Origin of the sequence: Niallia nealsonii (assembly GCF_002835805.1) — a bacterium.
GTDB lineage: Bacteria > Bacillota > Bacilli > Bacillales > Cytobacillaceae > Niallia > Niallia nealsonii.
This window is the reverse complement of the sequence record NZ_PISE01000015.1, coordinates 115,343-164,861: the sequence shown is the minus strand read 5'-3', so window position 1 is coordinate 164,861 and position 49,519 is coordinate 115,343. Positions and strand designations below refer to the sequence as shown.

The 49,519-nt window shown below is 33.8% G+C and carries 41 protein-coding genes and 4 tRNA genes (1 of these 45 only partly in view); 36 read left to right on the top strand and 9 right to left on the bottom strand.

Annotation, left to right across the window (positions count from 1 at the left end; genetic code table 11):
* Positions 1 to 231: 231 nt before the first annotated feature.
* The 8 genes from CWS01_RS08025 to dnaA all read right to left on the bottom strand — a co-directional run bounded on the left by CWS01_RS08025 (position 232) and on the right by dnaA (position 10,683).
* Positions 232 to 1,329: an HD-GYP domain-containing protein gene (locus CWS01_RS08025; RefSeq protein WP_101176670.1), complete on the bottom strand. Its 1,098-nt coding sequence runs from the start codon at positions 1,327 to 1,329 to the stop codon at positions 232 to 234.
* 263 nt (positions 1,330 to 1,592) lie between these two features.
* Complete coding sequence (gene gyrA, locus CWS01_RS08020) at positions 1,593 to 4,118, bottom strand: DNA gyrase subunit A (protein ID WP_101176669.1); 2,526 nt, start codon at positions 4,116 to 4,118, stop codon at positions 1,593 to 1,595.
* 103 nt (positions 4,119 to 4,221) lie between these two features.
* Positions 4,222 to 6,144, bottom strand: a complete 1,923-nt coding sequence (gene gyrB, locus CWS01_RS08015) for a DNA topoisomerase (ATP-hydrolyzing) subunit B (RefSeq protein WP_157827599.1) — start codon at positions 6,142 to 6,144, stop codon at positions 4,222 to 4,224.
* Positions 6,145 to 6,235: 91 nt separating this feature from the next.
* The gene (remB, locus tag CWS01_RS08010) at positions 6,236 to 6,475 is read right to left on the bottom strand and encodes an extracellular matrix regulator RemB (protein WP_101176667.1); all 240 of its coding nucleotides are present in this window, start codon (positions 6,473 to 6,475) and stop codon (positions 6,236 to 6,238) included.
* Between the two features lie 20 nt (positions 6,476 to 6,495).
* Positions 6,496 to 7,614, bottom strand: a complete 1,119-nt coding sequence (recF, locus tag CWS01_RS08005; RefSeq protein ID WP_101176666.1) for a DNA replication/repair protein RecF — start codon at positions 7,612 to 7,614, stop codon at positions 6,496 to 6,498.
* Between the two features lie 15 nt (positions 7,615 to 7,629).
* Positions 7,630 to 7,842: a S4 domain-containing protein YaaA gene (gene yaaA / locus CWS01_RS08000; protein WP_101176665.1), complete on the bottom strand. Its 213-nt coding sequence runs from the start codon at positions 7,840 to 7,842 to the stop codon at positions 7,630 to 7,632.
* A gap of 173 nt (positions 7,843 to 8,015) precedes the next feature.
* Positions 8,016 to 9,149: a DNA polymerase III subunit beta gene (dnaN, locus tag CWS01_RS07995; protein ID WP_101176664.1), complete on the bottom strand. Its 1,134-nt coding sequence runs from the start codon at positions 9,147 to 9,149 to the stop codon at positions 8,016 to 8,018.
* A gap of 187 nt (positions 9,150 to 9,336) precedes the next feature.
* A complete protein-coding gene (gene dnaA, locus CWS01_RS07990; protein WP_213083738.1) occupies positions 9,337 to 10,683 on the bottom strand; it encodes a chromosomal replication initiator protein DnaA in 1,347 nt (448 codons plus the stop codon).
* A 718-nt stretch (positions 10,684 to 11,401) separates the two neighbouring features.
* Between dnaA and rpmH the strand changes: the two genes are divergently transcribed.
* The 10 genes from rpmH (at position 11,402) to CWS01_RS07940 (ending at position 21,664) form a co-directional block, all read left to right on the top strand.
* Entirely contained in the window at positions 11,402 to 11,536 is a 135-nt protein-coding gene (rpmH, locus tag CWS01_RS07985) for a 50S ribosomal protein L34 (RefSeq protein WP_101176662.1), read from the top strand.
* Positions 11,537 to 11,849: 313 nt separating this feature from the next.
* Positions 11,850 to 12,200, top strand: a complete 351-nt coding sequence (rnpA, locus tag CWS01_RS07980) for a ribonuclease P protein component (RefSeq protein ID WP_101176676.1) — start codon at positions 11,850 to 11,852, stop codon at positions 12,198 to 12,200.
* Positions 12,201 to 12,298: 98 nt separating this feature from the next.
* Positions 12,299 to 13,081, top strand: a complete 783-nt coding sequence (spoIIIJ, locus tag CWS01_RS07975; protein ID WP_101176661.1) for a YidC family membrane integrase SpoIIIJ — start codon at positions 12,299 to 12,301, stop codon at positions 13,079 to 13,081.
* Positions 13,078 to 13,701, top strand: coding sequence for an RNA-binding cell elongation regulator Jag/EloR (gene jag, locus CWS01_RS07970; RefSeq protein WP_101176660.1), 624 nt, complete (start codon positions 13,078 to 13,080; stop codon positions 13,699 to 13,701). Before spoIIIJ ends, jag begins: the two co-directional genes overlap by 4 nt.
* A 312-nt stretch (positions 13,702 to 14,013) precedes the next feature.
* Positions 14,014 to 15,399, top strand: a complete 1,386-nt coding sequence (mnmE, locus tag CWS01_RS07965) for a tRNA uridine-5-carboxymethylaminomethyl(34) synthesis GTPase MnmE (RefSeq protein WP_101176659.1) — start codon at positions 14,014 to 14,016, stop codon at positions 15,397 to 15,399.
* A gap of 59 nt (positions 15,400 to 15,458) precedes the next feature.
* Positions 15,459 to 17,339, top strand: a complete 1,881-nt coding sequence (gene mnmG, locus CWS01_RS07960) for a tRNA uridine-5-carboxymethylaminomethyl(34) synthesis enzyme MnmG (RefSeq protein ID WP_101176658.1) — start codon at positions 15,459 to 15,461, stop codon at positions 17,337 to 17,339.
* Positions 17,340 to 17,361: 22 nt separating this feature from the next.
* Positions 17,362 to 18,081 carry a 16S rRNA (guanine(527)-N(7))-methyltransferase RsmG gene (gene rsmG / locus CWS01_RS07955; RefSeq protein ID WP_101176657.1) on the top strand — a complete coding sequence of 240 codons (720 nt, stop codon included), beginning with the start codon at positions 17,362 to 17,364 and terminating at the stop codon, positions 18,079 to 18,081.
* A gap of 310 nt (positions 18,082 to 18,391) precedes the next feature.
* Positions 18,392 to 19,279 carry a nucleoid occlusion protein gene (gene noc, locus CWS01_RS07950; RefSeq protein WP_101176656.1) on the top strand — a complete coding sequence of 296 codons (888 nt, stop codon included), beginning with the start codon at positions 18,392 to 18,394 and terminating at the stop codon, positions 19,277 to 19,279.
* A gap of 770 nt (positions 19,280 to 20,049) precedes the next feature.
* Positions 20,050 to 20,811: a ParA family protein gene (locus CWS01_RS07945; RefSeq protein WP_101176655.1), complete on the top strand. Its 762-nt coding sequence runs from the start codon at positions 20,050 to 20,052 to the stop codon at positions 20,809 to 20,811.
* A complete protein-coding gene (locus tag CWS01_RS07940; protein ID WP_101176654.1) occupies positions 20,804 to 21,664 on the top strand; it encodes a ParB/RepB/Spo0J family partition protein in 861 nt (286 codons plus the stop codon). The genes CWS01_RS07945 and CWS01_RS07940 overlap by 8 nt, the downstream gene beginning before the upstream one ends.
* Positions 21,665 to 21,769: 105 nt before the next feature.
* On the opposite strand, the gene yyaC is transcribed toward CWS01_RS07940, so the two are convergent.
* Positions 21,770 to 22,387 (bottom strand): spore protease YyaC, encoded by a 618-nt coding sequence (yyaC, locus tag CWS01_RS07935; RefSeq protein WP_101176653.1) that lies wholly within the window; start codon positions 22,385 to 22,387, stop codon positions 21,770 to 21,772.
* A 382-nt stretch (positions 22,388 to 22,769) separates the two neighbouring features.
* Between yyaC and CWS01_RS07930 the strand changes: the two genes are divergently transcribed.
* The 26 genes from CWS01_RS07930 to CWS01_RS07805 all read left to right on the top strand — a co-directional run.
* On the top strand, positions 22,770 to 23,630 hold the full coding sequence (locus CWS01_RS07930) for a mechanosensitive ion channel family protein (RefSeq protein WP_101176652.1): 861 nt from the start codon (positions 22,770 to 22,772) through the stop codon (positions 23,628 to 23,630).
* A gap of 18 nt (positions 23,631 to 23,648) precedes the next feature.
* Positions 23,649 to 23,846, top strand: coding sequence for a DUF951 domain-containing protein (locus tag CWS01_RS07925; protein ID WP_101176651.1), 198 nt, complete (start codon positions 23,649 to 23,651; stop codon positions 23,844 to 23,846).
* Positions 23,847 to 24,062: 216 nt separating this feature from the next.
* Complete coding sequence (ychF, locus tag CWS01_RS07920) at positions 24,063 to 25,163, top strand: redox-regulated ATPase YchF (protein ID WP_101176650.1); 1,101 nt, start codon at positions 24,063 to 24,065, stop codon at positions 25,161 to 25,163.
* Positions 25,164 to 25,595: 432 nt separating this feature from the next.
* Positions 25,596 to 25,886: a 30S ribosomal protein S6 gene (gene rpsF / locus CWS01_RS07915; RefSeq protein WP_101176649.1), complete on the top strand. Its 291-nt coding sequence runs from the start codon at positions 25,596 to 25,598 to the stop codon at positions 25,884 to 25,886.
* A gap of 60 nt (positions 25,887 to 25,946) precedes the next feature.
* Positions 25,947 to 26,462 carry a single-stranded DNA-binding protein gene (ssb, locus tag CWS01_RS07910; RefSeq protein ID WP_101176648.1) on the top strand — a complete coding sequence of 172 codons (516 nt, stop codon included), beginning with the start codon at positions 25,947 to 25,949 and terminating at the stop codon, positions 26,460 to 26,462.
* Positions 26,463 to 26,506: 44 nt separating this feature from the next.
* Entirely contained in the window at positions 26,507 to 26,743 is a 237-nt protein-coding gene (rpsR, locus tag CWS01_RS07905) for a 30S ribosomal protein S18 (RefSeq protein ID WP_193603764.1), read from the top strand.
* 423 nt (positions 26,744 to 27,166) lie between these two features.
* Positions 27,167 to 28,108, top strand: coding sequence for a YybS family protein (locus CWS01_RS07900; protein WP_101176646.1), 942 nt, complete (start codon positions 27,167 to 27,169; stop codon positions 28,106 to 28,108).
* Positions 28,109 to 28,150: 42 nt separating this feature from the next.
* Positions 28,151 to 30,124 (top strand): DHH family phosphoesterase, encoded by a 1,974-nt coding sequence (locus tag CWS01_RS07895; RefSeq protein WP_101176645.1) that lies wholly within the window; start codon positions 28,151 to 28,153, stop codon positions 30,122 to 30,124.
* Complete coding sequence (gene rplI / locus CWS01_RS07890; protein ID WP_101176644.1) at positions 30,121 to 30,570, top strand: 50S ribosomal protein L9; 450 nt, start codon at positions 30,121 to 30,123, stop codon at positions 30,568 to 30,570. The genes CWS01_RS07895 and rplI overlap by 4 nt, the downstream gene beginning before the upstream one ends.
* 188 nt (positions 30,571 to 30,758) lie before the next feature.
* Positions 30,759 to 32,123, top strand: coding sequence for a replicative DNA helicase (dnaB, locus tag CWS01_RS07885; RefSeq protein ID WP_101176643.1), 1,365 nt, complete (start codon positions 30,759 to 30,761; stop codon positions 32,121 to 32,123).
* A 401-nt stretch (positions 32,124 to 32,524) separates the two neighbouring features.
* On the top strand, positions 32,525 to 33,817 hold the full coding sequence (locus CWS01_RS07880) for an adenylosuccinate synthase (protein WP_101176642.1): 1,293 nt from the start codon (positions 32,525 to 32,527) through the stop codon (positions 33,815 to 33,817).
* Between the two features lie 149 nt (positions 33,818 to 33,966).
* Positions 33,967 to 34,042, top strand: a tRNA-Lys gene (locus CWS01_RS07875).
* A 12-nt stretch (positions 34,043 to 34,054) separates the two neighbouring features.
* A tRNA-Glu gene (locus tag CWS01_RS07870) sits at positions 34,055 to 34,126 on the top strand.
* Positions 34,127 to 34,142: 16 nt separating this feature from the next.
* Positions 34,143 to 34,219, top strand: a tRNA-Asp gene (locus tag CWS01_RS07865).
* 184 nt (positions 34,220 to 34,403) lie between these two features.
* Positions 34,404 to 34,476: transfer RNA gene (locus tag CWS01_RS07860), tRNA-Phe, on the top strand.
* A gap of 769 nt (positions 34,477 to 35,245) precedes the next feature.
* Positions 35,246 to 35,956, top strand: coding sequence for a response regulator YycF (yycF, locus tag CWS01_RS07855; protein WP_101176641.1), 711 nt, complete (start codon positions 35,246 to 35,248; stop codon positions 35,954 to 35,956).
* Positions 35,957 to 35,965: 9 nt separating this feature from the next.
* Positions 35,966 to 37,807 (top strand): cell wall metabolism sensor histidine kinase WalK, encoded by a 1,842-nt coding sequence (gene walK, locus CWS01_RS07850; protein ID WP_101176640.1) that lies wholly within the window; start codon positions 35,966 to 35,968, stop codon positions 37,805 to 37,807.
* On the top strand, positions 37,804 to 39,126 hold the full coding sequence (locus CWS01_RS07845; RefSeq protein ID WP_101176639.1) for a YycH family regulatory protein: 1,323 nt from the start codon (positions 37,804 to 37,806) through the stop codon (positions 39,124 to 39,126). Before walK ends, CWS01_RS07845 begins: the two co-directional genes overlap by 4 nt.
* Complete coding sequence (locus CWS01_RS07840; protein WP_101176638.1) at positions 39,113 to 39,913, top strand: two-component system regulatory protein YycI; 801 nt, start codon at positions 39,113 to 39,115, stop codon at positions 39,911 to 39,913. The genes CWS01_RS07845 and CWS01_RS07840 overlap by 14 nt, the downstream gene beginning before the upstream one ends.
* Positions 39,914 to 39,920: 7 nt before the next feature.
* On the top strand, positions 39,921 to 40,709 hold the full coding sequence (locus CWS01_RS07835; RefSeq protein WP_101176637.1) for an MBL fold metallo-hydrolase: 789 nt from the start codon (positions 39,921 to 39,923) through the stop codon (positions 40,707 to 40,709).
* Between the two features lie 182 nt (positions 40,710 to 40,891).
* Complete coding sequence (locus CWS01_RS07830) at positions 40,892 to 42,103, top strand: S1C family serine protease (RefSeq protein WP_101176636.1); 1,212 nt, start codon at positions 40,892 to 40,894, stop codon at positions 42,101 to 42,103.
* Positions 42,104 to 42,367: 264 nt separating this feature from the next.
* Positions 42,368 to 42,529 carry a CxxH/CxxC protein gene (locus CWS01_RS07825; protein WP_101176635.1) on the top strand — a complete coding sequence of 54 codons (162 nt, stop codon included), beginning with the start codon at positions 42,368 to 42,370 and terminating at the stop codon, positions 42,527 to 42,529.
* A gap of 80 nt (positions 42,530 to 42,609) precedes the next feature.
* Positions 42,610 to 43,089 carry a 23S rRNA (pseudouridine(1915)-N(3))-methyltransferase RlmH gene (gene rlmH / locus CWS01_RS07820; RefSeq protein WP_101176634.1) on the top strand — a complete coding sequence of 160 codons (480 nt, stop codon included), beginning with the start codon at positions 42,610 to 42,612 and terminating at the stop codon, positions 43,087 to 43,089.
* Positions 43,090 to 43,266: 177 nt separating this feature from the next.
* Complete coding sequence (locus CWS01_RS07815) at positions 43,267 to 45,381, top strand: N-6 DNA methylase (RefSeq protein WP_101176633.1); 2,115 nt, start codon at positions 43,267 to 43,269, stop codon at positions 45,379 to 45,381.
* Positions 45,378 to 46,616, top strand: coding sequence for a restriction endonuclease subunit S (locus CWS01_RS07810; RefSeq protein WP_101176632.1), 1,239 nt, complete (start codon positions 45,378 to 45,380; stop codon positions 46,614 to 46,616). Before CWS01_RS07815 ends, CWS01_RS07810 begins: the two co-directional genes overlap by 4 nt.
* Positions 46,613 to 49,519 carry the 5' portion of a type I restriction endonuclease subunit R gene (locus CWS01_RS07805; RefSeq protein ID WP_101176631.1) on the top strand. It continues 303 nt past the right edge of the window, so the window shows 2,907 of its 3,210 coding nt (coding positions 1–2,907); it begins with the start codon at positions 46,613 to 46,615; its stop codon lies off the right edge, out of view. Before CWS01_RS07810 ends, CWS01_RS07805 begins: the two co-directional genes overlap by 4 nt.

Below are 49,519 nucleotides of genomic sequence, written 5' to 3'. Positions count from 1 at the left end.
TGTTGTTTCGTTTTTATAACGAAGTTATAAAAACGAGTATTATTGACGTTTTGTTTGTTCAGTTTTCAAAGAGCAATCTCGCCACTAACAAAAGCGACTTTTATACATTACCATTCTTCTTTCAGAAAGTCAACAACTTGATTTTTTTTTTATCTACTAACTTGCTGACTTGTATTATTATATCTGCTAATCTCGATGTTTGCAATAGTTTTATAATATTTTTCAAAAAAATTATAAAACAGATTTATACTCTAATATTTCTTCTATAAAAAGATGTCTATTTTTCTCCAAGTCAATAATGTCCTCTTTACCTAATAATTTTACTAAAGGACGTGTTGGCGATTTATCTTGAATAAATAAAACTTCTCCTTTATCTCCATTTGATAAGCGAACTTGGCTGCCAATTGTATATCGAATGATTCCTGAACTAAGAGCATTAAGGACTTTTAATTCATACTTGCCAAAATAATCTTGATATAACTGCTCTAACACTTTAAATGGCGATTGTTTTTGTCTATAAAGCCTTTCAGATGTCATAGCATGAAATGTGTCTGCAACAGCTATTATTTTAGCATAAGGATGTATCTTGATATCTCTATTTCCTAAAGGATATCCACTGCCATCTAATCTTTCATGATGCTGAAGAATTGATAATCTAGCATCATTTTTTATCAATGTTTGTTCTGGAATCATTTTTAAACTAAATCTTGTATGCTCCTTTACTTCTTGAAACTCTTCTTCTGTTAATGGTTCTGCTTTCGTCAATAGCCTTGGACTTATTCTAGCCATACCTACATCACTTAAACATCCTGCTAATGCAATTTGTGTAATTTCCCCATTATCATAATTTAATTTATGTGCAATATAGGCACTAATGACCGCAACAGCTATTGAATGTTGGTATATATATTCCTCTTTATTCGACAAATGGTATAAAGAGAATATCTCCTTATCGGCAAATTGTATATCTTTTAGCAAAGGAAGCAATAAAGAACGAACATTTGCAATGTTCACCGATACACCAGATTGCCATGATTTAAATTCTTTTTTAAATTTTTGAACACTCTTTAAAAATTTTCGAAAAAATAATTCTTCTTCTTTTTTCTTTTCTTTTTCTGTCTGAACATTTTCAGCTAATGAATCTATATATTCGCTGCCATCAATTTGTGTATTTTCTATGACAACTGATTGAACTAAAAATGCTCTTAAAATATTAATATGTTCAGCTGTCAGCACAGTTTTGGCACTAATTATTGGTTTTGATGTAAGTTTAAATACATCCTCAGCCAAAATACAGCCTGCTCTTAAATTACTTGTATTAACCTTCATTGAACCCTCACCTTTAATTAAGACCTTTATACTATTTTACTGTATTTTTTTAGGAAAGTTAACAAAATTCAAATGAAGAGATTTCCTTTCACCTAAATTATTTTTAAATTTTTTCTATTATGCAGTATGTCTTTTCCTAAAATAAGTAAGTATTCAGCAAACACCCTATATTTCTTTAATAGACAAAAACCCCCAAAATCAGATAGATTTCATATGAAAATCTATCTGATTTAGAGGATTCCTTTGTTGACAATCATTTCGTTTTATTCTTCTATATCGGCTTCTTCTTGAGCAGTTTGCTCAAGAATTCCCTCAGTAGTATTATCATCAGAGACAGTATCGGCATCTTCTTCTTCTTCTTTTTCTACTTTTGCAACAGTAGCGACAAACTCATCTTCACTTTCGTTAAGTTTTATTAACTTAACCCCTTGAGTGTTTCTTCCCATAGTTGATATATCGCTAACCGCCATTCGAATTAACACGCCGCCTGTCGTAATAATCATTACATCTTCTTCACCTGTTACAACTTTCATAGAAACAAGCGTTCCATTTTTCTCTGTAATATTGCAAGTTTTGATCCCTTTTCCTCCTCTGCCTTGAATTCTATACTCTTCGGCAGGGGTTCTTTTTCCAAAACCATATTTAGTTACAATTAAGATTTCGGTATTTTCTTCTAACACTTCCATACCAACTACCTCATCCGTAGCAGCTAGTGTTATTCCTTTTACTCCAGTAGCAGTTCTTCCCATAGAACGTACATCTGTTTCTGGAAAACGAATTAATAGCCCGTTTTTTGTTCCAATGATAATATCTTTAGAACCATCTGTTAAACGAACAGATATTAATTCATCTCCTTCTCTTAAGTTAACTGCTATTAATCCGTTGTTCCGAATATTAGCAAAAGATGAAAGTGGAGAACGTTTAGATATTCCTTCTTTCGTTGTAAAGAACAAGAACCAATCATCTACAAATTCAGATACTGGAATAATTGCATTTACCCATTCATCTTTTTCTACTCCTAGTAGGTTGATAATTGGTATTCCCTTCGCTGTCCTACTGAATTCAGGAATTTCATATCCTTTTAAACGATATACTTTTCCTTTGTTCGTAAAGAAAAGAATAGTATCATGGGTAGAAGTTGTACTTAACAATTCAACAAAATCGTCTTCATTTGTTCCCATCCCTTGAATACCTCTTCCTCCACGTTTTTGTGCGCGATAGGTAGATGCTGGGAGACGCTTAATATATCCATTATGAGTTAAAGTAATAATGATATTTTCTTGTGGAATTAAATCTTCATCCTCAATATTTTCTATTCCACCTGCCACAATTTCTGTACGGCGTTTATCATTAAATCTTTCTTTTAATTCAAGTAACTCTTCACGAATAATTTCAAGCACTTTTTCTTCGTCTGCAAGAATCGCCTTTAACTCTCCAATTAATTTCATTAATGATTGATACTCTTCTTCAATTTTTTCTCTTTCTAAACCTGTTAGCCTTTGAAGACGCATATCAAGAATAGCTTGTGCTTGTTTTTCAGAAAGATTGAAGTTTGTCATTAATCCTTCACGTGCAATTTCAGTTGTTTGAGAACTGCGAATTAGACTAATTACTTCGTCTAAATGATCTAAGGCAATTCTTAATCCTTCTAGGATATGAGCACGTGCTTCTGCTTTTCTTAATTCAAATTCTGTTCTTCTTCTAATTACCACTTTTTGATGATCAAGATAATAAGATAAACATTGTTTTAAATTAAGAACTTTTGGCTGACCATCAACTAGCGCCAGCAAATTGATGCCGAAACTTGTCTGCATCGCTGTTTGTTTATATAAGTTATTTAAAAGTACATTTGCGTTGGCATCTTTGCGAACTTCAATAACAATACGCATACCATTGCGATCTGATTCATCTCTTAAATCTGTAATGCCATCTATTTTTTTATCGCGAACGAGTTCCGCTATACGTTCAATTAACTTCGCCTTGTTAACTTGGTATGGGATTTCTTTCACAATAATTACTTCTTTTCCACTTGGCTTTACTTCAATTTCTACTTGTGCACGAACAATGATAGATCCACGACCTGTTTCATAAGCTTTCCTTATTCCACTTCTGCCAATAATCATTCCATATGTCGGAAAATCAGGGCCTGGAATAATCTCCATTAACTCTGGAATCGTAATATCTTCATTTTTACTTACTGCTAACACTCCATCGATTACTTCACCTAGTTGATGTGGAGGAATATTAGTCGCCATTCCAACTGCTATTCCACTCGTTCCATTTACCAAAAGATTAGGAAAACGTGATGGCAATACGCGAGGTTCTTTTTCCTCTCCATCAAAGTTTGGATCATAGTCAATCGTATCTTTGTTTATATCACGTAAAAGCTCCATTGCAATTTTTGACATTCTTGCCTCGGTATAACGCATTGCCGCAGCAGAATCTCCATCAACAGAACCAAAGTTGCCGTGCCCATCTACCAACATATAACGATAGTTAAAGTCTTGAGCCATCCGTACCATGGTTTCATAAACAGCGCTATCTCCATGCGGATGATACTTGCCGATTACTTCTCCCACAATACGAGCAGATTTTTTATATGGTTTATCAGAATGCATCCCTAAGTCATGCATAGCATATAATATCCGGCGGTGAACTGGCTTTAAGCCATCTCGTACATCTGGAAGTGCACGAGAAACAATTACGCTCATTGCATAATCTAAAAATGAGGTACGCATTTCTTTACTAATATTTATTTCTTTTATTTGAGAATTAGGCATATCAGCCATAAACAAGGAACCTCCTTAAGAAAAGCGCAAGAAGCTAGAATTCATCCTAGCATCCAAAATTATCTTTTTTCTATTTATTTAAATTAGATTAGTCAAGTGTTGACTAAACATCTAAATTTTTCACATATACAGCATTTTCTTCAATAAAGTTTCTGCGTGGTTCTACTTTATCACCCATTAACATTTCAAATGTTTCATCTGCTTCAATCACATCATCCATACTTACTTGAAGTAGCACTCTTGTTGAGGGATCCATTGTAGTATCCCATAACTGCTCTGCATTCATTTCTCCTAGCCCTTTATAACGTTGTAAATTTGGTCTAGGCGTAGCGGGAAGGGATGCTAATATTCCATCAAGTTGATTTTGGTTATATGCATATTCAACCTTTTTCCCTTGCTGCACTTTAAAAAGAGGGGGTTGTGCTATATAAATATAACCTGCCTCAACAACTTTTCTCATATAGCGATAGAAAAACGTCAGCAATAATGTTCGTATATGAGCACCATCAACATCAGCATCTGTCATAATGACAATTTTATGGTATCTAGCTTTAGAAATATCGTAATCATCTCCAATACCTGTACCTATTGCTGTGATCATGGATCGCACTTCATTATTAGATAATATTCTGTCTAAACGAGCTTTTTCGACATTAAGAATTTTCCCTCTTAAAGGTAGGATTGCTTGGAAATGCCGATCTCGTCCTTGTTTAGCAGATCCTCCTGCTGAATCTCCCTCTACTATAAATAGTTCACTTATGCTTGGGTCTTTAGAAGAGCAGTCTGCTAGCTTACCTGGCAAACTAGATACTTCCAATGCACTTTTTCGTCTTGTTAACTCTCTTGCCTTTTTCGCAGCAATTCTAGCACGCAATGCCATTTGCCCTTTGTCAACTATTTTTCTAGCAATTGATGGATTTTCTAATAGAAATTTTTCAAAATGATCTGCAAATACTGTATCTGTAATGGTGCGTACTTCTGAATTTCCTAGCTTTGTTTTTGTTTGTCCTTCAAATTGAGGATCTGGGTGCTTCACAGAGACAATAGCAACTAGCCCTTCGCGAACATCTTCTCCTGAAAGATTAGATTCAGAATCTTTTAGGATACCGCTTTTTCTAGCATAGTCATTTATCGCTCTTGTTAAAGCTGTTTTAAATCCAGCTTCATGTGTACCGCCTTCATGTGTATTTATATTATTCGCAAATGAAAAAATATTTCCTGTATAACCATCATTATATTGCAAGGATACTTCAACTGATATCCCATCTTTTTCTCCTTCAATATAGATAGGTTCTTCAAACAATACATCCTTATTTCGATTTAGATGTTCCACATATGATTTTATGCCGCCTTCATAGTGATACTCTTTTCTTTTTTCATTACCTTCTCTTGTATCTTCAATGGTAATACGGATGTTACGATTTAAAAAGGCAAGTTCCCTAATTCTATTCGCAAGTGTTTCATATTCATAAACAAGCGTTTCTTTAAATATCTCACCATCCGGTTTGAAATGAGTAATAGTTCCAGTTGTTTCACTTTCTCCTATTATTTTTAAGTCAGCGCTAGGTACACCTTTTTCATATTTTTGGTAATAAATATTTCCATCACGATGAACAAAAACTTCTAATTCCGTAGAGAGGGCGTTTACAACGGAAGCACCTACACCATGCAATCCTCCTGATACTTTATATCCGCCGCCGCCAAATTTTCCGCCAGCATGGAGAACAGTCATAATTACTTCTACAGCAGGTCTTCCCATTTTTTCCTGAATACCTACTGGAATCCCGCGCCCATTATCTTTTACAGTAATGCTATTGTCTTTTTCAATAATAACGTTAATTTCACTGCAAAATCCGGCTAATGCTTCATCAATACTATTATCGACTATTTCCCAAACTAAATGGTGCAGTCCCCTTCCACTAGTAGAACCTATATACATACCAGGTCGTTTGCGAACAGCCTCTAATCCTTCTAAAACCTGAATTTGGCTTTCATCATACGTTTGTTCAACTGGATTTTGTTCCATTGACATATCGATCACCTTACTTTCTATTCACATATGAAATGAACCATTTTGTTATCTTAACTTACTGGAATAAAGTAATAATTAATATCTCTTATACCATCAATTTATAAGAACGTTTTTTTAGCGTATTTGATGCAATAGGGGAAAAATAGATAGTATCTTTCGTCACTACAATGGATTTATAGGCATTATTTTCTGCATTGATACTTGCCGATTGATGATTTTCTAAAAATCCTTTTGTAATTTCAGAAGATACGATTGTCTGCTTATCTAAGATAAAAATAATATCTATCGCCCTGACCAGAATATCATCACCAATATGAACATACATGATTGTCACCTCAAACTAGCTTACTGGATCTTCTGAATCGTTCCTGATTTCACATTAAAGGTGGAAGCCCCTCTTAATGTTTGATGATCAATTCCATCTACATTTGTTGTTGTTACAAATGTTTGCACTTTTCCCTGAATTGTATTTAATAAGTGGGATTGACGGTAGTCGTCTAATTCAGAAAGTACATCATCCAATAAAAGAATTGGGTACTCACGAATTTCAGAATGTATCAGCTCAATTTCAGCCATCTTTATCGATAATGCAGTGGTCCGTTGTTGTCCTTGAGAACCGAAAGTTTGGACATCTCTCCCATTTACAAAAAATAACAAATCATCTCGGTGAGGGCCAAACATTGTCATTCCTCTTTCAACTTCTCTAGTTTTCATCCGGAAAAATTTCTCTTCGTATACTTCCTTCATTTTCGACAAATCTTGTTCTTCTGATACATCTACAGAGGGTTTATACTGAATTTTTAATGTTTCTAATCCTCTTGATATTCCTTTATGGATGGGTACTGCCCAATTTTCTAGCAGTTGGAGGAATTCAAAGCGCTTGGCAACAATCTTTACTGCTGCATGTATAAATTGCTCGGTTAATATTTCAAGCATTGTATGATCTGACTGTTTTTTTGTTTGCAATTGTTTTAAATAGGTGTTTCTTTGCTGTAATATTTTCTGATATTGTCCCATATCATGTAAATATATAGCTGATATCTGCCCTATTTCCATATCAATAAATCTGCGTCTTACCTGTGGACTGCCTTTTACTAAGTTAAGATCTTCTGGTGCAAACATAACTACATTCATGTTGCCAACATATTGACTTAATTTCCGTTGTTCGATGTGATTATATTTCGCCTTTTTTCCCTTTTTCGATACAATTAATTGCATAGGTAAATGACCACGTGCTTTTTGCAGCCTACCTTCTATTTTAGCATACTCTGTGTCCCAGCGAATAAGATCTTTATCGTTTGATGTTCGATGGGATTTGGCCATTGCTAACACATAGATAGATTCCATCACATTGGTTTTTCCTTGTGCATTTTCTCCTAATATGACATTGACCTTATTTTCAAATTCTACTTCTAAGTGTTCATAGTTTCGGTAGTTTTGCAAGAGCAGCTGTTCAATAAACATTTGGCTTCATCCTCTTTATAAAACAGTAAATTGGCCAAACGAAGGAATATCAATGACATCACCAGATCGCAGTTTTCTTCCTCGTCGCTGATCCTGTTCTCCATTGACAAACACTTCATATTCACTTAAAAACCATTTTGCCATTCCACCTGATTGAATTAATTCTGCTACTTTAAGAAATTGACCTAAAGTAATATATTCCGTATCTATTCTAATTGAATTATCCATATTGTTCACTCTTTCAAATTTAATCGTATCTTATTATTTTACTAAATAATTGCTCGATACACAAAGAAAACTAAAAATATAAATAAAATAAGAGGGTTAACACTAAGATGCTACCCTCTTAAACAAGACTTTTCATATTTTTCGAAGCACTTAAAAATCACAAAAAGTTTATTCTAATATGTTCTTACGGGAAGAATTAACTGAAGAATGGCATCATCATTAATTGGATGAATGACAAATGGACGCATTGCACCAGTGAAGCTGATTTTTATTTCTGTACCCTCTAATGCTTTTAATGCATCCATCATGTATTTAGCACTAAACGAGATTTTTAGTTCTTCTCCGCTAATTGACTCACTTATCAATTCTTCAACTACTTTTCCAATTTCCGGTGTAAAAGAAGAGATTTCAATGACATTCTCACTAAGAGTAGCAAATTTCACGACATTATTTCTGCCCTCGCGAGCAAGTAAGGAAGCACGATCAATCGCTTGTAAAAACTCTTTTGCATTCACAATAATATCTGTTTTGCTCTCTGTTGGAATAAGGCGATTTGTATCTGGATAATTCCCTTCTAATAATCGGGAAAAAAATAATATATGTTTTGTTTTAAATAATATTTGATTTTCTGTTATAACAATCTCCACGGATTCATTATCATCATCCAAAATACGATTTAATTCATTTAAACTTTTTCCTGGTATAACAATATTATAAGTTTCTTCCTCATTGGAATTAATTTTTGCTTTTCTTAAAGCTAAACGATGGCTATCTGTTGCAATACAGATTAAATCTCCATTTTCCACTTTCCAATTGACACCTGTTAACACCGGACGTGTTTCTGAGGTGGACACTGCAAATACTGTTTGCTTAATAATATTTTTTAATATGTCTGTTGGAATTTTTAAAATGTTTTGCTCTGATAACTCTGGTAAATGTGGATATTCTTCAGAATCTAATCCATTTAAATTAAATTCCGATTTTCCAGATCGAATAACTGTCTGTAATTGATCTACTTCTATTTCGACTTGATTTGTTGGGAGTTTTTTAACAATTTCACTAAAAAACTTTGCTTGTAAAACAATAGATCCTGTTTTTTGTATTTCTACAATTTCTATATCATTTTCTTCTTTAGGTATAAATGATTCTATGGAAATATCTGAATCACTTCCTGTTAATGTAACTCCTTCATCAGTCGCTACAATTTTTATTCCTGTCAAAATAGGAATAGTCGTTCTACTAGTAATTGCTTTCATAACATCTTGAACACTTTGTACAAGATAATCCTTTTGGATGATAAATTTCATAAATTAATCCTCCGATATTTTTAAATTTCTTAGTGCTATTTTTAATAATATATTTTTTAAAAAAATAGTAGTAGTAATAGTAGGGCCTGTTAATTTGTGGATAACTTTAAAAAGTAAAGGAAACACAGTCTATCCACATGTGGATAGACTGTGTTTAAGTAGGAACAAGTTATACACATAATTCTATCTAAATTTTTAATATCTCATTTATCTCATTTACTTGTTTTTGCAATAAAGAGTCAGAAACAAGTAATTTTGAGATTTTTTCATGGGCATGAATAACCGTTGTATGATCTCTTCCACCAAATTCTTCTCCAATTTTTGGGAGGGAGAAGTCTGTAAGTTCTCGAGATAAATACATGGCGATTTGTCTAGGAAATGCAATAGATTTTGTTCTTTTTTTTGCCTTAAAATCTTCTAATTTTATATTAAAATGTTCTCCAACAACTTTTTGTATATCATGAATAGTAATAACTCTCGGTTTAGAAGTTGGAACAATATCTTTTAAGGCCTCTGCAGCTAAATCTGCATTGATATCTTTATTGATTAAAGAGGAATAGGCAACAACGCGAATGAGGGCACCTTCTAATTCCCGGATATTTGTATCAATTTGATTTGCAATATATAACATGACTTCATTTGGAATATCTAATCCATCAGCTTTTGCTTTTTTTCTTAAAATAGCAATTCTCGTTTCTAAATCAGGAGGTGTTATATCTGTAATTAACCCCCATTCAAATCGCGAACGAAGACGATCTTCAAGCGTTGGTATTTCTTTAGGAGGCCGATCGCTGGATATAATAATCTGTTTACTTTCTTCATGCAGAGTATTAAAAGTATGAAAAAATTCCTCTTGTGTTGATTCTTTTCCAGCTAAAAACTGAATATCATCTATTAGCAGGACATCAACATTTCGATACTTATCTCTAAATTGTGCCCCTTTGTTATCTCTAATACTATTGATAAATTCATTTGTAAATTTTTCCGAAGATAAATAAACAACTTTAGCGGAAGGATTATGATCTAAGACATAATGTCCTATTGCATGCATTAAGTGAGTTTTTCCTAGTCCAACTCCTCCATAAATAAAAAGAGGATTATATGCTTTAGCTGGAGCCTCTGCTACAGCTAAAGATGCTGCATGGGCAAACCTATTTCCTGAGCCAATGACAAAAGTGTCGAAAACATATTTAGGATTCAATATAGTTCGTGGAAAATCAGCTGATTCTTCAGTTTTTTTCCTTTGTTTAGACGAAATTTGCAAATCAAATTCTTCTTCTTTTTGATTTTGAGGAATAATAAATTTTACAGTAAGCTCTTCTCCAGTTATCTCATACAGAATTCCAGAAATAAGCTGGGAATAGCGCTCTTCTAGCCAATCACGTGCAAATTCATTCGGAGCAGTAATAACTAAACTATCCCCTTGCAAGGAATGTGCAGCAGTAGCCTTTAACCAGGTATCAAAACTGGGTTTGCTTATTTTCTTTTCTATATTGGATAAGGCCTTGTTCCATAAATCCGCAATATTTTCCAAACAGTTTCCCCTCCTTTTCTGTTTATTTGCGTGTTGAAGAGAACAGATTTTGTCTATTAAAGCAATCTGCTAATACTATCATTTTAATTGTGGAAAAATATATAATAAGGAAATTAAGTGAATTTTCGACAATATCCACTAATTGTGGACAACTATATTCAGACATATTTAATAACCTGTCCACATTTTATCCACAGTTTGTGGATAAATAAGGTATGCATAGAATTTATTCAAATGTGAAAACAAAACTATAATATCAAATTATCGTAATAACTGCAATGGTTTTTGAAATTTATCCACAACCTAAACAGTATGTTGATAAAAAATGTCCACAAACTTTTATTATGTGAAAAAGTTGTATATAACTGTTGTGGATAGAAAAAAAACTGTCGAAATTTATCCACAGACCAATAAATAAGAGGATTAAGGTGAAAAATCTATTATTAAAAAATAATTTTAAGGTGACAATAAGTAGAGAGGGTATTATGATAAAGAAGGTAAAAATAGAATTTTTCTTAGATTATCTAATTTAGAATAAGAAACAATAGTAAAGAGATCTTAATGAAATGAAGAGAACCCAAATTATTGTTACCAAATCAGTGAAAAAAAATACAGAAAAGAAAAGAAAAGAAATGAATAGTTGACAATCAATTGCCTATGTTTATATAATTGTATGGACTGTCTATTACAGCTATTCCTCAGGGAGGTGTCATATAAAATGAAAAGAACTTACCAACCAAATAAACGTAAGAGAAGTAAAGTTCACGGATTCCGCAGCCGTATGAGCAGTGCGAATGGACGCAATGTCTTAGCTCGCCGTCGACGCAAAGGAAGAAAAGTATTATCAGCTTAGGCCACTGAACCCTCAGTGGTCTTTTTTTCATAAATATTTTGACATGAAGTATTATCTGCTACCTTGTATTGGAACTATTTGATATAAAAACTAGCGTATATGGAAATATTTATAGAAATAAGCTATTTATTTTTAAATTTATGAACATATATCTATTTTTTAATTAGAATTGATTTTGTAGATTCTGATTCTTTTTTTAGAAAAAACTAAAATAGGGCTTTTCTAAAAATATGCTACAGAGGAAATAACTATGCTTTTTTTTCAATACATATTATTATTCAAAAGGATAGAAGAGCCTGAAGGAGTATATAACTTGAAGAAAGAATTTAGAATAAAAAAAAATAAAGAATTTCAAGAGGTATTTAAAAAGGGACAATCTTTTGCCAACAGACAATTTGTTGTATATAAATTAAGCAAAAAAAATCAAGATCATTTTCGCATTGGCTTATCTGTAAGCAAAAAAATAGGCAATGCAGTAACTAGAAACAGGATAAAAAGATATATTAGACAGGCCTTCTTAGAGCTGGAACACCAATTAAATCCTGCGATGGATTATGTTATTATTGCAAGAAAGCCAGTTTCAGACATGAGTTATGAAGAAGTTTTGAATAGTTTAAGCCATGTTTTAAAAATTGCCAAAATAATCATCAAAAAGAATGAATAAAATTTTGTTAAGCGTTTCCTAGGTTGTAATATTACGTTACAATATAAAATATATTAAAATTTAATGAGAAATCATAAAAATACAGGAGGATTTGGCGCTTGAAAAAGAAAACATTATTGCTAGTAGGAATTTTGTTTATCATGACTGTTTTAACTGGCTGTACTGAATTTAATAAACCAATTACATCTAAAAGCGAAGGGTTTTGGAATGAATATATTGTTTATCCATTATCTCAGTTGATAGTAAAAACAGCGGAATTTGCTGGGGGAAGTTTTGGCTTATCAATAATTATTGTAACAATATTAGTTCGCTTAGTTATTTTGCCATTAATGATTAAACAAACAAAAAACAGTAAAGCAATGCAAGCTATTCAGCCTGAAATGGAGAATTTGCGCAAAAAATACAGCTCTAAAGATCAAAAAACACAACAAAAGCTACAAGAAGAAACGATGAAACTATTTAAGAACAATAATGTTAACCCACTTGCAGGCTGTTTTCCATTAGTTGTTCAAATGCCAATTTTAATTGGTTTTTATCATGCGATATCTCGTACTAGAGAAATTGCAACACATGAATTTCTTTGGTTTGATTTAGGAGAGGCAGATCCATACTATATTTTACCGATTCTTGCGGGGATTACGACATTTATTCAAACAAAAATGACAATGGCAGGCACCGCTGGGCAAAATCCGCAAATGATGATGATGCTTTGGATTATGCCAATCATGATTTTAGTATTTGCCATAAAGTTCCCTGCGGCTCTTTCTTTGTATTGGGTGGTTGGTAATATTTTCACCATTATTCAAACATTCTTTATTAAAGGCCCTGAATTAAAAAAGAGTGGTGAAACAGGTAAAGCAGGAGGAGGAGCGAAAAAGTGAGAGAAGTAACTGCTAAAGGACGAACAGTCGAATCAGCAGTGGAATCAGCTTTAGCGCAACTTAAAACAACAAAGAATCAAGCCGAAATCATTGTTGTTGATAAAGGAAAAAAAGGATTTTTAGGATTTGGATTTCGTGCAGCTGTTGTAACAGTTAAGCGTTTAAACAATTCAGTTGAACAGGCAAAAGAATTTTTGCTGGATGTCTGCGAAAAAATGGGAGTAATGGCTGATATTACGGTTGAGCAGGAAGGGAAAAATATTACCTATCAAATAACTGGTCAAAAAATTGCCATTTTGATAGGTAAAAGGGGACAGACCTTAAATTCCTTGCAATATGTAACGCAGCTTGTCATTAATCGAGAATCAGATCAATATTATCATGTACAGTTGAATGCAGAAGGATATAGGGAGCGGAGAAAAGAGGCGCTTATTCAACTTGCTGAGAGGATTGCTCAAAAAGCGGCAAGAACAGGAAAAGAAATTTCTTTAGAACCGATGCCTTCAGAAGAACGAAAGATTATTCATGCAGCGCTTGTTTCATTTAAAGAAGTTAAAACATATTCTACTGGAGAAAACAGAAATCGACACATTGTTATAGCCCCATATCATATTAAATAAACGAACGGAGAAAAGGCACATAAGGAGGATTCCTCCTTATGTGCCTTTTTTAATTTAATATTTGGCAATATTATTTTCTAAAATAGCTATATTCTGTAAGAAGTTTATTCTTAAATTATTTCTGTTTTATTGTTATTCACATGTGGATAAGATAGAATGGTAGAATAAATAAAAAAATGTAATGTGGATAAGTGTGCGTATTTTTTTCTTTTTAAATAGATGTGGATATGATAATCTAATCTATTGTAACAAATATATATTCAGGAAATACCTTTTATATAGAACTTTAGAGAACAAATCGAGGTGAGGAAAATGGACTTTGATACGATTGCTGCTATATCAACTCCAATGGGAGAGGGAGCGATAGCAATTGTTAGGATTAGTGGTCCTGATGCATTTATGATTGCCGATAAGCTGTTTAAAAGCATTAATAATAAAAAGATAAGCACTGCTTTAACTCATACAATTCATTACGGTCATATAGTGGATCCAGCAAACAATGAGGTAGTAGAAGAAGTAATGGTTTCTGTAATGAAAGGACCAAAAACTTTTACAAAAGAAGATGTAGTAGAGATTAATTGCCATGGCGGAATTGCTTCTGTAAATAGGCTTCTTCAATTGCTGGTAACGTACGGGGCGAGGCTGGCGGAACCAGGAGAATTTACTAAAAGGGCATTTTTAAACGGAAGAATTGATTTATCCCAAGCAGAAGCTGTAATGGATTTAATTAGAGCAAAAACAGATCGTGCAATGAATGTCGCACTTGGACAAATGGAAGGGCGATTGTCCAAATTAATAAAAAGGCTAAGACAGGAAATACTTGAAACATTAGCGCAAGTAGAAGTGAATATTGATTATCCAGAGTACGATGATGTAGAAGAAATGACCCATCTAATGATGTTGAATAAATCTAAGAATGTAAAAATAGAGATAGAAAAATTGCTGCAGACTTCTCAGCAAGGCAAAATTCTTAGAGAAGGTTTATCAACTGTTATTGTAGGCAGACCAAATGTCGGAAAATCTTCTTTACTAAATACATTAGTACAGGAAAATAAGGCAATTGTAACAGATATTCCAGGTACAACAAGAGATGTAATTGAAGAATATGTCAATATTAGGGGCGTTCCGCTCAAACTTGTAGATACGGCTGGAATAAGAGAGACGGAAGATATTGTCGAAAGAATTGGTGTAGAAAAATCACGCCAAGTATTAAAGGAAGCTGATTTAATTCTATTGGTTTTAAATTATGCAGATGAATTAACCAATGAAGATATAAATCTTTTTAAAGCAGTGGAAGGAATGGATTATATCGTAATTGTTAATAAAACAGATTTACCGCAAAAGATTGATATGGATATGGTGGGTAAACTGGCTAATCATCAAAAAATGGTTACAACTTCTTTGCTAGAGGATAATGGAGTAAACCAATTAGAAGAGGCGATATCTACTTTGTTTTTTGAAGGGGCTATTGAGGCAAGTGATATGACGTATGTTTCCAATACTAGACATATTGCCTTATTAAATCAATCACTGCAATCTATAAACGAGGCGATAATTGGTGTAGAAATGGGAACACCAATCGATATTGTCCAAATTGATTTAACTAGAACGTGGGAATTGCTTGGAGAAATTATTGGCGATAGTGTACATGAGAGCCTAATCGATCAATTGTTTTCGCAGTTCTGCCTCGGAAAATAACTTTTTTGATAGTATAAATCTAGCGAAAGCATAGTGAAACAATATAAGGAGGCACCATGATGCAGTATGAAGCGGGTAACTTTGATGTCATTGTTATAGGTGCAGGACATGCGGGCTGTGAGGCGGGACTTGCAGCAGCACGGCTTGGAGCTAATACTTTGATGTTGACAATTAATCTTGATATGGTTGCATTTATGCCATGCAATCCATCTGTTGGTGGTCCAGCTAAGGGGATTGTAGTAAGAGAAATTGATGCTCTTGGCGGGGAAATGGGAAAAAATATTGATAAAACATATATACAAATGAGAATGTTGAATACAGGAAAAGGGCCTGCGGTTAGAGCACTACGAGCGCAAGCAGATAAATTTATGTATCAACATGAAATGAAAAAAACATTAGAAAATCAACCGAATTTAACTTTAATTCAAGGTATGGTAGAACAGTTGATTGTAGAAGAAGACATCGTTAAAGGTGTTATCACAAAATCAGGAGCTACTTATCGAGCAGAAACAGTAGTTATCACAACTGGTACGTATCTTCGCGGTGAAATTATTTTAGGGGAATTAAAGTATTCAAGCGGACCTAATAATCAACAGCCATCTATTCGCTTATCAGAGCATCTGGAAGAATTGGGATTTGATTTAGTACGTTTTAAAACCGGAACTCCACCTCGTGTTAATAGCCATTCTATCGACTATAGCAAAACAGAAATTCAGCCTGGTGATGATGTGCCACGAGCATTTTCTTATGAAACGACAAAATATATAACAGAACAACTTCCATGTTGGCTGACTTATACTAATGAAACGACTCATCAAATTATTGATGCTAATTTACATCGCTCACCAATGTATTCAGGAATGATTAAAGGAACTGGGCCTCGTTATTGCCCTTCGATTGAAGATAAAGTAGTTCGTTTTAATGATAAACCAAGACATCAAATTTTCTTAGAGCCAGAAGGAAAAAATACACAAGAAGTTTATGTGCAAGGATTATCAACAAGCTTGCCAGAAGATGTTCAACAACAAATTTTAAAAACGATTCCTGGCCTTGAAAATGTTCAAATGATGAGACCAGGTTATGCGATTGAGTATGATGCAATTGTGCCTACTCAGTTATGGCCGACTTTAGAGACAAAAAAAATAAAAAATCTTTATACAGCAGGGCAAATTAACGGAACTTCTGGATATGAAGAGGCGGCAGGTCAAGGTTTAATGGCTGGAATTAATGCAGGTTTAAGAGCTCTAGATAAAGAGGAATTGATCTTAAGACGCTCTGATGCTTATATCGGTGTATTAATAGATGATCTGGTTACAAAAGGAACGAATGAACCATATCGTTTGTTAACATCTAGAGCGGAGTATCGTTTATTGCTTCGTCATGATAATGCTGATTTACGTTTAACAGGAATTGGAGCAAAAATAGGATTAATTTCTAAAGAAAGATTTGACAAATTTTCAGAGAAAAAACAACAGATAGAAGCAGAAAAGCAACGCTTAAAAGAAATAATTTTAAAACCATCTGAACAAGTCCAACAGATAATTAAAGAACAGGGCGGCAGCGAATTAAAAGATGGTATACGCGCAGCTGACTTATTAAGAAGACCAGAAATGAATTATAGCCATATATATTCTTTAGCGCCAAGTAATGTTCTATTAACAGATGAGATAATGGAACAAGTAGAAATTCAAATTAAGTATGAAGGATATATCGAAAAATCTTTACAGCAAGTTGAAAGATTGAAAAAGATGGAAAATAAAAAAATTCCGGAGAATATAGATTATGATGGGATCTCAAGCTTGGCAACAGAAGCAAAGCAGAAGCTAAAAACAGTTCGTCCATTATCCATTGCACAAGCGTCTAGAATCTCTGGGGTAAATCCTGCAGATATTTCCATACTTTTAGTTTATTTAGAGCAGGGACGCATAGCGCGCATTTAAATTTTTTGGAAAGGGTTCTAATATGAATATAGAACAGTTTATTCACACATTTTCAGAAAAGGGAATTAACCTTTCCGAAACGCAAGTGAAACAATTTGAAATTTATTTCCAAACATTGGTTGAATGGAATGAAAAGATGAATCTTACGGCTATTACAGAAAAGGAAGATGTATATTTAAAACATTTTTATGATTCTGTTACGGCATCTTTCTATGAAGATTCATTTACTAAACCTGTCCATATTTGTGATGTAGGTGCAGGTGCTGGATTTCCTTCTATTCCATTAAAAATTGTTTATCCAAATCTGAAGGTAACAATAGTGGATTCATTAAACAAGCGAATACATTTTCTCCAACATCTAGCGAAACAACTTCAATTGGAAAATGTAGAATTTGTTCATGATCGTGCTGAAACATTTGGAAAAAATAGCAAGTATCGAGAGCAATTTGATATTGTAACAGCAAGAGCCGTAGCAAGATTGTCTGTGTTAAGCGAATTATGTTTACCTCTTGTAAAGGTTGGGGGAGTATTTGTTGCCATGAAGGCAGCTAGTGCCGAGGAAGAAATTGAAGCTGGCAAAAGGGCAATTTCTGTTTTAGGTGGGAAATTGGAAGCAAAACATTCATTCGAATTACCATTTGAGAAAAGCGAGCGAAATATATTAATTATCTCTAAGGTAGAATCGACATCCAAAAAATATCCAAGAAAACCTGGTACACCTAATAAAGAGCCAATTGAATAAAATATGATCTTCCTCCTTTTTTAGATTTTATTAAGGAGGAAGGTTATAGAAAAAACGCAAAACTTGAATATAAAAAATAGAACTAGCTCTTTTTGCAGCCCATTTTATTATTGGAATAATAACGACTTTTCAAATTAAATCTATGAAATTTAGACTATATCATTTTTCTTAACTATTATATAATAGAGATATAATGGCAAATTCTATGAAAATTCGAGAAGTTTCTTATTATAATTAATATATTTTGCAGGACATGCTATTCATTTTAGAGAATATGTAATAGGGAGTTTCGTAAAGGTGGTGCAGGGTGATGAAGCCTTCTTTCTCACGCTTTTTTGGCCTAGGCGAAAAGGAAGATCAAACAGTTGCAAGGCAAATTGGAGTAGAAGATGCTAGTGAGGAGATGGAAATGATGGAAAGCAGGGAAGAAATAAAAAAAATTCCTATCCATCAGATTGTTCCAAACCGTTTTCAGCCAAGAACGGTGTTTGATGATGAAAAAATTGAGGAATTATCAAGAACTATCCATACACATGGCATTATTCAGCCAATTGTTGTCAGAGAATATGAAGCCGATAAATATGAAATCATAGCAGGTGAAAGAAGATGGCGTGCTATGAAAAAGTTGGAGTGGGAAAAAGTTCCTGCTATCATTAAAAATTTAAGCGATACAGAAACAGCTTCTGTTGCATTAATTGAAAATCTTCAAAGAGAAGAATTATCTCCTATAGAAGAAGCGATTGCTTACGGTAAATTATTAGAACTTCATAATCTTACTCAAGAAGCCCTTGCACAAAGACTCGGAAAAGGGCAATCCACTGTTGCTAATAAACTAAGATTATTAAAGCTTCCAGAAGAAATTCAAGCAGCCCTTTTAAATAAACAAATTTCTGAAAGGCATGCGCGTTCCATGATTCCTCTAAAGGAAAAAGAGAAACAGCTGCAGCTTCTTCAAGAAGTTATTGAAAAAAACTTAAATGTGAAGCAAACGGAAGATCGTGTAGTAAAAATGCTTGAGCAGACAGAAAAGAAGCCTAAAGCAAAACGAAGAGCTTTCAGTAAAGATATGCGGATTGCAGTTAACACAATTCGACAATCCTTATCAATGGTTTCAGACAGTGGCATTAATCTTAATGCCGAGGAAGAAGAGTTCGATGATTTTTATCAATTTACTATAAAAATACCAAAAAAGAAATAATATACTTTTCTTTTTTATAAGGTTTTCTATAGAATTATGCTAATGTGGGATTCTCTACCAGCAAATGAAGAAGTCGTGAAAGTAATGAATACAAAATTATTTCATCTATATTATTTATATAAAAAGCGAGTGCATAACTTCTACTAGTTTTGGCACTCGTTTTTTTTATTTCTTATATTTTGTATGGGGAGCTTTTATTGGTCTGGATTTATCGTGCTTTAATGGGCCCACCTAAGGCGTGATAAAAGAAAATGAGAAATCTAGGTGAAGAGAAACTTGCTGGTAAAAGCTTGATTGAAGTTCATTTTCTTCTTTTTTATGAAAAAATCTTTCCCACTTTTCATTAGCTCAATTAAAAAAACACCATTTTTTTCTAAAAATGTAGTAAAATTTGATGTATAAGAGAAGGTTTTTTCTTCTTATTTTATCATTCCAACTAAGATTAGATAATGCACGGAAAAAAAGACGATATTTACAAGTTTTCATGATAAAATAATAGACAGGATAATATTATGCTATATTTTTCTATTTAATATAAAAATATAGCATAATAGACTTAGAAAATTCAGTTTTTTACTTGAATGTATAAATGAATCTAGGAGCTAGCAGTAATGCTCGTTAGATAATCAGCAGAATCCCCATTTAAGGGACCAAGTTTCAAAAAAAGCTTTGTATAGATTTACTTAGACATAATTTTTAAAGAACTTCGATTATTATTAGCTAGAATGCTTGTATAATTTTGATTTCAGGTAATAAAGGTAGGTGACAGCATGGGAAAAATAATTACAGTTGCTAATCAAAAAGGGGGAGTTGGGAAAACGACTACCTCAGTCAATCTTGGCTCTTGTTTAGCATATATCGGAAAAAATGTACTATTAGTAGATATTGACCCACAAGGAAATGCTACTAGTGGAGTTGGAATTGAGAAAGCAGATGTAGATTATTGTATCTATGATGTTTTGGTGGATGACTTAGATGTAGAAAAAGTATTGAAAAATACAAACGTAGAGAACTTGCACGTCATTCCTTCTACTATTCAACTTGCTGGTGCTGAAATTGAGTTAGTCTCCACTATCTCAAGAGAAATACGATTAAAAAGAGCATTAGAAAAAATAAAAGATAGATATGATTATATTTTGATTGATTGTCCTCCTTCATTAGGGCTATTAACAATTAATGCTCTTACAGCTTCAGATGCTGTATTAATACCTGTACAATGTGAATATTATGCTTTAGAAGGATTAAGCCAACTTCTAAATACAGTTCGATTAGTTCAAAAACACTTGAATCATGAGCTTGCCATCGAAGGTGTATTATTAACTATGCTAGATGCAAGAACAAATTTAGGGCTGCAAGTTATTGAAGAAGTAAAAAAATATTTCCGAGATAAAGTATATAAAACCATTATCCCAAGAAATATCAGATTAAGTGAAGCTCCTAGCCATGGAGAACCTATCATCATATATGATCCAAAATCGCGTGGTGCTGAAGTTTATTTAGATTTGGCAAAGGAAGTGGTAACAAGTGGCTAAAGGACTAGGGAAGGGCCTTGATGCTTTTTTTTCAATTGAAAAGATAGAACTAGAAAAGGAAGAAGTTATAAGAGAATTGAGTATAAAAGAACTTCGACCAAACCCTTATCAGCCTAGGCAAGTTTTCGAGAAAGAGGCAATTGAAGAATTAAAGAATTCTATAGTAGAGCATGGTATACTACAGCCAATCATTGTTCGCAAAAGCATTAAGGGATATGAAATTGTTGTAGGTGAGCGGAGATTTCGTGCAGCTAAAGAAGCTAACCTCGATGTAATTCCTGCTGTTGTACGTGAATTATCGGAGCAGCAAATGATGGAATTAGCCATGTTGGAAAACTTGCAACGAGAAGATTTGACACCTATTGAAGAAGCTCGTGCCTATCAATTGCTAATGAAAAAACTGAAACTTACTCAGGAAGAATTAGCAAAAAGATTAGGGAAAAGCAGACCACATGTTGCAAACCATGTACGATTATTAACATTGCCAGTTGAAATTCAAGATCTTATGAGCAATGGAAAAATATCTATGGGGCATGGAAGAGCGTTGTTAGGTTTAAAAAATAAAGATAATCTGCCGCTGCTTGTAGATAAAATCATTAATGATGGAATAAATGTTCGCCAATTGGAACAGATGATTCAAAGATTAAATGACAATGTTCCACGTGAAACAAAAGAGGAAAAAAAGGAAATAAAGAATGTTTTTATAAAGGAACAAGAATCTTATTTACGAGAAAGATTTGGAACCACTGTTCATATTAAGCAGTCAAAAAATAAGGGGAAAATTGAAATAGAGTTTTTCTCAGAGGATGATCTAGAAAGACTATTGCAGCTATTTTCCTTAGAGAATAACTGACAGTACAAGATGACTATTTTGCTGCAAATAATAGAAGAATAAATGTGAAAAAAAGAAACCTAGAAATAATATGGTTTCTTTTTTTATCTAACGATAAGCAAGTGGTTAAATAGGACGTTCTTTTAAGGTATAATCCTTTATTTCTGAAGTGTGCATATAACGTAAACTAGTATGGTAGATGCCTTTTGAAATTATTTTTGCCATATTTAATACTAAACTTAGTCTAGTATTTTGTAATACTAAAAATTCCATAAAGCCACTGATATTCACAATACCTGTAATATGAATATGGCCTACTGGAGGAAGTTCTTTATTTACTCCACTTCCAGGTTTAACTGGACCCTCTCCTATTTGAATGGCACCAACACTTTTCATTCGCCCTAGACAAGCATCTATTCCAATAATAAATGGATTTTCATGAGAAGTTTTTATTTCTTCTAATCTTTCTTCTAAGTTAAGAGCATGTATAGGATCATCTAAAGTTCCATATACACTAAATGGAGCAATATTTTTTTCATTTAGCAAGGTTCCAATAAGTGGACCTAGTGAGTCACCGGTAGATCGATCTGTGCCAATACAAATGAAAACGATTGAATGATTAGAATGGACAGAAGGTAAAAAATTGGCTAAAGAATCTGCTATTCTATAAGAAGCTAGTTGCTCATCATACATAATTCTTGTTGGAAGGTCCTTTTTTTCAAATAGAGAGGAATATATGGTCATTAAATCAACTCCTTTATCTCAGTAGGCATTCTAAAAAATTCGATATGCGAATGAAAAACAATAGTAGCGAGTAGATCCTATTAATTGGTAAAAAAATTAATTTGTAATATTCATAGTAATAACAGTATACGGAAATATTATGTAATCTATACATACACAATAATAATAATTTTTAAACAGGGAAAAGGCTGGAACTGTTTAGAAGCAAATAAAGAGATAAGGAAAAGATTATCAAATTACTACAAAGATGAGAAATAACCTGATAAAATGAAATTGTTTTATAAAAAAGCTGTGACGATGTGGTAGACTAAATGTTAAAAAAGGACCTGATAGCAATAATCAGGGTACTCTAATGATACAATGGTACAAAGGATGTGAAAAAGTGGATTCAGTTGAAGAACAAGTTACCGAAAGTGTAGATACATTAACAAATCAAGATATGTGGATCAATTTAGGACAGATTTCTTTAAAAGTCGTCGTTATATTAGTAGTTAGTACTCTGTTAATTAAACTAGGGAAATTAGCGATTAATAATATATTTAAAGTGAGACCTCATGCAGCATTGCGCATATCAGAAAGACGAGAAGCTACTTTAGTAAAATTATTAGAAAATGCGATTACTTATGTTATTTATTTTATTGCAGCAATGACACTTTTATCTATTTTTGGCATTGATGTTAAAGCGTTATTAGCTGGTGCTGGTATCGTTGGATTAGCTGTAGGTTTTGGTGCTCAAAGTTTAGTGAAAGACATTATTACCGGATTTTTTATTATTTTTGAAGATCAATTTTCAGTCGGCGATTTTGTTCGGATTGGCGTATTTGAAGGAGTAGTAGAAGAAATAGGCCTGCGAACAACAAAAATAAAAAGCTATACTGGAGAAATTAATATTATACCAAATGGTAGTATAGTAGAGGTAACAAACTTCTCCCTTAATAATAGTCGTGCAGTAGTGGATGTTAGTATTGCTTATCAAGGGGATATCAATCGAGCAGAACAGATTATCCAAGATCTTATTGAAAAAATGCCAGAACAGTATGAAGAGATGGTTGGTCCACCTGAGCTATTAGGTGTTCAAAACATTTTAGCTACTGAGGTAGTAATTAGAGTAGTGGCAGAAACATTACCTATGCAGCAGCATTATATAGCAAGGATATTAAGGAAAGAAATAAAAAATGTTTTAGATGAAAATGGAATAGAAAGTCCATACCCGAAATTAGTGATGTATTCTAAACCTGAATAATAACCAATAGGAGGAAATATGGAGCCAAAAGAGTTTTCAATAAATGATGTAGTAGAAATGAAAAAAGCACATCCGTGTGGGACCAATCGTTGGAAGGTCATTCGAATGGGCATGGATATCAGAATTAAATGCGAAGGATGCGGCCATAGTGTTTTAATACCAAGAAGAGATTTTTCAAGGAAAATAAAAAAAATTCTTGTGAAACATGAGGAGTAATTTTAAATAGTTATAAATTATGATAATATATTTTAGGCAAACAGAAATAAAGTAAAAAAACTTTATTTCTGTTTGCCTTTTTTATGTAAAGTGCTGCATTAGGATGTCTACTTGTCTTTTTTTGTAGATAAAACTATAATTGTTAGAGGTTTAGAAACAATAACTTAATACTTTTATTGTACGTAAATTAAAAGGTTTATATAGGAGAGTGACAATATGGCATTAACTGCTGGAATAGTGGGTTTACCTAATGTTGGGAAATCAACGTTATTTAATGCAATTACACAAGCGGGTGCTGAATCAGCAAACTATCCGTTTTGTACAATAGATCCAAATGTTGGAATTGTGGAAGTTCCAGATCAACGTTTAACAAAATTAACTGAATTAGTTCAACCGAAAAAAACAGTACCAACAACTTTTGAATTTACAGATATTGCAGGTATTGTTAAAGGTGCAAGCAAGGGAGAAGGATTAGGGAATAAATTTTTATCCCATATTCGAGAAGTAGATGCAATTTGCCAAGTTGTCCGTTGCTTTGCAGATGATAATATTACCCATGTATCAGGAAAAGTAGATCCTATTTCGGATATAGAAACAATAAATCTAGAGTTAATTCTGGCAGACTTAGAATCTGTTGAAAAAAGAATTGGCCGTGTCGGTAAAATGGCTAAACAAAAAGATAAAGATGCAATGGCAGAGTTGGAAGTTTTAGAAATGCTAAAAGCAGCATTTGAGGAAGAAAAACCTGCAAGAACAGTAGAATTTACAGAGGAACAAGCAAAACTAGCGAAAAGTTTACATTTATTAACAATTAAACCAGTGCTGTATGTAGCAAACGTTGGAGAAGATGAAATTTCTGATGTTGAAAACAATGAATATGTAAAACGTGTAAAAGAATTTGCGGCAAATGAAAATGCTGAGGTTATTGTTATCTGTGCAAAAATTGAAGAGGAAATTGCAGAACTTGAAGGAGAAGAAAAGGAAATGTTCCTTCAAGAATTAGGAATTGAAGAATCAGGATTAGACCAATTGATCCGTGCTGCATATCATCTACTTGGATTAGCTACTTATTTCACAGCAGGGGTACAAGAAGTTCGTGCATGGACTTTTGTTCAAGGAATGAAGGCTCCTCAATGTGCTGGGATTATCCATTCTGACTTTGAAAGAGGATTCATTCGTGCTGAAACAGTATTTTATGATGATTTATTAGCTAGTGGAAATATGGTAGCAGCCAAAGAGGCTGGAAAAGTAAGATTGGAAGGGAAAGAATATATCGTAAAAGATGGAGATATTATTCACTTCCGCTTTAATGTTTAAGATATAAATAAGATGAAATTTATTTTAGCACCCTTATCATGATAAGGGTGCTAAAATGTTTAGCTGTTTTTTATAAAATATGGATTAAGCTAAAAAGATGTAAAAAAAATTTTTAATAAGTTTAAGAACAACAAATCTAGGAAGAATGATAAGAGGAAAATTATACTTGATTGTTTCTGATATAAAAATTTATATTGGAAACTAAATGACTGTATATTTATCTGCGTTGCAAGCAAACATTAAAATCCCCTATTTTAGCTGTTTTTTATATATGGTTAAGCAGTTTAAAGGAATAAGTCGCTTTTTTATCATTAATTTATTTTATTGCTTCATTGCTAATTGTATCTTTCTATGCTATAATTTAGTCTTGTGAGTAATGTTAATTGCTCCTTGCCCAAATTGGGCCGTTTAGACCAAAAGGAGGTGAAAGAGATGAAAAAGTACGAAATTATGTACATCATCCGTCCAAATATTGAAGACGAAGCTAAAAAGGCTCTAGTTGAGCGTTTTAACGGTATTCTTACTGATAATGGCGCGGAAGTAGCTGAAGCAAAAGAGTGGGGTAAACGTCGCCTTGCATACGAAATCAATGATTTCCGCGATGGTTACTATCAATTAGTAAAAGTTAACGCTGCACCGACAGCAGTTGAAGAATTTTCTCGTTTAGCAAAAATCAGCGAAGATATCATTCGCCACATTGTTGTTAAAGACGAAGCTAAATAATTAATATAAATTTATTGTGTTTCACGTGAAACATATTTGACTAGAAGGGAGTTGATACTGATGATGAATCGTGTCGTTCTTGTTGGCCGTTTGACAAAAGATCCGGAATTGCGTTATACACCGAATGGAGTTGCTGTGGCATCTTTTACACTAGCAGTTAATCGTGCTTTTACGAACCAGCAAGGAGAAAGAGAAGCAGATTTCATTAATTGTGTTATTTGGAGAAAACCAGCTGAAAATGTTGCTAATTTCTTGAAAAAAGGAAGTTTAGCAGGCGTAGATGGGAGAATTCAAACACGCAGTTATGAAGGACAAGATGGAAAACGCGTTTATGTAACAGAAGTTCTAGCTGAAAGTGTTCAATTTCTTGAACCTAGGAACAGTTCTGGCAACAATAGAAATGACAACACGAATTATGGTGCTCCAAGAGAACAAGATAATCCTTTTGGATCTAATAATTATCAGAATCAGCGACCTCAAAATAATCGCAGTAACCAGGACTATACAAGAATGGATGAAGACCCATTTGCAAATAGCGGTCAAATCGATATTTCAGATGATGACTTACCATTCTAAATAGAACTTATTAATTAATAAAAAGGGAGGGAAATCACATGGCAATGGGAGCACGCAGAGGCGGACGTGCAAAACGTCGTAAAGTTTGTTTTTTTACAGCTAACGGCATTACGCACATCGACTATAAAGATGTAGATCTTCTTAAAAAATTCATCTCAGAACGCGGTAAAATTTTACCTCGTCGTGTAACTGGTACAAGCGCTAAATATCAACGTAAATTAACGATTGCTATTAAACGTTCACGTACTATGGCTTTACTACCATACGTAACTGGTGAATAATAAAGCTTAAAGCACTCATTTTAATAATGAGTGCTTTTTTATGTTAGATCTTAAAGTTTATTTTTTAGCACTGCAATGAGCTTACTCTTCTTGTTTTTTCAATAGTAATTCATCTCTTTAAACCTTCTTTGAAAACTATGTAATAATGGATGCTGCTATTCCTCATAATATCTAAGAGTATGGGGAACAGATATAAGTAATTATTGAAATCAATATAGCTTTATTAGGCATCAATCATTAATTAAGACATAGTCAAGAATATATCTCCAAAAACTAAATGAAACCTGAATGAGCATCAATTGCTAGGGGGAAATACCTTTGAAAAATCAATAATAGTAATTCTTTATTATTCTATAAGAAAGGAATGATTGAACGAGTTGTAATTAGATAGTAGAATGTGTATATACAGAGGGGAAGGTGGAAATGAGAAAAACAAGAATAATTACAGAAGGTGCCGTACTTTTAGCTATTTATGCTGTATTGCTACTAATTACACTCTATATACCAATTCTCAATAATGTAACTACCTTTTTTTTAGTGCTTCCATTTATTTTGTTTCGTGGAAGGTTTGACAGAAAAGCAAGCGGTTTATTTTTTATAGCTGCTATTTTTATTTCGTTTATAGTCGGTTCGTTGCATGCACTGCCATTGACTTTCATGTATGGGGTAACAGGAATAGTTCTTGGGGATTATATCATTAGGAATAAAAGCCGGGTTCAGATACTGTTAGCAGCCTCTTTTGCATTTTTTATCACTATTGCACTTTCTTATTGGTTATCCGTATTTTTCCTGCAAATAGATTACATAAAAGAGTTATTTAAAATGATGGAAGAAGGATTAAAGCAAAGCAAGCCGATAATTAAAGCAATAGATCCCAAAAAAGGTGAAGAAGCTTTAGAACAATTCCAGACTGCAGTGGAATTAATGAAAAAAATGGTCCCGAGTATAGCCATTATAGGATCTATTGTAAATATATTTGTTATACAGGCTATTTCTATTCCCATTATCAAAAGATTTGGGATAAAGGCAGAATCTTGGCAGCCAATTAGAATGTGGAGATTGCCTCGTGCTATTTTATGGATTTTTCTTGGATTAATTGTGTTATCATTTGTTTCAATAGAAAAAGATACACTTATCTATACGGTATTTCTTAACGCCTTTTACATACTGCAGCTGTTGATTATGATACAAGGAATATCTTTTCTCTTTTTTATTTTCTTTCAATATAATTTACCAAAAGGAATTGCTATTGTATTAACTATTTTTATGTTAATTAATCCAACCTTTTCTTTTTTGCTTAGGGTGCTAGGAGTAATTGATATAGGGACAAATTGGAGAGAATTCTTTAGAAAAGCAACTGATTAAGGGTATGGGTATTAAAACAGACAATATTAGGAGTTGAAGAAATTGCCTACGTTTTTAGAAAAAGGGTCTATTAGATCTCCGTTAATTGGCTTAATGGGAATTACGATGATCTTTCTTGGTCTCCTCTCCTATTATAATTGGATCTTTTCTCTATTAGGCCTGCTATTTTCTGTTATTCCTTTTTATCTCATTTTAAGGATAGATATTAAAAAGAGAAAAGAAACAGAAAAATATATAACGACTCTTTCTTATCGAGTAAAAAAGGTTGGAGAAGAAGCGCTAATGGAAATGCCAATAGGGATAATGCTTATCAATGATGAGTATTATATCGAGTGGACAAATCCTTTTTTAGCTTCATGCTTTACAGAGGATACATTAGTTGGAAGATCATTATATGATGTGGCATCATCCGTCATACCATTAATCAAACAAGAAGTAGAGACGGAAATTATTACATTGCATGAACGAAAATTTCGAGTGATTCATAAAAGAGAGGAAAGACTTCTTTATTTTTTTGATGTAACAGAACAAACAGAAATAGAGAAGCTGTACGAGGATGAACGGACAGCTATAGCTATTATATTCTTAGATAATTATGATGACCTAACACAAGGCATGGATGATCAGACAAGAAGCAGTTTAAACAATAGTGTGACGTCTATTTTAAATAAATGGGCAACAGATAGTGGCGTCTTGCTAAAAAGGATTTCTTCTGATCGATTTATTGCTATATTTAATGAACATATTCTCCAGCAATTAGAAAAAGGAAAATTCACGATTTTAGACGATGTAAGAGAATTGACATCCAAACAGAATGTGCCCCTTACTCTAAGCATTGGAGTCGGTTCAGGCGTTTCCTCTTTACCGGAACTTGGAACTATTGCCCAATCTAGTCTTGACTTGGCATTAGGACGCGGAGGAGATCAAGTTGCCATTAAACAAACAAATGGTAAAGTAAAATTCTACGGTGGAAAAACAAATCCAGTTGAAAAAAGAACAAGGGTTAGAGCGAGAGTTATTTCGCATGCTTTAAAAGAGTTAATTCTTGAAAGTGATAAGGTAATCATTATGGGTCACAAAAATCCTGATATGGATGCAATAGGGGCTTCTATAGGGATTCAGAAAGTGGCACAAATGAATCAAAAACAAGGGTATATTGTTGTTAATTTTCAGGAAATAGATATTGGTGTGCGAAGATTGGTTGATGAAATAAAAAAACAAGGAAATCTATTCGAACGATTTATTACACCAGATCAAGCTTTAGAGATGGCAACAGAAGATACTTTGTTAGTGATTGTAGATACACATAAACCTTCTCTTGTAATTGATGACAGACTGCTTCATAAAATTGAAGACGTTGTTGTAATAGATCATCACAGAAGAGCAGAAGAATTTGTGGAGAATCCATTACTTGTTTATATGGAACCATATGCTTCCTCTACTGCTGAACTTGTTACTGAATTACTAGAATATCAGCCGAAAAATGTTAAAATTGAGATGTTAGAGGCAACAGCACTGCTTGCAGGCATTATTGTAGATACCAAAAGTTTCACGCTAAGAACAGGTGCAAGAACTTTCGACGCAGCTTCCTATCTCCGTGGTCAAGGAGCAGACACTGTACTTGTACAAAAATTCTTAAAAGAGGACATTGAGAATTATGTAAAAAGGGCAAAGTTAATTGAAAATGTGAAATTTTACAAGCCTGGTATTGCTATAGCCTCAGCAATAAATAACGATATCTATGATGGCGTGCTAATTGCTCAAACTGCCGATACACTTTTAACAATGGATGGAGTTATAGCAAGTTTTGTCATTTCACATAGAGGTGAGGGGATCATCAGTATAAGCGCCCGTTCTCTCGGTGATATAAATGTCCAGCTCATTATGGAAAGCCTAGAAGGTGGCGGTCATCTAACAAATGCTGCGACACAGATTGCTAATGCATCCATAGAAGAAGTAAAGATAAGGCTGCAAAACGCTATTGATGAATATTTTGAAGGGAGAAATAAAGAATGAAAGTAATTTTTCTAAAAGATGTTAAAGGTAAAGGGAAAAAAGGGGAAGTAAAAAATGTAGCAGATGGATACGCTAATAATTTCCTTTTAAAACAAGGTTTGGCTGTAGAAGCAAATACGAGTGCAGTCAGCACATTAAATGCACAAAAGAAAAAAGAAGAAAAACAAGCAATCGAAGAGCTAAATGAAGCAAAAAAACTAAAAGAAGTAATAGAGAAAATTAATGTGGAGCTGAATGCTAAGTCTGGAGAAGGCGGCCGATTGTTTGGATCTATTACTAGTAAACAGATTGCAGAAGAGTTAAATAAAAAGCATCAAATTAAAATAGATAAACGTAAAATTGAACTGAACGATGCAATCCGTTCATTAGGCTACACAAAGGTTCCAGTAAAGCTTCATCAAGAAGTAATTGCAACACTAAATGTACATGTAAAAGAATTAAGCTAATATTGGAAGTTCCATTTATAAAAAAAAGTGTTAAAATAGGATAAGTCCGATAAAATGTGATACAGTTCTTAGCTGATCACATTTTTTTGTTTCGGTTTATAATTATAATTCTTTTAAAATAACAATTTATTAAATTTATTATATATGAATAATAATGAACCTTTTCCTACTTAAAAGGAGGTTTCTAGATGAGTGAAATAATGACAGATAGAGTCCCGCCACAAAATATTGAAGCAGAACAAGCTGTTCTAGGAGCTATTTTTCTTGAGCCGCAAAGCTTAACGTTAGCATCAGAAATTCTCATTCCAGAGGATTTTTATCGTGGTGCACATCAACGCATCTATTCTGTAATGCTGAAACTAAGCGATCAGGGAAAAGCCGTTGACTTAATAACAGTTACCGAAGAACTAGCAGTAGGCAATAACTTAGAAGATACGGGTGGTGTCAGCTACTTAAGCGAGCTTGCAGGATCTGTTCCTACTGCTGCTAATATAGAATACTATGCAAAAATTGTAGAAGAGAAATCGTTGCTCCGCCGATTAATTCGAACAGCAACAGATATCGCTCAAGATGGATTCACACGTGAAGATGAAGTAGAAGTATTGCTTAGCGAAGCAGAAAAAAGCATCTTGGAAGTTGCCCAAAGAAAAAACGCCGGCGCTTTTCATAATATTAAAGATGTATTAGTGCGCACCTATGATAATATTGAAGAAATGCATAATCGTAGTGGAGATATATCCGGTATTGCCACAGGGTTTGAAGAACTAGATAAAATGACTGCTGGATTTCAGCGCAACGATTTAATCATTGTTGGAGCACGTCCCTCTGTTGGTAAAACAGCATTTGCCTTGAATATTGCACAAAATGTTGCGGTAAAAACACAAGAAAATGTAGCGATATTCAGTCTAGAGATGGGAGCTGAGCAGCTTGTCATGCGTATGCTTTGTGCAGAAGGCAATATTGATGCGCAACGTCTTCGTACAGGTTCATTAACAGATGAAGATTGGGGTAAGCTTACGATGGCAATGGGGAGCTTATCTAATGCAGGTATCTTTATTGATGATACACCAGGTGTTAAGATTACAGAGATTCGTTCAAAATGCCGTCGTTTAAAACAAGAGCATGGGCTTGGGATGATTTTAATTGACTATCTGCAATTAATCTTAGGAAGCGGAAGATCTGGGGAAAATAGACAGCAAGAAGTTTCCGAAATCTCTCGTTCATTAAAAGCCCTAGCTAGAGAATTGCAAGTTCCTGTTATTGCACTTTCCCAGCTTTCTCGTGGTGTTGAACAACGCCAAGATAAGCGTCCAATGATGTCTGATATTCGTGAATCAGGAAGTATTGAGCAGGATGCCGATATTGTGGCATTCTTATATCGTGATGATTATTATGACAAAGAGTCAGAAAGCAAAAATATTATTGAAATAATTATTGCCAAACAACGTAATGGTCCAACAGGAACAGTACAACTCGCCTTTGTAAAAGAGTACAATAAATTCGTGAATTTAGAGCGGCGTTTTGATGATTCTGGAATGCCGCCTGGTGCATAAGAGTGATAATAACACAAAAAGAATAGAATTTTGAGAAGGGTGTGCTATAAGTTGATGTTTTAACTTATAGCGCACCCTTTCTCTATGTATTAAGGATGCTATGTTTTATCACATATTAACGGGCTTTAAGGGAATGATAAGAGAGAACGAGAAATCTAGGTGGGTATAAACTTGTCTGTAAAAGTCTGATTAGTTATCAGTAGGGGACATGAAGCCTCCAGTGATTGAAGTTTCCCTTTATTTTTTACTAGTTTACTAAAGTTTCACGAACATAAAATATATTATTTATTTTCATTGTTCGTGTTTTATTGACTTTTACTACATTAAATTGATAAAATAGGAATGTTTGATTGATTAATAATATAAAAAATGTATAGTAACCTTTGGAGGTGCTCAGGGATATGTCATCAGTAGTGGTGGTTGGAACACAATGGGGAGACGAAGGAAAAGGAAAGATTACAGACTTTTTATCTGAAAATGCTGAAGTAATTGCACGTTACCAAGGCGGAAATAACGCGGGACATACTATTAAGTTTAATGGTGAAACCTATAAGTTGCACTTAATTCCTTCCGGGATTTTTTATAGTGACAAAGTCTCTGTTATAGGTAATGGAATGGTTGTTGATCCTAAAGCACTTATAACAGAATTAAAATATTTACATGATCGTGGTGTGACTACAGATAATCTTAGAATCAGCAATCGCGCGCATGTTATTCTTCCATATCATTTGAAATTAGATGAAGTGGAAGAAAACAGTAAGGGTGCTAACAAAATTGGCACAACAAAAAAAGGCATTGGTCCTGCATATATGGACAAGGCTGCTCGTATTGGCATTCGTATGGCTGATTTATTAGATAAAGAAGCATTTGAAGAAAAACTAGCACGCAACTTAGAAGAAAAAAATCGTTTATTAGAACGTATATATGAGACAGATGGATTTAAAATAGAAGATATTCTTGATGAATATTATGAGTATGGCCAGCAAATTAAGCATTATGTTTGTGATACATCTGTTGTGTTAAATGATGCTTTAGATGAAGGACGCCGTGTTTTATTTGAAGGTGCACAAGGTGTTATGCTGGATATCGACCAAGGTACATATCCATTTGTTACCTCTTCTAACCCAGTTGCTGGTGGAGTAACGATCGGCAGTGGTGTAGGTCCATCTAAAATCAAGCATGTTGTCGGTGTATCAAAAGCTTATACAACTAGAGTTGGTGATGGCCCATTCCCAACAGAACTAGATAATGAAATTGGTCATCAAATACGAGAAGTAGGACGTGAATACGGAACTACTACTGGAAGACCTAGACGTGTTGGCTGGTTTGATAGTGTCGTAGTACGCCATGCACGCCGTGTTAGTGGTATAACTGACCTTTCATTAAACTCTATTGATGTGTTAACAGGAATTGAAACACTAAAAATTTGTGTAGCATATAACTATAAAGGAAAAACTATGGAAGAATTCCCAGCAAGTTTAAAAACTTTAGCTGATTGCGAGCCTGTATATGAGGAACTTCCAGGTTGGACAGAGGATATTACTGGATGTAAATCATTAAGTGAACTTCCAGCAAATGCGAGACATTATTTAGAAAGAGTATCTCAACTTACTGGTATTCCACTTTCTATTTTCTCTGTAGGTCCAGATCGTACACAAACAAATGTAATTCATAGTCCTTGGAGACAAAACTAATTTAAAGAGATGCCTGAATAGAGTATACTTTCTACTTTATTTAGGCATTTGAAATTATTTTAATTTTTTTTATAAAAAGTATTGCTTTTTAAATTGAAACTGTGCTATTATAAAAAGCGTCGCAAATGACATGAAAAAACTTTTAATAAGAGCCATTAGCTCAGTTGGTAGAGCATCTGACTTTTAATCAGAGGGTCGGAGGTTCGAATCCTCCATGGCTCACCATTTCTTTATTATGGCCCATTGGTCAAGCGGTTAAGACACCGCCCTTTCACGGCGGTAACACGGGTTCGAATCCCGTATGGGTCATTTTAATATATTTTTTGGTCCGGTAGTTCAGTTGGTTAGAATGCCTGCCTGTCACGCAGGAGGTCGCGGGTTCGAGTCCCGTCCGGACCGCCATATTTTTTCTATATGCACCTAGCATATTTTACATATATATTTTTTTAATCTGTATATACGAATGGATACTATAACAGCCATAGTCGTAAGCTAAGAATTAATAAAGTGAATTTTATTATCTTAATACATAAATTAAAAAATAGATAAAAGTAAGATAATAGAATAAAGAAGCAGATAATATTATGGCTCAGTAGCTCAGTCGGTAGAGCAAAGGACTGAAAATCCTTGTGTCGGCGGTTCGATTCCGTCCTGAGCCACTCTAAAAAACGGTTATGAATTTTATTCGTAACCGTTTTTTTCTGTAATCCCTTATCCTTGTTTAAAGTTTTTTGATCTTAATCACGAGATTATAGGGAGAAACATTTCGAGTGAAAGCTCTATATAAAAGAACATAGACTTATTATAGTATCCAGGTCTTATAGCAGTTTCTTTGTGCCCTAGATCTTATCTTGTTTAGGCTGCGATCAGTGGAAGATATGGGAAATTTCATTATTTGAAATTTTGCTTTATTTAAAATAAAGGAAGTTTTGTTAATAGGTAGGAGAGGAACCTCTCTATTTTGTTTTTCACTGCAATTTACAATTTGATTACAAAATAAAGATGTTCATTCCAACAGCAGAAATATATGATAGAGTGAAGAAGGATATTTGGAAGTCCTAAATAGCTCCTATTTAAATTAGATGAAAATAAAACTAGAACAAAAAGATAAAGAGTGTCTTTAGATTTAATAATAGATTTACGCATATACTCTAAATTACTGATTATTTAGGAACTTCTCTGTATTTTGGCACCCCTATATATTCTTTGCACTAGTAAAAAGAATTTTTTATTTATAATGTGTACTAGCCTAATTCAGGTAAGTTGAATGATTAAAAAACCCTCTATTGGAGGGTTTTTTAATCATTCGTTTTTATTAAGAATGTATAAAAAAGTGAATAAATTCTTATAAAATGGTAAATTAGAAGTAGAAGATGTAAATAATACACATACTACTATAGATACTCTGACTGAAGGGGGACAACTGGTTTGAATAAGAAAATACTCGTTGTTGATGATGAGAAACCAATTGCAGATATACTACAATTTAATTTAAAAAAAGAAGGCTTTGAAGTTCATTGCGCTTATGATGGAAATGCAGCCTTAGAAAAAGTGGAAGAAATACAACCTGATTTAGTACTTCTTGATATCATGCTTCCACAGCGAGATGGTATGGAAGTTTGCCGGGAAATTAGAAAAAAGTATGAAATGCCAATTATTATGTTAACGGCAAAGGATTCTGAAATAGATAAAGTGCTTGGCCTTGAGCTTGGGGCAGATGATTATGTAACAAAACCTTTTAGCACAAGAGAATTAATCGCACGTGTCAAAGCCAATTTACGTAGACATCAACAGACTCCTTCTGCATTAGAAGAAGAGAATGAAACAAATGAGATTGAAATAGGCTCATTAACGATTCATCCAGATGCATATATCGTATCAAAACGTGGTGAAATGATTGAATTAACACATAGGGAGTTTGAATTGCTTCATTATCTGGCAAAACATATTGGGCAGGTTATGACAAGGGAGCACTTGCTGCAAACAGTATGGGGATATGATTATTATGGGGATGTCCGTACAGTAGATGTAACGGTAAGAAGATTAAGAGAAAAAATTGAGGATAATCCTAGTCATCCAACATGGATTGTAACAAGAAGAGGTGTTGGTTACTATTTAAGAAACCCTGAACAGGAGTAATCATAATTGATGAAAAAAGTTAGTTTCTTCCGATCTATTCATTTAAAGCTAGTATTGATTATTGTACTGCTTATTCTTATCTCTATTCAAATCATTGGTGTTTACTTTGTACAAACACTGCAGCGAACGTTAAAAGATAACTTTGAAACATCTATTCAGGATAAAGTAAATATTTTATCTATCTATTTAGAAGAACAGCTAACAAAGGAACGTTCGATTGAAAATGGCGATTCTACGTTAGAAGAGGATGTAAAAAGGCTTTTGAGTGAGGATAATAATTCAAACATTATCCAGGAAATTAGAGTGATTGACAGCAATTCTATTATTATTGGTACATCAGACCCTGAAAACCAAAACTTGGTAGGTCAAAAAATGGTCGATAATGTAGTGAGAAGAACGTTGGTAAACTCTTCAGCACCTGTAGAGGATTATTCCATTGATTCAAAAACAGGCAATCGAATATATGTTTTAATAGCTCCTATTAGACCTCAAGGGGGAGAATCAATAGGAGCTATCTATCTGGTTGGGAAAATTGAGAATGTTTATAAGCAGATGGATGAAATAAATCAAATCTTTCAAAAAGGTACACTTATTACATTAGTAGTAACAGCTGTTTTAGGAGTGCTGCTGGCAAGAACGATAACAAGGCCTATTTCCGATATGCAAAAACATGCTTTTGCTTTGTCAAAGGGGAATTTTTCAAGAAAAGTTAAGGTATATGGCTTTGATGAAATTGGTCAACTCGCGATTACGTTTAATAATCTAACAAAAAAACTGCAAGAATCACAAGCAACAACAGAAAGTGAACGAAGGAAGCTGTCTTCTGTTCTTTCTTATATGACAGATGGGGTAATTGCAACAGATAGAAGAGGTCGTATAATATTAATTAATGAACCTGCAGCAAAAATGCTAGATGTTTCACGTGAAACAGTCTTATCAGAACCTATTATTAATCTTTTAGGTTTAAAGGGAACATATACGTTTGAAGAACTTCTTGAAGAGAGAGAATCAGTTATTCTCGACTATAGTACGAATTATGAACCCTATGTACTAAGAGCGAACTTTTCAGTTATTCAAAAAGAAACAGGATTTGTAAATGGCCTTATAACTGTCCTTCATGATATAACGGAGCAGGAGAAAATCGATATGGAACGTAAAGAATTTGTAGCGAATGTCTCTCATGAATTACGTACTCCTCTTACGACTATGAGAAGTTATGTGGAGGCATTAGCAGAAGGTGCTTGGCAAGATGATGAACTGGCTCCTAAATTTTTAGAAGTGACACAAAATGAAACAGAACGAATGATTCGTTTAGTGAATGATTTGCTTCAATTATCTAAACTGGATAATAGAGACATTAAATTGGATAAAGAGTTAGTAGATTTCATTGTTTTCTATAATCGTATTATTGATCGTTTTGAGTTGACTAAAGAGCAGAATGTTATATTTGAGCGTAAATTGCCAAAGCATGCTGCTTTTGTAGAAGTAGATGAAGATAAATTAACCCAAGTAATGGATAACATTATTTCAAATGCATTAAAATATTCTCCTGAAGGCGGAAAAATCACATTCTCTTTAAAGGAACAAGAGAAACAAATTATTGTCAGCATTTCTGATAATGGTGTTGGTATTCCAAAAGAAAACTTAGAAAAGGTATTTGACCGATTCTATCGTGTTGATAAGGCCCGCACACGCAAGCTTGGAGGCACAGGATTAGGTCTTGCCATTGCAAAAGAAATGGTAGAAGCGCATGGGGGGAAAATTTGGGCAACAAGTAAAGAAGGGAAAGGAACAAAAGTATCTTTTACTCTTCCTTATATTCAATCAGAAGAGGATGATGATTGGGTATGACTTATGAAAAAATAAAAACAGTTATATTAGTTATTCTTGTATTATTAAGTGTCTTTTTATACTATGTTTTATGGACGCATCAAGGAAATTATGAAACATTAAAAAAAATTCCAACAGTTGAACCAGAAATGTTTGGAAAAAGCAAAGAAGTTGGCGAGGTAGTTAAGCCTGATAGAATTTATCAACACTTAAATGGCCAACATTATGGAACAATGGATAGTATTGAAATAAGTGACGTGATTAATACTTTAAAAAAATGGGACTATAATAATATTAAAAATATTTCCCCGGAAATAAAAAATGTTTCTTCTTTTATTCAAAAACAGAATCATAGTATGGAAATAAGGTTTCCAGGTGATGTTCCATTTTATTTATATAAAACCTTGCTGAATAGTACAGAAAGCAATAATTTTGATTTTGATACTATTTTAATTTCTTATGATATTTCTAAAGATAAAGAGGGATTGGTTTATTTTATTTCTAGAAATAACAGTAAAGTGTATGAAAGCAATGTTTCTGCGTCATTTATTGATTCTTTTAAAGATTTTACTAATCATGTGGCGATGGAAGGATCTATTTATACAGCGCATTTTAGTTATGAGTTGACAAAAAATAATCTAATTTATTTGCCAGAAAATGATAGTAGTATGAAAAAATATAATTATTTGTATAAAACGATTGATTCTGCCAAGTTAAAAAGAGCGTTATTTGGCGATCCTAGCTTAGTGCAGAAAAGTATCATCGCTAATCGAGAAGAATACACGGATGATACTGGACTTTTAAGAATTGATAAAGATACCCATGTTGTTTCTTTTCTAAAACCATCTGAAGTAATTACAGATGGTACAGAAAAAAATAAAATGATTCAAAATAGTATTGAGTTTGTAAACCAGCATGGGGGATGGACAAACCAATATAGATATGTAGGCAAAAATGATAATTACGATAAATCAACTTTTCGTCTATATAATTCAGCGGGATATCCAATATTTGATATGGAACATAAAATATCGGATATTCAGGTAATGTGGGAAAATAATGATGTGAAAACATTTATTACAAGCAATCTTAGTACCTTTGGGACGGATTTTGATACTACTACCACTACAGTGATGTCTGGGCAAAAAGTGCTTGAATATTTAAAAGAACAAAAGAATATTGATATGGAAAAAATACAGGATATTGTGATGGGCTATGATATGCAGGTAGACTCGCAAAGCATTGTAAGGATACAGCCGAGCTGGTTCTATGAATATGATGAAAAATGGTATCAGATAGAAACCTCACATACAGGAGGCAAGAATAATGGATTGGAATAAGATTAAGACAATATTTATTCTTGCCTTTTTAGTCCTTGATATTTATTTGATATATGAATATATGCGCCTTAAAGAGTCATCTCAACAATTTGAGTACAAACAAGGCCCTTCAGCTGAAAATATATTATCATCATATGGGATAACATATCCAAAAGACTTGCCTAAGAATGCAAAGGATCAATATTTGTCGGCGAAATCTAAAACCTTTAGTAAAGAAGAATTAACAAAATGGGAAAAAGGACTTTTAAAAGGACAAGAGGTTACTATTATTGACAGCAATATTCTCCAGTCTATTTTAGAAAAGCCGATAAGCATAGGACAACCATTTAAAGAAACAGATTTAACCACATATATAGAAGGCCATATATTAAATGGTAATCAATATCGTTTCTGGGAAAAAAAAGATAAGACTATTACCTACTATCAGCAATATAATGGAAAAACCTTTTATCAAAATTTAAATGGAAAATTGACTTTTTATTTAAATGAAGAAAATAAAATAGTTTCCTATGAACAGACATTTCTTGAAAATATTAAAGAAATTGAGGAAGAAGAAAATATTAGTCGGCCATTAGATGCTATTTATACACTGTTTACAAACAGCTATATTGATAATGACAGCAAGATAAAAAAGGTGGAATTAGGTTACTACTCCCAACAATATTCCACAACACAGGTGCTTTCACCAACTTGGTCTATTCTATTAGATAACGGGGAAAATCTATTTGTAAATGCGTTAGATAATCAAATAATAAAAACAAAAAGTGAACAGATTAAATTGGAGTGAGAAAAAAATGCAGTTTAGTGTTCTCGCAAGCGGGAGTACTGGCAATGCCATTTATGTAGAAAGTGAGGAATATTCATTTTTGGTTGATGCAGGATTAAGCGGAAAACAAATGGAAGCATTGTTTGAGCAAGTCAACCGGAAAATGAATAAGCTCACTGGCATTTTAGTAACCCATGAGCACAGCGACCATATTAAAGGGGTCGGAATTATTGCTCGCAAATATAAATTGCCTATTTATGCAAATGAAAAAACTTGGAATGCTATGAGCTCACATATTGGGGAAATCCCCTTAGAGCAAAGATTTCATTTTGGTATGGAAACAGTAAAAACTTTTGGAAACTTGTCCATCGAGTCTTTTGGTGTTTCTCATGATGCTGCGGAGCCGATGTTTTATATCTTTCATGAAGGCGATAAAAAGCTTGTATTGATTACAGATACAGGTTATGTCAGCGATCGAATGAAAGGTATAATAAGCAATGCTGATTCCTATGTATTTGAAAGCAATCATGATGTGCAAATGCTTAGGATGGGCAGGTATCCTTGGAATACTAAGAGAAGAATACTAAGCGATGTAGGCCATGTTTCAAATGAAGATGCTGCAATTGCTATGAGTGAAGTGATCGGCAACCGTACCAAACATATATATTTAGCCCATTTAAGTCAGGATAATAATATGAAAGAACTGGCAAGAATGTCTGTTGCACAAACATTAGAAAGCAAAGGCATTGTGCTGAATGAACAAGTAAGTTTAAAAGATACAGACCCAAAAATGCCAACAATTTTAACAACTATTTAAGTATAAAAAGACGGCCAGAAAATTTATTCTAGGTCGTTTTTTATTTTTCTCTATAAAAGAAAGCAGTTATTTTGTTTGTTTTTAAAAAAATAAGGAAAAATAAATAAAGAACTTATGTAATGACTTTTTATTTACATAATAAAGCATATGTTTTAGCTCTTTAAAAGGAAGGAATGGTGTAGGTGGCAAATGAAGAGGATTTTGAATACCGAAATCAAAGAGAAAAGCCAGTACGAAAAAAAGGTTATTTCTTTTCGGGATTTATAGGTGCCATTATAGGTGCGTTGCTTGTTTTATTAATAGTAACCCGTTTTTCCGATAATGGAATTTTATCGACTGAAAAGCAAACTGATGATGATATTACCATAACAGAGGATAAGGACTTAAATACGAAGAATGTTTCTTTAAATGTAGAAACCAATGTAACAAAAGCAGTTGATAAGGCAGCTGATGCAGTAGTTGGCATCAGTAATCTTCAAGCCTCTAATTTTTGGGAAGATACCTCTGCACAGGAAGCAGGTACAGGATCTGGCGTTATTTACAAAAAAAATGGGGATAAAGCATATATTGTTACAAACAATCACGTAGTGGTAGGTGCAAGCGAACTTGAGGTAACCTTATCGGATGGAAAAAAGATTAGTGCAAAGCTAGTGGGTGCTGATGTATGGACAGATCTTGCTGTTGTAGAAGTAGATGCAAAAGAAGTCAGTAAAATTGCTGAGTTTGGAAATTCCGACACGCTAAAGGCCGGTGAACCTGTTATCGCCATCGGTAACCCACTTGGCATGACATTCTCCGGTTCTGTCACGCAAGGAATTGTATCAGGACTACAGCGGACGATACCAGTAGATATTAACGAAGATGGGGTAACTGATTGGCAGTCAGAAGTTATTCAGACAGATGCTGCCATTAATCCTGGCAATAGTGGAGGGGCATTAATTAATATTGCAGGTCAATTAATTGGCATTAACAGTATGAAAATTTCCGAATCCTCTGTAGAAGGAATTGGTCTTGCTATTCCAATTAACTCAGCAGAACCAATCATTCAAGATTTAGAAAAGTACGGTGAAGTGAAACGACCATATATGGGAGTAGAGCTTCAATCTGTCAGCGATATTCCAGGATATTATCAAGAAGAGGCATTAAAGCTTCCAGAAAACGTGACAGATGGTGTAGCAATTAAAGATGTTAGTCCAAATTCTCCAGCATCAAAAGCTGGATTAAAGGAATTAGATGTTATTGTTGAGCTTGATGGAGAAAAAGTCAGCGATTTAATTGATTTACGAAAACATTTGTATACCGAGAAAAAAATAGGCGATAAATTGAAAGTAAAATATTATCGTGAAGGAAAACAGATGACAGCGGAATTAACGTTATCTGAAGATAATCGATAATCAAAAACAGGAAGAATTTGTTCTTCCTGTTTTCTATTTAGAAGGAAGTATAAAATAAATGTACAAAAAATTTTATAAAAAAAGTATTAAAAGGAAAAATAAATAAGAGAATATGGACTTAGTAGAGAATTTTAAAAGGAATGGTTGCAGTTTTGAGATAGAATGATAAGATGAGATGTGGATAACTAAAAAAAGTTAAAAACAGGGTTATCCACAGGAATATTTTGAAAAATTAGATTTATAGGTAAAAAAGGAGAAGAAAAAATGATTTATAGTTGTGCTGAACATATTGATATAGCAATAGATACGATAGTAAATGAGCATGAGACATTTCCTATTTTGGAAAACATTTCAGAAGAGGAAAAGTTATCAACAACCTGTGAATATTGCAAGAATATCGCCATATATATGGTAGCGAACAAATGATTTCATACTATATGTGGATTTAAAATGTGGATATGTGGATAAGTTATGTGGATAAGTTGTTTGTAAAGTGAGGAATACATGTGAATATCTCCATTATTACAGTTGGAAAACTAAAAGAAAAATACTTAAAGCAAGGAATCGATGAATATACAAAACGATTATCAAGCTATTCTAAAATCGAAATCATCGAAGTTCCCGATGAAAAGGCGCCAGAAATACTAAGCAATGCAGAAATGGAACAAGTGAAAAATAAGGAGGGTGAACGAATCCTCGCAAAAATTTCTCAAGATGCCCATGTTATCGCGCTGGCCATTGAAGGCAAACAAAAATCCTCCGAAGAACTAGCAGAAACACTAGATAAACTCGCCACATATGGAAAAAGCAAAGTAGCTTTTATTATAGGCGGTTCTTTAGGATTAAGCAATGATGTTTTAAAAAGAGCAGACGATAAGCTCTCCTTCAGCAAAATGACATTCCCCCATCAGTTGATGCGGCTTGTTTTGGTGGAACAGGTTTACCGGGCGTTTCGGATTAATCGGGGTGAACCGTACCATAAGTAAATGCGAAATTTTCTGAGTTTAAAAACTGTATCTGGAGATAGGTACAGTTTTTTTTTGAAATTACCATAAGCTTATAGTGTAAAAATTAGGTAAAATCATGGTGGTTATTTCTTACAACACCACTATTTTCAATAATATGGTAATATAAATTATATTAGCTATCAAAGGAGATTACCAATGTCACAATTAGAAAATATAGAAGCAATAGAAAAGAGACTGTGGGGAGCTGCCGACACCCTTCGCTCTAACTCTAATTATGCAAGTAATGAGTATTTTATGCCTGTTATGGGATTGATCTTTTTACGCCATGCTTATAGTAGATTTCTTAATGTAAGAGACGAAGTAATAGCATCTTTACCAAAACGTGGAGGTAAGACACGCGAACTAACTAAAGAGGATTTTTCACAAAATGGGTCAATCTTCCTACAAGAAAAAGCACAATTTGATAACCTCGTATCACTTACAGATGCAGACGATCGAGCCAAGGCAATTATTGATGCGATGGAGTCTATAGAAGAGGATTACGAGCAATTAAAGGGTCAACTACCGAAATCGGAATATCAGGATTTAGATAACGCAGTACTAGGGCAACTTCTTCGTACCCTTAACCCTGATGAATTAAAAAATGCATCAGGAGATATATTTGGACGTATTTATGAATACTTTCTTACTCAATTTGCCAACCAGGGAGCACATGATGGGGGAGAATTTTTTACACCAGTATCATTGGTTTCTTTTATTGCAAATGCATTAGAGCCAGATAATGGAGTTATCCTCGACCCTGCCTGTGGATCTGGCGGAATGTTTGTACAAAGTGCCCATTTTTTAGAGCGACTTCATGCCAATCCTACCGAGAGGCTTACATTTTATGGGTTGGAAAAAAACCCTACCACTATTCGATTGGCAAAAATGAATTTGGCCGTTCACGGGCTAGAGGGGGACATCCAAAAGGCAATAACTTATTACGATGATCCACATCAACTTGTCGGAAAAGCTGATTATGTAATGGCAAATCCCCCATTCAATGTTGATGAAGTAGACGCAGAAAAAATAAAGTCTGATATGCGTCTACCTTTTGGATTACCGGGAGTAAATAAAAACGATAAAGTTACTAATGGTAACTATCTTTGGATTAGCTATTTTTACAGTTATCTAAATGAAACTGGACGCGCTGGTTTTGTTATGTCTTCGCAGGCTTCAAGTGCAGGGAGGGACGAAGCAAAGGTTCGTCAAAAGCTTATTGAAACGGGTTCAGTAGATATAATGGTTGCTGTTAGATCAAACTTTTTTTACACTAGAACAGTTCCTTGTGAATTATGGTTTCTGAACCGAGCAAAGCCGGAGGAATATAAAGATAAAGTACTAATGATTGATGCAAAGAATATCTACAGAAAGATAACTCGTAAAATTTTCGATTTTAGCCCAGAGCAACTTCAAAATCTTCTTTCTATTATTTGGCTTTATAGAGGAGAAAAGGACAGATTTCTTAATCTCATTAATAACTATATAGAATCTACCATTTCTGAAGGTTGGAAATGCTTCAATTATAAGGATGAAGATGACCAGACAATAGATATTCTTTCAATATACGCAAAATTAATTAAAGATCTCACTGAAATGATGTCGCCTTTCCATAAAGCATTGAATAAGGATTCAATCCACTTTGAATTAATAAATGAACTAGAAAGAGAGCTACAAGTATTTGAAAAGGAAAAAAATGTATTTTTCTCAAAAATTACAAATGAACAATTTAAGTGGAAAAATTGTGAAATTAATAATGAATCATTAAACGAAAAAACTGTTGAACTCACTTCTTTATCGAAGGATAGTAAAAACCTTATTAAACATGTAGAAAATCTCTACAAATTACTATGCCGTCTTATCGATATAAGCGAAAAAGAATTACAAGCGAAAGAGAATGATCTTTGGAACACACGTGAAATCTCAAAAACTCGAAAAGAGTTAGAAAGTTATTGGAAGAAAGTTGTAGATCAATTAAAATTAGTTCGCTACTTCCATAAGCAGGCATTTTGGCTGACAACCCACTTTCCTGATGGGGAATTGTGTGATATAGACGGATTGGTCAAACTAGTTAACAGAACAGAAATTGAAGCTAATGATTGGAGTTTGAATCCAGGGAGATATGTAGGGGTAGCACCACAGAAAGAAGATGATGACTTTGATTTTGATGAGGAGATTAATAATATTCACATTGAAATAGAAGGTCTTAATGAAGAAGCAACAGAATTAGCAGCAATGATTAAAAAAAACTTTGAGAGGTTAGGTTTATGAGTTGGAAAGTCATTACTTTAGGTGATTTGGTAGTAGATTCAAAAATTGATCTTCAAACAGGACCATTTGGTACTCAATTAAAAGCATCCGATTACACTGAAGAGGGAACTCCGGTCATAAACGTAAGAAATATTGGATATGGTAGTTTACGTAAAGATAGATTAGAGTTCGTACCTGACCATGTAGTTAATCGTCTAAAGAAGCACATTCTTCAAAGGAATGATATAGTTTTCGGTAGAAAGGGAGCTGTGGATCGTCACTTAATTGTGACAGAAAACGAATATGGCTGGATGCAGGGGTCTGACTGTATACGATTGCGTTTTCTGACAGATGAAATAAATCCTCAGTATTTTTCATATTTCATTATGACTGAAAATCACAAGCAATGGATGATTAATCAATGTTCAAATAAGGCGACTATGGCATCTTTAAATCAAGATGTTATTAAGCGAATCTCATTCCAATTACCTGATTTGCCAACGCAAGAAAAAATTGTTGATCTTCTTTCGAAATACGATGATCTTATTGAAAATAATACAAAGAGAATAACACTTCTTGATAATGCAGCCCGTCTTCTATACAAAGAGTGGTTTGTTCACTTAAGGTTCCCAGGTAATGAAAATACCCAATTTATTAATGAATTACCAGGTGGATGGAGAAATTTGCACTTATCTGAATTAGTTACAACCCAATATGGATTCACTGAAACTGCACAAACTGATCCTGTTGGACCGAAGTTTTTAAGAGGAACTGACATTAATAAGGTGAATTACATTGATTGGAGTTCTGTTCCATATTGTAAGATAAATAGTACGGACTATGATAAATACAAACTAGATATCGGTGATATTGTTGTTATTCGTATGGCTGATCCCGGCAAAGTAGGTATTGTTGAAAAGGAAATACCCTCTGTTTTTGCTTCTTATCTAGTTCGAATGAAAATTAAAGACAAGGAACTAATGAGTAGCTATTATTTGTTTTATACACTTTTAGATTCTGCCTACCAAGGATTTGTAACTGGAGTCAGCACAGGTTCTACACGCAAAAGTGCTAGTGCTAAACTATTAGTTGATTTTAATCTAAATGTACCACCACGTTCGCTTTTAAACTTATTTGATGAATATATCATTCCTTTAAGAAAGGAGATATCAACACTTTTAGATCAAAATAAAGCGCTATATAAAGCTCAAAGCTTATTACTTCCAAGGTTAATGAAAGGAGAAATATCTGTATGAGTATCTTTAATGAAGATACTCTCGTCCAACAGACAACGGCAGATTACTTACAAGATGAACTTGGGTGGGAGTCAGTTTTCGCCTATAATTCTGAATTATTTGGAACTGACGGCACATTAGGTCGTGGGTCCGATAGGGATGTTGTATTAACACGATACTTAAGGATTAAATTAAAGGAATTTAATCCGGGTTTCCCCGAAGTTGCTTATAACGAGGCTGTAAGACAGATTGTAGAATACAGCACAAGTCAAACAACGCTTCTTACTAATCTTGAAAAGCACAATTTACTAAGGGATGGGGTTCAAGTTTCTTTTCGTAATGAAAACGGTGAGTTAAAAAGGGAAAGATTAAAAGTATTTAATTTCAAGGAACCTTTAAAGAATCATTTCCTTTGTGTTCGGGAACTATGGGTTCAAGGCGAAATCTATCGTCGAAGAGCTGACATTGTAGGTTTTGTTAATGGTATTCCTCTAGTATTTATGGAGTTAAAAATAATTAGCCGGGATATACGACATGCATATGAGGAGAATCTTTCTGATTATAAGGATACAATTCCTCACTTATTTAATCATAATGCATTTATTATCCTAGCAAACGGTAATGATGCGAAAATTGGTACTTTTTCGAGTCGTTTTGAACACTTTCATGAGTGGAAACGCCTTGAAGAAGAAGATCCAGGCGTTGTAGATATGGAGACTCTTCTTAAAGGAACTTGTAACAAGGAAAATTTAATTGATCTATTCGAGAATTTCATATTATTTGATGAATCCAAAGGTTCACCTGTAAAAATCTTGGCTCAGAATCACCAGTTTCTAGGGGTCAATCGAGCAGTTAAGGCAGTAGAAAAACGAGATGAATTACAGCGGAAATTAGGAGTTTTCTGGCATACTCAAGGGTCGGGTAAAAGTTACTCAATGGTCTTTTTTACACGAAAGGTTCATAGAAAACTGGGCGGTAATTTTACCTTCTTAATAAGTACCGATCGGGAAGACCTTGACTCTCAAATTTATAAAACCTTCTCAGGCTGTGGCCTTGTAGACAACGATCGAGATCCATGCCGTGCATCTGATGGGGATCACTTAAAGGAATTGCTGGGACAGCATAAAGCGTATATTTTTACCTTGATTCAGAAGTTTAACCAAGATGTTGATCCAGATGAAGGCTACTCCAAACGTGAAGATATTATTGTGATAAGCGATGAAGCTCACCGTACCCAATATGGTCGCCTTGCTTTAAATATGCGTAATGCACTTCCTAATGCAAGTTATATTGGTTTTACTGGTACTCCCCTTTTTAAGAATGATGAGTTAACTCGCCAGGTATTTGGGGATTACATCTCAACCTACGATTTCCAACGTGCTGTTGAGGATAAGGCAACTGTACCACTCTATTATGATGCTCGTGGAGACAAACTAGGAATTGCTACAAATGAATTAAATGAAAAGATTGCTCAAAAACTAGAGGAATTGGAAGCAGAGAATATTGATGTTGAATTAAGATTAGAGAAAGAACTTAAACGAGACTATCACATCATTACTGCAGAAAAAAGGTTAGATCAAGTGGCACGTGATTTTGTTATTCATTATTCAACAGCTTGGGAAACAGGAAAAGCTATGTTAGTGTGCATAGACAAAATCACTTGTGTTCGTATGTTCAATTTAATTCAGAAGTATTGGAAGGAATATATTTTAGAACTTCAATCAAAAGTTTCTGAAGCCGCAGACCAACAAGAAGATATGTATCGAAGCCGACAGATTGAATGGATGAAAGAAATCCAGATGGCGGTTGTTGTTAGTGAAGAACAAGGTGAAGTAGCAAAATTTCAAAAGTGGGATTTAGATATTACTCCACATCGAAAATTGATAAAATCAGGCTTTGAAAGCAATGATGGTGAACGGATTGATATAGAATCTGCTTTCAAGAAAGAGGAACATCCTTTTCGTATAGCTATTGTATGTGCAATGTGGCTTACCGGTTTTGATGTACCAAGTCTGTCAACGCTATATCTCGATAAACCACTCAAGGCTCATACTTTAATGCAGACTATCGCTAGAGCGAATAGAGTACATGAAGGTAAAAATAATGGAATGATAGTAGATTATTGTGGGATCTTAAAGAATTTACGTGCTGCATTGGCTACTTATGCTGGCCATGGGGATAGTGGCCGTGGAGATGAAGGTGGTGACACTGATCCAGCTAAACCTGATGAGGAGCTCTTGGCAGATTTAGCTGAATCCATAGCATTTGTCCGGACCTTTCTAATAGATAGAAATGCATCACTAGATAATATTATTGAAAAAAATGGATTTGAACGAAATGCTGCTATACTTGCTTCAAAAGAAGCTGCAAATGAAAATGATGAAACACGTAAGCGTTTTGAAGTAATGTGTAGAGAGGTATTTAAGAAATTCAAATCTTGCCTTAATATCAAGGGTGTTAATGATCACCGTAAAGAGTATGACGCTATTAATATTATTTACCGTAGCCTACAAAAAGATAGAGATCAAGCAGACATAACAGATATTATTCGTCAACTGCATCAAGTTGTTGATGAAGCTATAACAACAACTATAAATATTCAAGAGGATTCAACTCCTTATAACATAGCAGATATTGATTTTGACCGTCTTCGGAAAGAATTTGAACAAAGCCCTGCTAAGAAGACAACTGTTCAGAACTTAAAGCAAGCAATTGAACTACGTCTTAGTCGATTACTTTCACAAAATCTCGATCGTACTGATTTTCAAAGGCACTATGAAAAAATTGTATCAGATTATAATAAAGAAAAAGATAGACTAACAATTGAAAAGACTTTTGAAGTTCTATTAAAATTTGCACAGGATCTTGGTACTGAGGAAAATAGAGCTGTACGAGAAGGCCTGAACGAAGAGGAACTTGCAATC

Coding starts and splice junctions, on each gene's coding strand:
- gyrA (WP_101176669.1), bottom strand. CDS start 4,118: ATGGCTGATATGCCTAATTCTCAAATAAAAGAAATAAATATTAGTAAA.
- CWS01_RS07810 (WP_101176632.1), top strand. CDS start 45,378: ATGAGTTGGAAAGTCATTACTTTAGGTGATTTGGTAGTAGATTCAAAA.
- rpmH (WP_101176662.1), top strand. CDS start 11,402: ATGAAAAGAACTTACCAACCAAATAAACGTAAGAGAAGTAAAGTTCAC.
- CWS01_RS07925 (WP_101176651.1), top strand. CDS start 23,649: ATGGAGCCAAAAGAGTTTTCAATAAATGATGTAGTAGAAATGAAAAAA.
- gyrB (WP_157827599.1), bottom strand. CDS start 6,144: ATGGAACAAAATCCAGTTGAACAAACGTATGATGAAAGCCAAATTCAG.
- recF (WP_101176666.1), bottom strand. CDS start 7,614: ATGTTTATTGAACAGCTGCTCTTGCAAAACTACCGAAACTATGAACAC.
- CWS01_RS07835 (WP_101176637.1), top strand. CDS start 39,921: ATGCAGTTTAGTGTTCTCGCAAGCGGGAGTACTGGCAATGCCATTTAT.
- CWS01_RS07900 (WP_101176646.1), top strand. CDS start 27,167: ATGAGAAAAACAAGAATAATTACAGAAGGTGCCGTACTTTTAGCTATT.
- dnaB (WP_101176643.1), top strand. CDS start 30,759: ATGAGTGAAATAATGACAGATAGAGTCCCGCCACAAAATATTGAAGCA.
- CWS01_RS07840 (WP_101176638.1), top strand. CDS start 39,113: ATGGATTGGAATAAGATTAAGACAATATTTATTCTTGCCTTTTTAGTC.
- CWS01_RS07815 (WP_101176633.1), top strand. CDS start 43,267: ATGTCACAATTAGAAAATATAGAAGCAATAGAAAAGAGACTGTGGGGA.
- noc (WP_101176656.1), top strand. CDS start 18,392: ATGAAGCCTTCTTTCTCACGCTTTTTTGGCCTAGGCGAAAAGGAAGAT.
- CWS01_RS07945 (WP_101176655.1), top strand. CDS start 20,050: ATGGGAAAAATAATTACAGTTGCTAATCAAAAAGGGGGAGTTGGGAAA.
- ssb (WP_101176648.1), top strand. CDS start 25,947: ATGATGAATCGTGTCGTTCTTGTTGGCCGTTTGACAAAAGATCCGGAA.
- CWS01_RS07825 (WP_101176635.1), top strand. CDS start 42,368: ATGATTTATAGTTGTGCTGAACATATTGATATAGCAATAGATACGATA.
- rplI (WP_101176644.1), top strand. CDS start 30,121: ATGAAAGTAATTTTTCTAAAAGATGTTAAAGGTAAAGGGAAAAAAGGG.
- mnmE (WP_101176659.1), top strand. CDS start 14,014: ATGGACTTTGATACGATTGCTGCTATATCAACTCCAATGGGAGAGGGA.
- rpsF (WP_101176649.1), top strand. CDS start 25,596: ATGAAAAAGTACGAAATTATGTACATCATCCGTCCAAATATTGAAGAC.
- CWS01_RS08025 (WP_101176670.1), bottom strand. CDS start 1,329: ATGAAGGTTAATACAAGTAATTTAAGAGCAGGCTGTATTTTGGCTGAG.
- CWS01_RS07880 (WP_101176642.1), top strand. CDS start 32,525: ATGTCATCAGTAGTGGTGGTTGGAACACAATGGGGAGACGAAGGAAAA.
- walK (WP_101176640.1), top strand. CDS start 35,966: ATGAAAAAAGTTAGTTTCTTCCGATCTATTCATTTAAAGCTAGTATTG.
- remB (WP_101176667.1), bottom strand. CDS start 6,475: ATGTATGTTCATATTGGTGATGATATTCTGGTCAGGGCGATAGATATT.
- yaaA (WP_101176665.1), bottom strand. CDS start 7,842: ATGGATAATTCAATTAGAATAGATACGGAATATATTACTTTAGGTCAA.
- yyaC (WP_101176653.1), bottom strand. CDS start 22,387: ATGACCATATATTCCTCTCTATTTGAAAAAAAGGACCTTCCAACAAGA.
- mnmG (WP_101176658.1), top strand. CDS start 15,459: ATGCAGTATGAAGCGGGTAACTTTGATGTCATTGTTATAGGTGCAGGA.
- rsmG (WP_101176657.1), top strand. CDS start 17,362: ATGAATATAGAACAGTTTATTCACACATTTTCAGAAAAGGGAATTAAC.
- CWS01_RS07845 (WP_101176639.1), top strand. CDS start 37,804: ATGACTTATGAAAAAATAAAAACAGTTATATTAGTTATTCTTGTATTA.
- rpsR (WP_193603764.1), top strand. CDS start 26,507: ATGGGAGCACGCAGAGGCGGACGTGCAAAACGTCGTAAAGTTTGTTTT.
- ychF (WP_101176650.1), top strand. CDS start 24,063: ATGGCATTAACTGCTGGAATAGTGGGTTTACCTAATGTTGGGAAATCA.
- dnaN (WP_101176664.1), bottom strand. CDS start 9,149: ATGAAATTTATCATCCAAAAGGATTATCTTGTACAAAGTGTTCAAGAT.